The sequence below is a fragment of the Pseudooceanicola marinus genome, assembly GCF_020177265.1.
Taxonomy (GTDB): domain Bacteria; phylum Pseudomonadota; class Alphaproteobacteria; order Rhodobacterales; family Rhodobacteraceae; genus Pseudooceanicola; species Pseudooceanicola marinus_A.
Window position 1 is genome coordinate 1 of the sequence record NZ_JAIVMC010000011.1, and the last position, 55122, is coordinate 55122.

Genomic DNA, 55122 nt, shown 5'->3' on the forward strand with positions numbered 1-55122 from the left:
GAAATACCTCTGAATTTCTCGTCACCACCTCGTCGTCCAGTCCCTCCGAAGCGTCCGCTCCGTCCGTCCCGTCCGCCTCAGTGGCGCCCCGGTGCGCCTCAGCGCCGCCGGTGAAGGGGGTTCTAAGGTTTACCCCCAAAACCCGCAAGCGCTTTTTCCAACAAAAATGAAAATTCTGACAGAAAGAGAGAACAATACACGAAATCAATGACTTGGATAACACCAACTCCCGCGGAACTACACCGAAGGCGGATCGGCGGCCCACGCCGCTCGCGCCTCTGCCCTCCATATCTTGGGGTATCCACAGAGTTATCCTCAAAAGAGCCGAGCCTCACCGCGGAATCGGTGCCGACTCCGCGGGGAATCGGGACGTCTCGGGCGACTCGGCGCGGCTCCGGCGAGTCGGGGGCTGCAAAAGGAGGCCGCAGCCCCCTCTTCTCCCTCCGTACAGATACGTCTCCCTCAGGGATCGGGCTGCCCCGACACGCTCCGCTCCATCAGCCGCTGAAAGAGAGAGGGAGAAAGGCGGTTCACCCACCAGGCCAGGCGCGCCACGCGCCCCACGGGGATCATCGGCCGCCCCCGGGCCAGACCGCGCAGGATCTCCGCTGCGGCGGCCTCGGGCGTCATGTAGTCCATCCCGTCAGCGGCGGAACCGGGCCGAGCGATGCCGGAGGCCTCGCGCTCGGGCCGACCGATGTTGGTGGCGACGAAGGAGGGCGCGGCGATCTGGACCCTGACCCCGTACGCACGCTCCTCCGAGCGCAGCGACTTGAACGCCCCTTCGAGGGCATGTTTCGACGCGGCATAGGCGCAGCGGTTCAGCAGCGGGGTAAACCCGGCCACCGAGGAGATCGCCAGGTGGGTCCCCCCGGTGTCGCGCAAGGCCTGGAGGAAGTGGCCCGCCATGGCCGTGGCGGCGAAGTAGTTCACCTCGAAGACCTTTCGGTGCGTCGCCGCGTCCAGCTCCGCGAAGGGGCCAATCTGCGTGATACCGGCATTGTAGATGACCAGGTCCGCACGCCCGTGATCGGCCAGCACGCGGGCGCAGGTCCGCGACAGCGCCTCCGGCTCCGTCAGATCGCATGTATAGAGAGAGAGGCCGGACGCCGGGACGAGGGCCGACACGTTCCGGTCGATCACCGCCACGCGCCAGCCCCGCGCCAGCAGCGCCGCCGCCAAGGCCCGGCCTAATCCCCCGGCCCCGCCGGAGATGACCGCGACCCGGCCTGCGCCCTCTCTTCTCTCTTCTCTGTCAGGAAAGGTCATCGGGTGCTCCTTCTAAAGGCCCGCCTGGGCGCACCAGAGATCGAAGACCTCCGCGCTGGTCTTTTCCGGCTGATAGCCGAACTGCGATTTCAACGCGTCATTGGCCAGCACCGGCCGATATTGCAGGAAGCGGACCTGTTCCGGCCCGTAGCGGGTCAGCCCAAGGGGTTTCGCCACGGCCAGCGCGGCCTTCAGCGCCCAGGCGGGCAGCACCCGCACCGGCTTGCCCATGCGAGTCGCCAGATCAGCCACCGACAGGGCGCCATCACCGGCCACGTTGTAGATGCCTGCCGGGCCGTCGGTGGCCGCGCGCTCGATGATACGTGCCAGATCGCGGGTCCAGATGAAGACGAAGGGGCTGTCGCAGCCCGCCACCGCCAGCACCCGCGGCTTGCGGAAGAGGGCCGTGATCTGGTTCTCGGTGCCCGCCCCCAGCACCGTGCCCACGCGCAGCACCACCTGCTCCAGCGCGGGTGCGGCGCGGCGCGCCTCGGCCAGCATCTCCTCCACCTGCCGCTTGTGATCGGCATAGGCGAACTCGGCATTGCCGCGCAGCGGATCGCTTTCGCGCAGCGGGACCGGGTTGTCGGGATGATAGCCGTAGGCCGCCCCAGAGGAGGTGACGACCAGCCGCCGCACCCCGTTGGCGATGCAGGCGTCGATCACATGGCGCGTGCCGGTGACGTCGACGCGATAGGCCAGGTCGCGCCCCTGCTCCGGCGCCGGCGTGACGATCGAGGCAAGGTGCACCACTACCTCAGGCTGCACCGCCGTGATGACCCGCATGGGATCGTCCCCCGTGACGTCGAGGGTCTCGAACCGCACCTCGGGCGGAAGATCGGCGGGACGATGCAGATCGCTTGCCACGACCTCCACCTCCCCGCCGTGCTCCGCGAGTGTAAGGGTCAGGGCGCGGCCGATCATGCCAGCCGCCCCGGTGATCAGAATACGGGTCATCGGGCCGCCTCCGTCCGGCGCCAGAGCTGCGACAGGGCGAAGCCCGAAACCGCATGCCAGATGCCCCAGAAAGCGGCGACCACGGCCATGCCACCAAGCCCGTGGAAGAAGCCGAAGATCAGCACCAGGCCCAGGCCGGAATTCTGGATCCCCGTCTCGATTTTCACCGCGCGGGTGTTGAAGGCCGAGAGCCTAGCGGCGCGGGCAGTGCCGAAGCCACCCAGAAGGGCCAGCGCGTTGTGGGCGATGACCAACCCGGCAATGCCTCCGGCGAATTGCAGGAAGTAGCCCCAGTTCGACGCCAGCGCCGCCAGCACGAAGGCCACGAAGATCCCCATCGAGATCCATTGCAGCGGCCCGCGCATCCGCGCCGTGATGTCGGGGCGGCGTGTGTTCAGCGTCACGCCCAGCACCAGCGGCAGCACCAGCATCAGCCCCACGGTGATCGCCACCGACAGAGGGTCGATATGCGTCTCGCGCAGGATCTGCCGCGAGGGTTCGTACAGCGATCCCCAGAAGGCGATGTTCGTGGGCGTCAGCAGGATCGCCCCCACCGTCGCCAGCCCGGTCATCGACACCGACAGCGCCGCATTGCCCCCGGCTCGCTGGGTAAAGAAGTTGGAGATATTGCCCCCCGGGCAGGCCGCCACCAGGATCAGGCCAAGGGCGACCGAGGCCTGCGGCTGCGTCACCCAGACCAGGCCGAAGGTCAGCGCGGGCAGCACGGCAAACTGTGCCAGGAACCCGGCGATCAGGGGTTTCGGCCGCCGCAGCAGCTCCAGGAAGTTGGCGGGCGTCAGGTCGATGGCGACCGAGAACATGACCACGGCAAGGATCGAATTCAGCAACCGCAGCGAGGCGGGGCTGAAGTGCAGCATGACCTCATCCATCACGTTGCCTCCGCGCCCGACAGGCGACGAATCCAGTCGGTCACCGCCTTCCGGTAGGTCGCCTTGTCCACGTAGTAGGCCATCCGCGCCAGTTTCAGGTAGGCCATGCCGCCCGTGGCCCGATCGAACCCGGCCGCCTTCTTCTGGTGCAGCACCTCGGCGGCAGGATTGCCGCTCCGCCGCCCGGCGATGTAGCGCGCCACCATCTCGGCCTGTTCATGGCGACCTTGCCAGCCCAGGCCCGAGGCCTCGACCATGCCCAGCACGAACAGATCGTCACGCGTGGGATGCATGGCATTCAGATAGAGGTGTGGCGCATCCCCCTGCCAGTTCAGCAGTTCTTTCGCGATGAAGGGATAGTGCAGCTTGTAGCCGGTGGCGGCCAGGATCATGTCGTAGTCGGCCCGGGTGCCATCCTTGAAATGCACCGTCTTGCCCGACAGGTGGTCGATGTCCGGCCGGATCGTCAGGTCCCCGTGCCCCGCGTGGAACAGCACCAGCGAGTTCACCACCGGGTGGGATTCGTAAAGCTTGTAGTCGGGCTTGGGGAAACCGTACTTCGCCGGGTCCCCAGTGAACCACTTCAGGATCAGCCCGTCGATCCGTCGCTTCAGCCACATCGGCAGCTTGATCGCGCCGCCCAGTGTATCCGCCGGCCGGCCGAAGACGTATTTCGGAACGAAGTAGTAGCCGCGGCGCATCGACAGGTCACAGCTGACCCCATGGTGGATCGCATCGACCGCGATGTCGCAGCCGGAATTGCCGGCCCCGACCACCAGCACCCGCTTGCCATCGAACTGGCGCGGGTCGCGGTACTGGCTGGCGTGGATCAGCTCTCCCTCGAACTGCCCCCTGAAGCTCGGCATGTTCGGCTCGGACAGGGTGCCATTGGCGATCAGCACCCCGGCAAAAACCGCCTCGTGATCGCCCTCCGCATCAGTCCAGGCCACGCGCCAGCCCGCACCGTCCTCGCCCAGGGGGTCCACCCGCGTCACCTCGGCGCCGAAGGTGTAGTGCCGGCGCAGATCGTAATGATCGGCGAAATCGCGGAAGTAGCGCGCCATCTCGCGGTGCGACGGATACTCGGCCACCTCTTCGCGCATCGGGAAATCGGTGAACTCCGTCATCCGCTTGGACGAGATCAGATGCGCCGTCTCATACATGGTCGATTGTGGCGCCTCGATATCCCACAGCCCGCCCACGTCCGAGTGCAGCTCGAAACCGTGAAAGGCGACGCCCTGCTCGCCCAAAGTCTTGGCGGCTGCCAGGCCCATGGGGCCCGCCCCGATCAGGGCGAATTTCCCTGTCGTGTCCTGCATGGTATTCCTCCCTCGCACCCCTCCCGGTGCCGAGGCTAAAATGAACGTACGTTCAACATAAGGCAAGGAAATTCATGTCGCCGGAAAACACCAATAAGAAACAACGGCAAAGGGCACCCCAGAAGCGTGCCGTGGAAAGCCGGCAAAAGATCCTGGATGCGGCGGAGCGAGTCTTCGCCCAGGGGGGATTCGACGGCGCCAAAGTGCGTGACATCGCCGCCGAAGCCGGCGTGCCCGTGGGGCTGGTGCATCACCATGGCGGCGGCAAGGAGGCGCTGTTCAAGGAGGTGCTCACGCGCCGGGCCGAAATCCTGTCCGCCCAGCGGATCGAGGCGCTGGATGCCGCCCGTGCGGAGGGGCCCTTGACGCTGGACCAGGTGCTGCGCGCCTTCACCACGCCCTACTTCGAACTGGCCTACAACGGCGGCCCGCAATGGCTGGCCTATGCGCGGCTGGTGGCGATCATCTCGGCCGATGAGAAGCTGACCGAAGTCTCCGCCACCCTTTTCGATCCGACGGCAAAAGTCTTCATTCAGGAACTGGAGCACCTCTATCCGAACGCCCCGACAGCCGTCGTGGCGGAGTGTTTCGTCTACATGGTGTCCTGCATGCTGGCCCTTGTCACCGCGCGCTTCCGCATCGCGTCCCTCAGCGGTGGCCGCGAGAGTGGCGAGATGGATGGCCTGCTGACCTTCTGCCGCGCGGGCTTCGAGGCGCGGCTGGCCGAGGCGGGCAAAGCCTGACCCCGACGGACCTCGACGGGGGCCGCTCAGCTGCGGCGGGCACGGGACAGACACCGCACCCAAGGCCCGTCGCCCCGAAGGGCAGCATTTTCTCGATTTCTGGAAAATTGGTCGGAGTGGCGAGATTCGAACTCACGACCCCTGCCTCCCGAAGACAGTGCTCTACCAGGCTGAGCTACACTCCGACCGTGCAGCGCGATCTACAACCAGCGCCCGGGCTTGGCAAGAGAGAATCCGACGCAAATTCAATTGCCCCCGGACCGGACCTGCGCCGCCCGCCGCCAAGGGGCCCGCAGCGGCCCCGGTTCAGGCGTTGCGCCGGGTGCCGGGGCTTCCCGTGACGGTCTTCGCACGGTTGGAAATCATCCGCATCAACGGACCGACGCGCAGCGCCGCCGGCGTGCCAGTGCGGTTGCGCGTGCGCAGCACCGGCTGGATCGAGGCACTGCCCGGCCGGGATTCGCGGAAGACGATGTAAAGACCAGACCCGATGATCAGGACGGACCCCACAGCCGTGTTCATCCCCGGCAGCTCGTTGAACAGCAGCCAGCCATAGAACGTGGCCCAGAGGATCTGGGAATACTGCATCGGCGCGATCAGAGCCGCCTCAGCGTTGTTGTAGGCCGCGATCATGAACAGCATCGCCACCGTCGACAGCGCCGCCACGGCGAAGAACCCGCCCATGTGCGGCAGTGGCACCGCCGCGAAATTGCCCGGCAGGGCCATCAGGATGCCCATCAGGGCGAAATTGGCCACCAGCGGGTAGATCAGCATGACCACGTTGCGCTCCTCGCGGCCGATCTTGCGCACGATGACCGAGGCCAGCGCCCCGCAGGCCGCCCCGCCCATGGCCGCGAAATGGCCCAGCGACAGGTCCGACTTGCCCGGTTGCAGCACAACGGCCACGCCTGCCAGCCCGACCAGCACCGCCAGCCAGCGGCGCAGGCGCACCTTCTCGCCCAGAATCGGAATCGACAGCACGGTAATCAGCAGCGGCGTGGCAAAGAGGATGGCATAGACATCAGCCATCGGCAGCACCGAGAAGGCATAGAACCCACAGCCCGCCGCGACCACCGAGGCCAGGGTGCGCACCAGCATCCACCAGGGGTGCACCGGGCGCAGCGTCCCGGGCCGCGTGTCGCGGATCAGGATGACCGAGGTCAGCGGAAAGCTCATCAGCACGGTGAACCAGACCAGTTGGAACGCGCTGTAGTTGGCGCCCAGGATCTTGATGATCGCGTCGTGCCCCGAATAGATCGCGAAAGCCAGTAGAGCGAAGCCGATGCCGCGTGTGGTGCCGGACATGGGAGTCCCTTCCGAAAAGCCAGACATGAAAAAACCTTCCCGGCGATAATGGCCCGGGAAGGTCTGGTTTCAAGCGCTCGGCGGAAAAAGCCGGGTCGTCAGGGTGTTATTGGCCCGAAGCGCGGAAAAATGGCCCGCCGTGCGGGCCAGTTCCCGGTCCTGTGCCTCAAAGGCTGGCATCGAGGGCAGCCACCACGGCGTCGCCCATCTCGGTGGTCGAGGCGGGCGTGCGGCCTTCCTCGTTCAGCAGGTCGGCGGTGCGCACACCGTCGGCCAGCACCTTTTCCACGGCCGCTTCCAGGCGGTCGGCCTCGGCGCCCATGTCGAAGGAGTAGCGCAGCGCCATGGCAAACGACAGGATGCAGGCACAGGGGTTGGCCTTGCCCTGACCGGCAATGTCGGGGGCAGAGCCGTGCACCGGTTCATAAAGCGCCTTCGGACGGCCGTTGGCCATCGGCTTGCCCAAGCTGGCGGAGGGCAGCATGCCCAGCGAACCGGTCAGCATGGCGGCGGCATCCGACAGCAGGTCGCCGAACAGGTTGTCGGTGACGATCACGTCGAACTGCTTCGGCGCGCGGCACAGCTGCATGGCGCCGGCATCGGCGTACATATGCGACAACTCCACCTCGGGGTATTCCTTGCCCACCTCGGTGACGACTTCACGCCACAGGATGCCCGATTCCATCACGTTGGCCTTTTCCATCGAGCAGAGCTTCTTGCCCCGCTTCATGGCCAGCTCGAAGGCGGAGCGTGCGACGCGGTCGATCTCGCTCTCGGTGTAGCGCTGCGTGTTGATGCCAACGCGTTCGTTGCCTTCCTCGATGATGCCGCGCGGCTCACCGAAGTAGATGCCGGAGGTCAGCTCGCGCACGATCATGATGTCGAGACCCGCCACCACGTCCTTCTTCAGCGAGCTGAAGTCGGCCAGCGCGTCGAAGCACTGCGCCGGGCGCAGGTTCGCATAAAGGTCCATTTCCTTGCGCAGGCGCAGCAGGCCGCGTTCGGGCTTCACCGAGAAGTCCAGCACATCGTATTTCGGGCCGCCCACGGCGCCCAGCAGGACGGCGTCGACCTCCTGCGCCTTGGCCATGGTGTCGTCATGCAGCGGCGTGCCGTGCTTGTCGTAGGCGGAGCCGCCCACCAGGTCCTCGGAAACGTCGAAGGCGATGCCCCGCTTGGCGCCGAACCAGTCGATGATCTTGCGCACTTCGGCCATGACCTCGGGGCCGATCCCGTCGCCGGGCAGGATGAGAAGCGAGGGGTTGCTCATGGGACGTCCTTCCTTAACTCTGCGTCGCCTTCGCGTAGCGGGCGATGCGCGAAAGATCAAGAAACGAAAGACCTCATGCAAGGTAGGATCGTAACCCGACGGCCAGTCTGTCCCAGACAGCAGAGACGCGCGGGGTGGGCCGCAGGCTCTCATGCGCGGCGATCCACAGGGGCAGCACGGGCAGGTCCAGGTCGGGCAGCACCTGTTCGACCTCCGCGTCGCCCCGGATCAGCGGGATCTGCCCGAACCCGATGCCGCAGCCCGCGCGCACCAGTTCCCAGTAGGTGACCTGGTCGTCGCAGCGGGTGGCGAAGCGGGCCCGCTCGGGCGGCAGTCCGAGGCGCGCCATTTCCTTCAGGATCAGATCGGCACGATCGTAGCCCACCAGGGCGTGATGGGCCAGGTCGTCGACCTGCGCAGGCCGTCCCATCCGGTCGAGGTAATCGCGGGCCGCAAAGGCCCCCAGGGTCACGTCGCCCAGGTGGCGCGCGATCAGGTCGGGCTGCACCGGGCGGTACATGCGCAGGGCGATGTCAGCTTCGCGGTACATCAGGCTGTCAGTGTCATCGCTGGCCACCAGCTCTATCTGCAGCTGCGGCAGCTCGGCCCGGATCCGCGCCAGGATCGGCGGCAGCACCCGGGTCGCCACCATGCGGCTGGCCGTCACCCGACAGGTCCCCGCCAGCCGGTCGTCGCGCGCCGCGGCGGTCAGGGCAACCTCTCCCACGGCCTCGGCCATGCGCCGGGCGGGGCCCAGGATCTGCCGCCCCTCCTCCGACAGGATCAGCCCGCGCGGCTGGCGCAGGAACAGGGTCATGCCCAGCCTCCCCTCCAGCGCGCTTACCTTGCGGCCCAGCGTCGGCTGCGACTGCCCCAACCGTCGCGCCGCCGCTGACAACGATCCGGTTTCGGCCACCGCCAGGAAGACCTGCACCGCGGCCCAGTCGAGTGTCTGCAATCGCTCATCCATTCAAGAATGAATAGCCAGCGATTGATTTCGGTCAATTCCCATTCCCCCTGCGCAGGCGCAGGATAGCGTCAGACTCGTCACTCTCCCCTGATGCGAAAGGAGCGTCCCATGCCCGGCAAGGTCCTCATCCTCGGTTCCCACGGCCGTTTCGGCCATCACGCGGCGCAGGCCTTCGGCGCCGCCGGCTGGCAGGTCACGATCTTCGACCGCCACCGCGACGACCTGGCGTCGGCGGTGCAGGGCCAGGACGTGATCGTCATGGCCGCCAATCCGGGCGGGTATCAGCACTGGGCGCGGGAGCTGTTGCCCCTGCATCGCGCGCTGATCGCCGCCGCGCAGGGCAGCGGCGCCACGATCTTGCTGCCCGGCAACGTCTATGTCTTCGGCCCCGAGGCCCCGTTCGGCTGGGATGCGGACACGCCGCACCTGGCGACCAACCCGCTGGGCCGGCTGCGTCAACAGATGGAAGGCGACTATCGCGCCTCCGGCTTGCAGGTGATCGTGCTGCGCTGTGGCGATTTTCTCGACACGCGGCCCTCGGGCAACTGGTTCGACGCCCATATCGCCAAGGGCGCCCACCGGGGGCGTTTCGCCTATCCCGGCCCGCTGGACCGGCCCCACGCCTGGGCCTATCTGCCCGATGCCACCCGGGCCGCCGTGGCCCTGGCCGAACAGCGCACGCAATTGGGGCAGTGGGAAGACGTGCCCTTCCCCGGCTACACGCTGACCGGGACCGAACTGGCCGCTGCGACCGGCAGGGCCATTGGCCGCGACGTACCTGCGGGCCGCATGGCCTGGTGGCCGCTGGCGCCTCTGCGCCCCGTGGTCCCTGCCCTGCGCGGCATCTTCGAGATGCGCTATCTCTGGTCCCTGCCGCACCGGCTGGAGGGCGCGAAGCTGCAGCGCCTGCGGCCGGGCTTCGCCGATACCCCGGTCGAGGAGGCCATCGCGGCGGGGCTGGCCCATCACGGGTGATCGGTGAAGGACAGCGCGATAAACGCTTCGGTAAAGTCTGTGCCCGATGATCCGCGCAGGTTGTCGACGAAGGATCCCGGGGATGAGTTACGACATGCCCGCTCTGCTGGCGCAGATCGGTCTGGACCATGACAGGCGGCGTCTGCTGTCCGAGGTCGGCGCGGTCCTGTTGCCGCATATGGACGCGGCGCTGGCGGGACAGACGGAGCTGATCCGCGCCGAACCGGCGCTGGACGCGATGTTCCGCGACGATACGCACATGCGCCAGGTGATGACCGGCCAGGTCACCCATTGGCAACGCCTGTTCACCGGGCCGCTGGATTCGGATTTCGCCGAACAGGCGATGAAGATCGGCCGCATCCACTTTCACGCCGGCCTGCCGGTCGAATCCTACTTCGCCTCCTACGCCCGTACCCTCAGCGCGATGCAGGGGGTCCTGCTGAGCTCGCTGGCCCGCTTCGGCCGGTTGCGCGTGGCCGAGGCGGTGCAGATGATCGATGCCCTGTCGCGCGCCACGATGCTGGACCAGCTGCTGGCGGTCGAGGGCTACAACACCGCCCAGCGGGAGGATTTCGGCAAACGCCTGGGCGCGCTCAGCGAGAATTTCCAGCGCGCGATCGGGGATGTTTCCTCCGGGGTTCAAAGCTCGGTGACCGAACTGGCGGGCGTGGCCGACGGCATGACCCGCGGCGCCGCCGGCGCCCTGCCGCAGGTCGAGGCGGCGGTGGACGCCGCCGGCAGCACCGCCAGCATGATCCTGTCGGTCTCCGCCGCCGCGGAGGAGCTGTCGGCCTCGATCAAGGAGATCACCAGCCAGGTCACCCACGGCCAGCAGATCTCGGCCGATGCCACCCAGAAGGCGGAGCGGACGGACAGCCTGGTGCGCACCCTGCGCAGCTCCGGCGACGAGATCGGTGGCGTGGTCGAACTGATCTCCGACATCGCCTCGCAGACCAACCTGCTGGCCCTCAACGCCTCGGTGGAGGCCGCGCGGGCCGGCGAGGCGGGCAAGGGATTCGCCGTGGTCGCGGGAGAGGTGAAACACCTGTCGATGCGCATCTCGGAGGCCACGACGGAAATCTCCGCCAAGATCGACCAGATGCAGCAGGACATGGCCGAGGCCGTCGCCGCGATCCAGGACGTCGGCGGCACGATCCACCGCATGGCGGAGATCTCGGCCTCGATTTCCGTCTCGGTGGAACAGCAGAAGATGGCGACCGACGACATCGCCCGCAATGCCGAAGCGACGGCGACCGGGACGGAACAGATGACACGCAACATAGAGACGGTCAGCGGGGTGATGCGCCAGACCAGCGAGGCCACCCGCAGCGTTCAGACCGCCGCCGAGGGCCTGAAAGGCCGCTCGGACGAATTGCGCGGCCAGATCGAGAAGTTCGTCGCCGGAATCAGGGCCGCCTGAGCGAGAAGATCACGAAGGCCGGCACACGGTTCTGGGCACCGGCCCATGTAATAAGCGTAAAGCGCGTCGCGCCTGCCATCCCTCCAGCGTCTCCCGTGCCCACGGAACGGAGCGCCAGGTGTGCCCAGCGTGCGCCGCTCAGGGCAGAGCCACCTCCACCCAGATCAGCCGATGGCGGCTGGCCTCTGCCACCGTCTCCGCCATCGGCGCCTCGGCAATGGGCCAGAAGACCCCTGCATCATGCAGGATCAGATCCACGGAGGGCAGGACATAGTCCACCCGCATGCGCCCCGGCCCCTCGGCGGGCCAGTCGACCGTCGTGTCCCCGCCGGCGGCGTCCGGTGCGTGCCAGCGGGGAGCGGGATCCTGCAGTCGCGGATCCTCCAGCAGCGCCCGGATTGCCTCGCGCCGCCCCTCTCCCCGTTTCGGATCCAGATTGGCCCCGCCGAGGATCACGAATGGCGCAGGCAGCCCCCGGGGCCCGTCGACAGCTTCAGCTTCCACCGCGCCCAGCGGGAGCCCCCGCGGCAGCGCGCCATCCAGCAGGTGCCGCCAGAAGATCACCTCGTCATGGTTGCGCCGGCCGTTGCGATCTTCCGGCCCGTCGAAGACCGGCGTGGTGGCACGGAACAGACCGAGGTGCAGCACGCCCTGCGGGGTCTCCACCGGCAGCACCCAATGCACCATCGACGACAGGCGCTGCACCCCGTGGCCCGGGTCGTCCGCGGCGATCAGACTGCCCGGCAGGTCCTGCCACAGCAGCGCCGAATGATCAGCCCCGACCCCGATGGGCCAGCGCGACAACAAGGCCAAACCGCTTTCGCCGGTGAAGCGGCCATAGCCCTGCGCGTCACGCGCTTCCCCCCGCCGGCCATTGCCGTCCATGTCCCGCCCGGTGGCCAGCCCGGCATTGGGCAACGCGGTGAAGAGATGCGGATAGGGCGCGGGCAATGCGGCGTTCAGTGCCGCCAGCGTCCGCGCTTCGGCATCCGCGTCGATCCCGGCCAGAACGAGAATGTCGGGGGACATGGCGCTGATCACCTTCAACACCGCGACGACCTGCGGATCGGTCGCGCGCGTGACGTCACGCAGCAACAGCCCCGGCCCGTCGCGGGCCAGTTCCGTGTCGAAATAGGCCAGCCGCAACGGCTCCGCGCGCAGCGCAGGCGGCCAGACGAGGCAGGTTAGCAGGAGCAGAAGCGCAGGAGCGCGCCCGGCGAGTTGGCTTAGATCGCCAGGACGCCTTCGGCCTTGGCGGCGGCGTAGGTGCGGCGCCGCTTGGCCTCGATCATCGCCGCGACACGGGCCAGGGCCACGCCGCGCATGATCAGGTTTGCCGGAAGGAAGGCCCATGCCACCATCGTCCAGATCAGGGTCTGCGGCAGCGCCAGCGCGTGCAGATCCACCATCGGCATCAGGAAGCGCACCACCACCGGTGCCAAGAATGGCAGCAGGAACCCTAACACGATGTTAACCACCGAATCCCGCTTCAGCCGGGCCAGGACGTCACCCCCCCCCGTGGGGTCGAACAGCGGCAGGTTGATCCAGACATTGAAGGCGCCGTAGCGGGCGGGCCAGCCATAGACCCGCACCAGGATGCCGAAGGCCACCAACCCGCAGAGCGAGGTCAGATAGGCGATGCCGGCGGCGGCGCGCACGTCTTGGATGAAGACGGAGGAAGCATCCTCCGGCAGCGCCAGAATCACCAGCCGGACCGGCGAATAGGGGAAGTCGACCGCGTTCACCAGAATCTGGCCCACGCGCTGCAACAGATCCGAGATCGGCGAATCCAGCGCCGGGCCGGACTGGTACACCGTCAGCAGCAGGATCATGGCGAAGGCGGTGAAGTAGCGCAGCCTGTTCACCGGCGGGGCGAATCGAAACTCGATGATGGTCGGGAACTGGCTGAAATATTCGATGAAGGTATAGAGGGCGCCAACCATGGCGACCAGCACGACGACCTGGGCCGCGTCGGCGGTGATGTCCGGCAACAGCAGCGAGGGCGTGGCGATTGCCAGCGCAATAAGGATGGCCCGCATCAGGGCGCCGGTGACTCGAACGATCACTGCTCGTCTTCCTTCAAACTGGCCCGGGCGTCTTTTGCGTTTGCCCGTGTTTCCACTTTGATGCCGCTGCATGGCGGACTGCCTCATTCTTGCCACGATTTAGACACCCCTCCGCCCAAAGGCTCAAGAGCTGCTGTCAGGAGACACCGATATTGCGGCGAAATGCGGGCCAAACTGGTGCGATCTTGCATCATTTGCCCCGCAACCCCTGGTTGCAGCCCGCCGATGCGCCTCAATGCGTGTTCAGTGTGCAGCTGCGGGCCGTACCCTGCGTCCCGGGCTCCTATGCCGTCGGCGGCGGGGCTTCAATAGCCGCGATGGCGGGAGATCAGCCCGAAGGCGACAAGGGCCGCCCCTTCGGCCAGCAACTGGATCCCGAGGAGAATCCCCAGGAAAGTGGTCGCCGCGGCGCCCACGTCGAAGAGCACCATCAGGCCGATGGCCAAAGAGGCGACGCCCGACAGCAGCACCAGCGAGAAGAAGGGGGCACCGCGCAGAGACGCAGCCATGGCTAGCCGTACGAATCCCATCAGGAAGAAGATCGCCCCCAGCAGGATCGTCAGCGACAACGTGCCCGCCAACGGATTTGCCAGCAGCCAAACCGCGGCCACGATGGTTAGCAGGGCCACCAGCCCGTTGCGCCGCCGACCCTGGTGCGGACCGGCCTTAAACTCGACCCAGGCTTGGGCGACGCCGGAAATCATGAAGACGATCCCGACCAGGGAGGTGACGGCCAGCGAGGCGGCAAAGGGATTGGCCAGGGCCAGGGCCCCCATCACCAGCAGGGCCACACCGATCAGGACAAAGGCGGTGGAAGGTCTCATGGCGCAGGGTCTCCTGGGCTGCGGGGCACGTTGCCAAATGCGCGTTCGATTTCAGACGCATGCCGGGCCAACCTGCCCCGCTTCGTCGCCATCAACAAGCCCGTTTCCGTCGGGACGCGCGCCATCGCGCAGCGCCGGTGCAGCAGGGCACAGATGCAACCGTCGTGAACGTGGGCGCCGGTCACTGCCAGCGCACGAAAAAGGGGCCCGCAGGCCCCTTCTCTTTACTGCGGTGATCACCCGGATCAGACCCAGGGACGGGCCTGTTCCATCTGGCTTTCAAAGCTGTCGATGGCCGGCGCCTTGGCCAGGGTCAGGCCGATGTCGTCCAGGCCTTCCAGCAGGCAATGCTTGCGGAAGGCGTCGACCTCGAAGGGGAAGACTTCACCATCGGAGGTGGTGACGGTCTGGGCTTCCAGGTCCACTTCCATCCGGGCGTTGGCGCCCTTCTCGGCGTCCTCCATCAGCACGTCCACCACGTCTTGCGGCATGACGATGGGCAACATGCCGTTCTTGAAGCAGTTGTTGAAGAAGATGTCGGCGAAGGAGGTAGAGATCACCACCTTGATGCCGAAATCGGCCAGCGCCCAGGGGGCGTGTTCGCGCGACGAGCCGCAACCGAAGTTGTCGCCCGCGACGATGATCTGGCTTTCGCGGTAGGCGGGCTTGTTCAGCACGAAATCGGGAATCTCGTTGCCCTGATCGTCATAGCGCATCTCGGCGAAGGCATGCACGCCCAGGCCCGAGCGCTTGATCGTCTTCAGGTACTGCTTGGGGATGATCATGTCGGTGTCGATGTTCACCAGCGGCATGGGCGCCGCGATCCCCGAGACTTTCTCGAACTTTTCCATTTGGCTTTCCTTTGGCTGTCCGGTGGCGGAGAGGCTGGCCCTCCGCCCGGGGATCACATCATTTCACGCACGTCGGTCAGGTGGCCGGTCACGGCTGCGGCCGCTGCCATTGCAGGCGACATCAGGTGCGTGCGGCCACCGCGGCCCTGACGGCCTTCGAAGTTGCGGTTCGAGGTCGCCGCGCAGCGGTCACCCGGGGCCAGCTGGTCGGGGTTCATCGCCAGGCACATGGAACAGCCCGCCAGGCGCCATTCGAACCCGGCCTCGGTGAAGATCTCGGCCAGGCCCTCTTCCTCGGCCTGGGCCCGCACCAGTCCGGAGCCGGGCACGATCATGGCGCGGACGCCGTCCTTCACCTTCTTGCCCTTCAGGATCTCGGCCGCGGCGCGCAGATCCTCGATCCGGCCGTTGGTGCAGGACCCGATGAAGACCGTGTTGATCTCGATCTCGGACAGCTTCTGGCCCGGGGTCAGGCCCATGTAGTCAAGCGCCCGCTTGGCCGCGTCGACCTTGCCGCCGGCGAAGCTTTCGGGGGCCGGCACCACGTCGGTGATCGGCAGGACATCCTCGGGCGAGGTGCCCCAGGTGACGACGGGGGCGATGTCCTCGCCGCGGATGGTCACGACCTTGTCCCAATGGGCGTCGTCGTCGGAATAGAGCGTCTTCCACCAGGCCATGGCGGCTTCCCACTGGGCGCCCTTCGGCGCATGGGGGCGGCCCATGACATAGGCGAAGGTGGTCTCGTCCGGCGCGATCAGGCCGGCGCGGGCGCCGCCTTCGATGGCCATGTTGCAGACGGTCATGCGGCCTTCCATCGACAGCGAGCGGATGGCCTCGCCGCAGTACTCGATGACATAGCCGGTGCCGCCGGCGGTGCCGGTTTCGCCGATCACGGCCAGGGTGATGTCCTTGGCGGTAACCCCGGGGTTCAGCTTGCCGGTGATCTCCACCTTCATGTTCTTCGACTTGGACTGGATCAGCGTCTGGGTGGCCAGCACGTGTTCCACTTCCGAGGTGCCGATGCCATGGGCCAGCGCGCCGAAAGCGCCGTGGGTGGCGGTGTGGCTGTCGCCGCAGACCACGGTCATGCCGGGCAGGGTCCAGCCCTGCTCGGGACCGACGATATGCACGATGCCCTGACGCACGTCGGTCACCGGGTAGTAGTTGACGCCAAACTCCTTGGCGTTGGTGTCCAGCGCGGCGACCTGAATGCGGCTTTCCTCCGGCATCTGGTCGGGGTTCTCGCGGCCCGGGGTCGTGGGCACGTTGTGATCGGGCACGGCGATGGTGCGCTCGGGCGAGCGTACGGTGCGGCCGGCCATGCGCAGACCCTCGAAGGCCTGCGGGCTGGTCACCTCGTGCACCAGGTGGCGGTCGATGTAGAGCAGGCTGGTGCCGTCCTCATCCTGCTGGACGACGTGCGCGTCCCAGATCTTGTCATAGAGCGTCTTGGGGGACATGGGTCCTCTCCCTCGGTTTTCGTGGAAATTCGCAAAAGCGGAAAACGCGCGCGGCCCGCCGCCGGTGCCAAATGGCACGCGGCACCGCGCCCGGCCTCATAGGTGGGCCTGGATCGTCAGCGTCGCACCGAAGAACCGCCAGGGCAGGCGGGCACGGTCGTCCATGTCGAAAATCTGCGTCATGACGGCTCAAATACTCTTCGCGCCGCGTTTCATCAAGCCTGCGCTTCGCCCGCGTATCGCCATGGCCATCCGGAACCCTGTCGCCACCCCGCCCGTTGTCCCGTCAAAGGAGGTTCCGATGACCCAGACCATTACCCTGAAGGACAAGCGCCAGCTGACGCCCGATGTCCACGCCTATACCTTCACCCGCCCCGACGGCCTGGAGTTCACCCCCGGCCATGCGACCGAAATGACCCTGAACCGAGAGGGCTGGAAGGAAGAAGGGCGCCCCTTCACCTTCACCTCGCGCCCCGAAGAGGACCATCTGCAGTTCGTCATCAAATCCTACCCCTCCCATGACGGGGTGACGGAACAGCTGCCAGACCTGGCCCCCGGCGAAACCGTGGAAATCGCGGAGCCCTTCGGCGCGCTGGAGGACAAGGCCCCCGAAGCCCCCGCCACCTTCCTCGCCGCCGGCGCCGGCCTGACGCCCTTCCTGGCGATCCTTCGCGAACGCGCGGCGCAGGGCACGCTGCAGGGCTGCCAGCTGATCTTCACCAATGCCACCGAGGCGGACATCATCCTGCGCGGCGAACTGACGGCGATGGAAGGTCTGACCACCCATTTCACCGTCACCGACGGCCCGGCGAAAACGGTGGAGAAGGCCAAGGTCGACCGCGCCTTCCTGGCCGACAAGATCCACGATTACAGCGGCCATTTCTACATCTGCGGCCCGCAGGGATTCGTCGACGACATCCGCGATGCGCTCACCGCCCTCGGGGCGGATGCGGACCGCATCCACACCGAGGAAGGCTGGTGAAACGCACCAGCGGCACCGGGCGGGGTGGCGGATTTGCCGCCCTCCCGCCCATGTCATCCGGATTCATTGAAAACCCGCCCCCGCGCTGTTACCTTTGGGACATGCCCAGCACCGGGGCCGTGGTCGGTGCGCATCCAGGGAGGACGATGTCCTGTCACTTGACGCAACGGCGGATCATTCCGCATCCTCGGGGGCCCAGATGATGGCAGCCCCGCAAGAGCTGAGTGTCCAAGACCAGCTCACCCTCATCCTGAAATCGCTGGAAGACGACAAGGCCGAGGAGATCGTTCAGATCGACCTGGCCGGCAAATCCTCCATCGGGGATTACATGGTCGTCTGCTCCGGGCGCTCGTCCCGCCAGGTCGGCGCGCTGGCCGAAAAGCTGGTTGAACGCCTGAAGGAGGCCACGGGCCGCACCGCCAAGGTCGAAGGCAAGGAAACCGGCGACTGGGTGCTGATCGACACGGGCGACGTAATCGTCCATGTCTTCCGCCCCGAAGTGCGCGAGTTCTACCAGATCGAGAAGATGTGGATGGAGCCGGGCCAGAAGACCCCGCTGTCCTGATCCGGACGGCTGCTGCCTGAGGCCCGATGAAACTGCATCTCTGCGCCATAGGCCGGCTCCGCAAGGGGCCGGAAAAGGCGCTGATCGACGACTACCTCGACCGCGCCGGGAAGACCGGCCGCGCGCTCGGGCTCGGTCCCTGCGCGGTCAGCGAGGCCGAGGCGAAACGCGGCGGCGGCATGGCCGAAGAGGCCGAGCTGCTGTCCCGCATGATCCCCGATGGCGCGAAGCTGGTCTGCCTCGATGAACGCGGCAAGCTGCTGACCTCACCGCAACTGGCCGATCAACTGGGCGCCTGGCGCGACGAGGGGATCCGCGACACGGCCTTCGTCATCGGCGGCGCCGACGGGATCGACCCGGCCCTGCGCGCCCGCGCCGACCTGTCGATCTCCTTCGGCAAGATGGTCTGGCCGCACATGCTGGCGCGCGTCATGCTGTCCGAACAGATCTACCGCGCCACCACCATCCTCGCCGGATCGCCCTACCACCGCGTTTGACGCGCGGCTGCGACGGACACCAATCAGGCCCGGCGCCGAGAGGTCGCGCCTGTTGGCGGACTTTGCAGCCGGGGCGCCCCCTGCCCCCACATCAGGCAGCACCACGGCTGAACCCTGCCCGCCCCGGCAGCAGAGGTTTCCCCCCTGCCGCGAAGGGTCTAGAACGACAGCAGACCCGGGCCACGTTAGGAGAATCCGCATGTCCACCCCCAAACCTGTCGTCCTGTGCATTCTCGATGGCTGGGGCCTGCGCGAGGAAACCGAGGCCAATGCCCCGGCCCTGGCCGACACCCCCACTTTCGACCGGCTGTGGTCCACCTGCCCCCATGCCACGCTGACCACCTTCGGCCCCGACGTGGGTCTGCCCAAGGGCCAGATGGGCAATTCCGAGGTGGGCCACACCAACATCGGCGCCGGGCGCGTCGTCGCCATGGACCTGGGCCAGATCGACCTGGCCATCGAGGACGGCTCCTTCGCCAGGAACGAGGCCCTGCTGGCGATGATCGCGACGCTGAAGGACAGCGGCGGCACGGCCCATGTGATGGGGCTGGTGTCGGACGGCGGCGTGCACGGCTCGCTCACCCATATCCTGGCGGCGGTGAAGATCATCGCGGGCGCCGGCGTGCCCGTGGCCCTGCATGCGGTGACCGACGGCCGTGACGTCGCCCCGCAATCCGCCAAGGGCTACCTGGACACGCTGGAGGCGGGCCTGCCCAAGGGCGCGCGCATCGCCACCGTCTCGGGTCGCTACTACGCCATGGACCGTGACAACCGCTGGGAACGGGTGTCCAAGGCCTATTTCGCCATGATCAAGGGCCAGGGCGAAAAGACCGCCGCCACCGCGCAGGAGGCCGTCGACCAGAGCTATGCCAGCGATGTCATCGACGAGTTCATCCTGCCCACCGTCATCGGCGACTACGTCGGGGTGGCTGACGGTGATGGCTTCTTCTGCATGAATTTCCGCGCCGACCGCGCCCGCGAGATCCTGCGCGCCATCGGGGAACCGGAGTTCGCCGAATTCGACACCGGACCGCGCCCCGCCCTTTCGGCCCTGCTGGGCATGGTGGAATATTCCGACGACCACAACGCCTACATGACCACCTGCTTCCCCAAGCGGGAGATCGTCAACACCCTGGGCGACTGGGTGTCCAAGCACGGCAAGACCCAGTTCCGCCTGGCGGAGACCGAGAAATACCCCCATGTGACCTTCTTCCTCGACGGCGGGGTCGAGAAGATCAAGCCGGGCGAGGATCGGTACATGCCGAAGTCGCCCAAGGTGGCGACCTATGATCTGCAGCCCGAGATGTCCTCGGTCGAGGTCACGGACAAGTTCGTCGAGGCGATCGAGAAAGGCTACGACCTGATCGTGACCAATTTCGCCAACCCCGACATGGTGGGCCACACCGGGTCGATCCCCGCCGCCGTCGCCGCCTGCGAGGCGGTGGACCGTGGCCTGGGCCGCGTGGTCGAGGCGCTGGAGAAGGCGGGCGGTGCGATGATCGTCACCGCCGACCATGGCAACTGCGAAACCATGGTGGACCCGGAAACCGGTGGGCCGCACACGGCCCATACCACCAACCCGGTGCCGGTGATCCTGTTCGGCGGGCCCGAGGGGGCCGCGCTGCGCGAGGGGCGCCTGGCTGACCTGGCGCCGACCCTGCTGGAGTTGATGGGGATGGAGAAACCGGCCGAAATGACCGGCGAGAGCCTCATCAAGTGAGGCCCCCGCGCCGCCTTCCCTGCCGGCTGACCCGCGCGCTGGCCCTGCTGGCGGGGCTGGCGATCCTGGTGCTGGCACTGCTGGGACAGGGGGCCCCGGCTCGCGCGGCGACCGATGCCGCCGCGCTGGCCCGCGCCGCCGCGTCCGAGCTGGAGGCAGCACATGACCGGCTGGACGGGGCGGAACGGGCCTCCGACCGGGTGGCGGCGCTGACCGCCACCATCGCCGCCTATGAAAAGGGCCTCTCGGCCATGCGTGACAGCCTGCGCGCCGCCGCCCTGCGCGAGGCCCGCATCCAGGCCCAGTTCGACGCCCAGCGGGACGAGATCGCGGCGCTTCTGGGGACGCTGCAGACCCTGTCCCGCGAACCCGCCCCGGTGCTGATGCTGCATCCCGACGGGCCGATCGGCACCGCGCGATCCGGCATGCTGATGGCGGAGGCCGCGCCGGCGCTGAACCAGAAGGTCGCAGAGCTGCGCGCCCGGCTGGAAGAGGCCCGCGAGCTGCGCGCGCTGCAGGAGGCCGCCGCCGACCAGTTGCATACCGCGCTTTCAGGCGTGCAGGAGGCACGCACCGCGCTCAGCCAGGCGGTGTCGGATCGCACCGATCTGCCGCGCCGCTTCACCGCCGACCCGATGAAGACGCAGCTGCTGGTGGCCACCGCCGAAACCCTGCGCGCCTTTGCCTCGGGCCTGTCGGAGATCACCGAGGGCGAAGAGGCCCCCGCGGCCCAGGATATCACCGCGCAGAAGGGGCAGATCCCCCTGCCCGTACAGGGCAGCGTGCTGCGCCGCGCGGGCGAGGCCGATGCCGCCGGTGTCACCCGCCCCGGCGTGGTGCTGGCCACCCGTCCCCGCGCCCTGGTCACCGCGCCGGTGCCGGCGACGATCCGCTATCTCGGCCCGCTTCTGGACTACGGAAACGTGATGGTCCTTGAACCTCAATCCGGTTTACTCTTTGTTCTCGCCGGGCTCGATATCGTCTACGGAGAGATCGGGGAGGTGCTGCCCGCGGGGGCACCGCTCGGCCTGATGGGGGGCGAAGACCCCGCGCCCGGCGCAATTCTGGCCCAATCCCGGGACGGCTCTGGAAATGACCGCTCGGAAACGCTTTACATGGAAGTCAGGCTGGGCAACGAGCCCCAGGACCCACTGACCTGGTTCGCAGTCACGAAGGACACGCAATGATGAAGAAATTCGCCATGGCAGCGATCAGCGGGATGACCGTGGCGGTGATCGCCACCACCCAGATCGCCCCGCCGCTGCTGGCCCAGGACGCGAGCCGGGACAGCTCCGTCTACGAACAACTCGACCTCTTCGGCGACGTCTTCGAGCGCATCCGCAACCAGTATGTCGAGGATGTCGATCCCTCCGACCTGGTCGAAGCGGCCATCGACGGCATGCTGACCTCGCTTGATCCGCACAGCAGCTATCACCCGCCCGAACAGGCGGACGACCTGCGCGTGCAGACCCGGGGCGAGTTCGGCGGCCTGGGCATCGAGGTGACCCAGGAAGAGGGCTTCGTGAAGGTCGTCACGCCGATGGACGACACCCCCGCCTATGACGCGGGGATCGAGGCCGGCGATTACATCACCCACGTGGACGGCGAATCCGTTCTCGGGCTGACGCTCGACGACGCGGTGAAGATGATGCGCGGCCCCGTCGGTTCGGAGATCGTCATCACCGTGGTCCGCGAAGGCGAGCCGGAGCCCTTCGACGTGACCATCGTGCGTGACACGATCAAGCTGACCGTGGTTCGTGCCCGCACCGAAAGCGACTCGATCGTGCTGCGGGTCTCGGCTTTCAACCGCCAGACCTACCCGACCATGGTCGAGAAGCTGAACGAGGAGATCGAGGCGGCCGGTGGTCTCGACAACGTCAACGGCATCGTGCTCGACCTGCGCAACAACCCCGGCGGCCTGCTGGATCAGGCAATCCTGCTGTCCGACGCCTTCCTCGACAAGGGCGAGATCGTCTCGACCCGCGGCCGCGAGGCCGGGGACGGCGAGCGGTTCAACGCCGAAGCCGGTGACCTGGTCGACGGTAAGCCGATCGTCGTGCTGGTCAACGGCGGCTCCGCCTCCGCGTCGGAGATTGTCGCGGGCGCCCTGCAGGATCACCGCCGCGCCATCGTCGTGGGCACCAAGTCCTTCGGCAAGGGCTCGGTCCAGACGGTGATGCCGCTGCGTGGCGACGGCTCCATCCGGCTGACGACGGCGCGCTACTACACGCCCTCAGGCCGCTCGATCCAGAACCTCGGGATTTCGCCCGACATCGTGGTGCACCAGCCGCGTGTCGATCCCAATGCCGAGGAAGGCGAGGAAGAGGAACAGGTGGATCGCCCCCGCCGCTCCGAGGCCGATCTGCGCGGGACCCTGGACAACGACTCGCTGAGCGAGGACGAGATCCGCCAGATCGAGGAAGAACGCGCCCTGGCCGAAGAGGCCGCGCAGCTGCGGGACGAGGATTACCAGCTGGCCTATGCCATCGACATCCTGCACGGGCTGGCGGCCCTGGGGCCGCAGTACCGCGCCCCCGCCATGCTGGCCGGAGAGACGGACGCCAGCGAAGGCAACTGAGCCGCGACGCATCGCTGAGACCAGACCCCCGCGCAGGCCCTGCGCGGGGGTTTTTCCTTGCCGTGTCGAACCCGCGACAGCGCCCCTGTCATCCATCCATGCGCAAGACCACCGCGCCACGCTTGTGCCGCCCCTCGACGCGGGCATGGGCGGCGCGCGCCTCGGCCATGGGGAACACCTCCCCGACCAGCGGGTGCAACTGCCCCTCGGCCCAGAGCTTCACCAATGCCTCCAGATCCTCCGCCCGGTCGGCATTGACGTGGATCTTCACCCGCCTGCGCGCCCATGGCCAAAGCGCCGCCGCGATCTCCCGCAGCCCGAAATTCAGCGGCACGAAGACACCGCCGGGACGCAGCAGCGCCCGGGCCTGCCGCACCGACAGCGCCCCGAAGGTGTCGAGCACAACGTCAAAGCTCTGCCCCAGGGCGGCCAGATCGGCGCTGCGATAGTCCAGTGCCGTTTCGGTGCCCAGCTCGCGCAGCAGCGCCAGATTGCCAGCGCTGGCCATGGCCGTCGCCCGCGCACCTAAGGCCGTCGCGATCTGCACCGCCATGGCGCCCACCTCGCCCGATCCGCCGGTGATCAGCACCCGCTGCCCCGGCTTCAGCTGCGCCACGTCACGCAGGAAGACCAGCGCGGCCAGCCCGCCGAAGGGCAGCGCTGCAGCTGCCTCGGCGCTCATGCCTGCGGGGCGGGCCACCACGCAGGCGTCGGGGCCGATCACCAGCTCCTCGGCATGCGCCCCCGCCGGCACGAAGCCCAGCACCTGCTGGCCCGGGCTCCAGGGCGACCCTTCGCCCGCCTCCGTCACCTCTCCGGCAAAGGCGCTGCCCAGCACCGGCTGCCGGGGGCGCCGCCAGCCGAACATCGCCCGCCCGACAAGCGCCAGCACGCCGGGAAAGGCCGCCGCCCGCAACCGCCAGTCGGCCGTCGTCACAGCCGCCGCCTGCACCCGCACCCGCGCGCCTTTCGGCTGTAGCTCGGGCCGCGCCCGCTCGGCCAGGTGCAAAACGTCCGGGCCGCCATACGCTCCGTAGACAATCGCTTTCATCACCACGCTCCATCGCTGTTGCGCAGGATCTAACGCCTCAGCACACTCAACAGAATTGACTGAAAGGGTATATCACCCATAAAAAATTGCATGGATATATCCCAGATCTCCTTCGACTGGAGCCGCGCGCGCGCCTTCCTGGCGACCGCCGAGACCGGCTCCCTGTCCGCCGCCGCGCGGGCCCTTGGGCTGGCCCAGCCGACCTTGGGCCGCCAGGTCGCACAGCTGGAGGAGGATCTGGGCCTGGCCCTCTTCGACCGCACGGGGCGTGCCCTGGTGCTGACGCCCGCAGGCCGCGCCCTTTTGCCCCGCGCCCGCGCCATGGCCGAGGCGGCGCTGGCCTTCTCCCGCGCCGCCGCCGGGCTGTCGGACCAGATCGACGGGCGGGTCGTCCTCACCGCGTCGGAATTCTACGCCGCCTTCCGCCTGCCGCCGGTGATCGCCGCACTGCAGGCCGCGCATCCGGGAATCGAGGTGGAGGTCCGCGCCTCCAACGACGTCTCGGACCTGGCCCGGCGCGAGGCCGACATCGCCCTGCGCAACACCCGCCCCGAGGACCCCAAACTGATCGGCCGCCGCCTGGCCGATGACGAAGGGTATTTCTACGGCAGCGCCAGCTACGTCGCCTCACTGGGGACGGTCACTGGCCCCGCCGACCTCGCCTCGGCACGCTTCCTCGCCTGGGACCAGGGCCCGGCGCTGGCCGACCTGCTGACGGGGATGGCCGTGCCACTCGGCCCGCACAGCTTCCCGGTGACGACGGGCAGCCACCTGGTGCAATGGCAGATGACGCAAGCCGGGCTGGGACTGGCGGCCTTCCCCCGCGCCGAGGGCGACGCGCATCTGACCCGGGTGGCCCACCTGGCCCCGGTGCCCTTCCCGGTCTGGCTGGTGGCGCATCGGGATCTGGCGCATTCGAAACGGCTGCGGCTGGTCTGGGACCTCCTGGCAGCCATGCTGCCTCGGGCGGCGGGCCCCTCCGCGGGACCGTGACAGACGACGCAGACCTCGTTGCCCACGCTGTGCCGGAAAGAGGTGCCGAGGACATCAGCAGCCCGCCCCGCGAAAAAGGAAAAGGCGGATCCGCGGACCCGCCTCATACGATGGCTGGAAATACTCCCGGGGGCGTCGCGGCCCCGCCGCGACCGGGGGCAGCGCCCCCTTGCCCGTCCGGCGCCCTTGCGGCGGCGGGCGGGCAACCCGCCCAGGATCAGAAGAACGCCTGCAGCCCGGTCTGCGCCCGGCCGAGGATCAGCGCATGCACGTCATGCGTCCCCTCGTAGGTGTTCACCGTCTCCAGGTTCTGCGAATGGCGGATCACCTGGTATTCGATCTGGATGCCGTTGCCGCCGTGCATGTCCCGCGCCTGGCGGGCGATATCCAGGGCCTTGCCGCAGTTGTTGCGCTTGATGATCGACACCATCTCCGGCGCGGCCTTGGCGGCGTCGAACAAGCGACCCACCTGCAGCGAAGCCTGAAGGCCCAGCGCGATCTCGGTCTGCATGTCGGCCAGCTTCTTCTGGTAGAGTTGCATGCCGGCCAGCGGCTTGCCGAACTGCTTGCGGTCCAGGCCGTACTGGCGCGAGCGGTGCCAGCAATCCTCGGCCGCGCCCATCACACCCCAGGCGATGCCGTAGCGCGCGCGGTTCAGACAGCCGAAGGGCCCCTTCAGGCCCGACACATGGGGCAGCAGGGCCTCTTCGCCCACTTCCACGTTGTCCATGACGATCTCGCCGGTGATCGAGGCGCGCAGGGACAGCTTGCCGTCGATCTTCGGCGCCGTGAGACCCTTCATGCCCTTTTCCAGGACGAAGCCACGGATCGCGCCATCATGGGCCTCGGACTTCGCCCAGACGACGAAGACATCGGCAATCGGCGCGTTGGAGATCCACATTTTCGAGCCGACGAGGCGATAGCCGCCCTCGGTCTTGATGGCGCGGGTCTTCATGCCGGCGGGGTCCGACCCGGCATCGGGTTCGGTCAGGCCGAAACAGCCGATCCATTCGCCCGAGGCGAGCTTCGGCAGGTATTTCATCCGCTGCTCTTCGCTGCCGTAGGCATAGATCGGGTACATCACCAGCGAGGACTGCACGGACATCATCGAGCGGTAGCCCGAATCGACCCGCTCCACCTCACGCGCGACCAGGCCGTAGCTGACGTAGCCCGCGCCGATGCCGCCGTATTGCTCGGGCACCGTGACGCCCAGGAGGCCCATCTCGCCCATCTCGGCGAAGATCGAGGCGTCGACACCCTCTTCCAGGTACATCTTCTCGACCCGGGGGGCGAGTTTCTCCTGCGCGAAGGCATGGGCGGTGTCGCGGATCATCCGCTCTTCCTCTTCCAGCTGTTCGTTCAGCAGGAAAGGGTCTTCCCAGGAAAAGCTCGACATGTTCGGGCGGTCCTTTTCCTTCAGGACCGGACGGTTGGCGGTGTCCATTCTCTCTCTCCTCGACGGGAATCTGGCTAGGCGTTTGCCCGCAACCTAAGTCATGGACCTTTCCACCGCCAACGCGTAATTCTGGCAAAGCTATGAGTTTCCCGAATAGGCGGCCCGAAAATGCGCAAACCCTACATACCCTCCGTGGGTGAGCTTGAAGCCTTTTGCGCATGCGCCCGGGTGGGCACGACCACCGGGGCGGCGCGGGAACTGGGGCTGACGCAATCCGCCGTGTCGCGTTCCATCGCCGCGCTGGAGGACCGGCTGGGCGTGGCCCTGTTCACCCGGGCCCGGCAACGGCTGGCCCTGTCGGACGCGGGCCGCAGCTTTCGCGGCGAGGCGGAGGCGTTGCTGGCGCGGCTGGATGCGGCGGCTACCTCCGTCATGGCCTTCGGCGGGCAGGAGGCGGTGCTGCGCATCTCGGTCCTGCCCAGCTTCGGGCGGTCCTGGCTGATCCCGAAACTGGCCGATTTCCGCGCCACGATGCCGGGGATGAGCTTCGACGTGGCCGCGCGCCTGGCGCCGGTGAACTTCGACACCGATCCCTTCGACCTGGCGATCCAGCGCAGCGCGCAGCGCGCGGGCGGCGCGCATCACCTGCACCTGCTGGACGAAAGCCTGGTCGCCGTCGCCTCGCCGAAGCTGGCGCGCTCCGGCCCGCTGTCAGACGAGGCGATGCTGGCGCTGCCGCTGTTGCAGCAATCGACGCGCCCCACCCTCTGGCCCGACTGGTTCCGGGCCAGCGGCGTGGACCCCCGCCGTGCCCTGCGCGGGGCGCGGTTCGATCATTTCGACATGGTGGCCGACGCCGCCGCCGCTGGCCTGGGCGTCGGCCTCGTCCCCGAGGTGGTGGCCGAACGCGCCCTGGCCGAGGGGCGTCTGGCCCTGGCCTCTGCACGGCGGCTGGAGACGGGAGAGGCCTATACGCTGATCTACCCCGAACGGTCCGAGGCGCTGCCGGGATTCGCCCGCTTCCGCGACTGGCTGGCCGCCGAACTGGCCGGCATCTGGGCCTGAGAGCCCCCTCCCGGGCGGGGGCCTGCCCCCGCACCCCCGGAGTATTTCCGGCCAACGTATAAGCACAGGACAGGTCAAGCGCGGGCCGACCGGCGACGCCCCGCGCGGGTGCGCTCCGGGCGGTGGACTTCACCCGCCTGCGGCGTAGGATGCGCGCGAAATGCAAGGAGTTGTCCGATGACACCCGAAGAGAAAGCCGCCCTGCCCTATCGCCCCTGCGCCGGTGTCATGCTGGTGAATGAGCTGGGCCTGGTCTTCACCGGCCAGCGCAACGACATGAAAGCGGGCGAGCCGCCGGCCTGGCAGATGCCCCAGGGCGGCATCGACGAGGGCGAAACCCCGGAAGAGGCCGCGCTGCGCGAGCTCTGGGAAGAGACCGGCGTGACGGCGGACAAGGTCACGCTGGAGGCGATGACCGACGACTGGATCCTCTATGACCTGCCCGAGCACCTGCTGGGCAAGATCTGGAAGGGCAAGTACCGCGGGCAAAAGCAGAAATGGGCGCTGATGCGTTTCCATGGCAGTGACGCGGATATCGACATCGCCACCGAGCATCCCGAGTTCACAGAGTGGAAATGGATGGCCCCCGACGAGCTGGTGGAGAACATCGTGCCCTTCAAGCGCAGCGTCTACGAGGCCGTCCTGGCCGCCTTCGGGGACAAGATCTGATGCGCGCGCTTCTCCTCTCCGCCCCGATCCTGGCGCTCGCCAGCCAGGCCAGCGCGCTGTCCTGCCTGCCGCCCGATGCGGTGGCCAGCTACCAGCGCGCCGACCAGGCCGCCGAGACCTATGTAGTCCTGCTGGGGGACTTCAGCTTCGACGCGCCCGAGCTGCCGGAGCGGGACCTGACCAATCCGAATCCCGAGGAACACCGCTTCCCCGCGCAGTTCGAGGGCCAGGCCCTCGGCCCCGAGGGGTTCACCGGCCGCTATGCCCTTGACATGGAGGTCACGCTGACCTGTGCCGGGCCGTGGTGCGCGGGCGTGCCGGCGGGCGGCGCGGGGCTGGCCTTCGTGGAAATGACCGACACGGGTTATGACCTGCGCCTCGGCCCCTGCGGCGGACAGTATTTCGCTGCCCCCGAACCGGCCATCACCGACCGGATCGCGGCCTGCCACGCAGGCGACACGGGTTGCGCGGCGGAGTGATCCGCCGTGCCCGGCCCCGCGGCCTTAGCTCTTGAAATCGAAGAAGTTGGCGCCGGCCTGCGCCAGCAGGGCCTCGGCCATGACGCGGCCCAGTTCGGCCCCGTCTTCCACCGGCGCGCTGCGGTCATCCGACAGCGCCTCCGACCCGTCGGGGCGCAGAATCTCGCCGCGCAGACGCAGGGTGCCGTTCGTCACCTCCGCCAGCCCGGCAATCGGCGTCTCGCAGGAGCCGTCGAGGCGCGCGAGGAAGGCGCGTTCCGCCGCCAGCCGCTCGGCCGTGGCCGCATCATGGATGGGCTCCAGCAGCGCGGCGGTGGCCATGTCGTCGGCGCGGCGCTCGATCCCGATGGCGCCCTGGGCAACCGCCGGCAGCATCTCGTCCGGGTCCAGGGCGGCGCGCGCCAGCTCGGGCCGGCCCAGCCGGTGCAGCCCGGCCATGGCCAGGAACGTCGCTTCGGCCACACCTTCCTCCAGCTTGCGCAGACGGGTCTGCACGTTGCCGCGGAATTCCACCACCTGCAGGTCGGGCCGCCGCACCAGCAGCTGTGCCCGGCGGCGCAGCGAAGAGGTGCCCATGACGGCGCCCTGCGGCACCTCCGCCAGCGAGCCATGGGCCAGCGAGACGAAGCCGTCGCGCACATCCTCGCGCGGCAGGTAGCAATCCAGCACCAGCCCCTCGGGCTGATCCACCGGCATGTCCTTCATCGAATGCACGGCGATGTCGATCTCTCCGGTGGACAGCGCCACCTCGATCTCCTTGGTGAAGAGGCCCTTGCCCCCCACCTCGCGCAGCGCCTTGTCCTGGATCCGGTCGCCTGCGACCGAGATCACCACCACCTCGAAGGCCTCAAGCGGCAGGTCGAAATGGGCCGCGATCCGGTCGCGGGTCTCATGCGCCTGGGCCAGGGCCAGGGGCGAGCCACGGGTGCCGATCTTCAGGGGCTGGGCGGGGGTCGGGCGTGCATCTGTCATGGGCCTTGGTTACGCCCGCGCGCCCGGGCTGGCAAGCGTGGCGAAGGGGCGCGGGCAAGGGCGGCCGACCGACGTGGACAGATCGCCCGGGCGCACCATCTGTCACAGGCGCGAGACACCGGGATCGCTTGACTTTCAGGGGCCGGACCGCGACCAGAGACCCGAAGAACGGAGGGACCCACATGGCCGAAAAGACGATCCTGCGCGCGCTCAAGGGCGAGGTGCTGCCGACGCCGCCGATCTGGATGATGCGCCAGGCAGGGCGTTACCTGCCGGAGTACAAGGCGACCCGTGCCCAGGCCGGGGATTTCCTGTCGTTGTGCTACAATCCGGACCTGGCCGCCGAGGTCACCTTGCAGCCGATCCGCCGCTACGGTTTCGACGCCGCGATCCTCTTTGCCGACATCCTGCTGCTGCCCCAGGCCCTGGGTGCCGACCTGTGGTTCGTCACCGGCGAGGGGCCGCGCCTGTCGACGATCACGCAGCAATCCGAGTTCGATGCGCTGAAGCCTGCGTCGGAGGTGCATGAGACCCTGTCGCCGATCTACGAGACGGTGAAGATCCTGAAGCGCGAGCTGCCCGCCGAGACGACGCTGATCGGCTTCGCCGGCGCGCCCTGGACGGTGGCCACCTACATGATCGCAGGGCGCGGCACCAAGGACCAGGGCCCGGCCCATGCGCTGAAGGCCGAGAACCGCGCGCTGTTCGAGGCGATCCTGGAGCGGCTGACCGAGGGCACGATCGAATACCTGTCGAAACAGATCGAGGCCGGCGCCGAGGTGGTGAAGCTGTTTGACAGCTGGGCCGGATCGCTGAAGGGCGAGGATTTCGACCGCTACGCGCTGGCGCCTGCCAAACGCATCATCGCCGAGCTGAAGGCGCGCCACCCGGGCATCCCCGTCATCGCCTTCCCGCGCGAGGCGGGTGAGAAATACGTGGGCTTTGCCAAGGCCACCGGCGCCGATTGCGTCGCCCTGGACAATTCCGTGGCGCCCGAATGGGCCGCCGCCAACGTCCAGGTGGACGGCTGCGTGCAGGGCAACCTGGCCTCGTCGCACATGGTCACCGGGGGCGAGGCGTTGGTGCGGGAAACCAGGGAAATCGTGCAGGCCTTTTCCAAGGGGCCGCATATCTTCAACCTGGGCCACGGCATCACGCCGGATGCGGATCCCGAGAACGTCCAGCTGATGATCGACACTGTGCGCGGCGGCGCCTGATCTGACGTCGCCGGGTCAGGCCCACATCCTCAGCCCCCGTCCTCAGGCTTCCGCCCGGCGGGGGTCGTGGACCGGCAAAGAGAGGCCCTCCGGCTCCGCCTCGGCGGGGCCGTCGACCTCGTGGATCGGCCCTTCTTCCACCAGCTGCGCTTCCTGCGGGCCGTCGTCCACGGCCCCGCCATCTACCTCTTTCCCGGTCAGGACCGTATCCGCCTCGCCCCGCTGTGGGGCCGGATCCGGCGCCGCGACCTCGGCGGCCAGCGCCCGGTCGATCTGAACGTTCAGCGACGCGCCCAGCAGGACAACGAAGGCCGAGACATAGAGCCAGAACAGCAGGGCGACAGCCGCCCCGAGAGAGCCGTAGACCTCGTTGTAATCGGCGAAGTTGGTGAAGTAGAGCGACAGCGCGTAGGAGGCGGCCAACCACAGCACCACGCTGACGATGGCCCCTGGCGTCGCCCAGGACATGCGTTCGCCCCGGTTGTTGGGGCCATAGCGATAGAGCAGCGACAGCGCGCCCATGACAGCCAGAAGCGCGGCCAGCCAGCGCACGATCTCCACCGCGACGGAGGCCACGGGGCCGAGCGGGAAGATCGTCAGGATCACCGGCAGCACCACGACGGAGCCGAGCGCCACGATCCCCACCCCCAAAAGCGCGACCGTCAGCATCAGCGCGATCAGGTAGTGGCGTAGCGAGCCGCGATTCTCCTGCCCGTGGATGGTGTTCAGCCCCAGGATCATCGCCGCCACGCCCGACCGCGACGACCAGATGGCGAAGGCCAGCGACAGTGCCCCCGCCCAGCCGAGGGTCGAGCCGGAGGAGGCGGAGATCTTGTAGACCTGTGCGGCGACCAGTCGATAGACCTCATCCGGCAAGATGCCGCGCAGCAGTTTCAGCTCTTCCATCACCACGGTGGGGTCGGAAATGATCCCCCACAGGGCGATCAACGCGGCGAGGCCCGGAAACAGCGCCAGCATGGCGTAGAAGGCGACGCCAGCGGCGACCAGGGCCATGTTGATCTCGCCGATCTGCACGACGATGCCCGACAGGACCGCCCACGCGCGTTTCACCTGTTTCATCATCGTCGCTGTCCCTCTGCTGCGCCCGGCTGCCAGACTAGATGGCGCGTCACACCCACTTTGCCAGCGGCGGCAGGGACATCAACACGGCATTGGGGTCGTGGCCGGTCTCCAGGCCGAATTTCGTCCCGCGGTCATAGACCAGGTTGTATTCGGCATAGAGCCCGCGATGGATCAGCTGCGCGTCCTTGTCGGCCGCGTCCCAGGGCTGCGCCCGGCGCTTGTCGGCCAAGGGCAGGAAGGCGGGCAGGAAGGCGCGGCCCACGTCCTGGATAAAGGCGAAATCGGCCTCCCAGTCGCCGCTGTTGTGATCGTCGAGGAAGATGCCGCCGACGCCGCGCGCGCGCTTGCGATGCGGGATGTAGAAATACTCGTCCGCCCAGTCCTTGAAACGCGGATAGAACGCCGGGTCATGCCGCGCGCAATGCTCTTCCTGCACCGCATGGAAATGGGCGGTGTCCTCGGCATATTCGATGCAGGGGTTCAGGTCGGACCCGCCGCCGAACCACCAGCCGTGCGGCGTCCAGAACATGCGGGTGTTCATGTGGACGGCCGGCGCATGGGGGTTCTGCATATGCGCCACCAGGCTGATGCCCGAGGCCCAGAAGCGCGGATCCTCGGCCATGCCGGGCAGACCCTTGCGCGCGGCCATGGCCGTCTGCGCCCGCGCGCCCAGCTCCCCATAGACGGTTGAGATATTGACGCCGACCTTCTCGAAGACCCGGCCGCCGCGCATCACGGACATCAGCCCGCCGCCAGCGTCGCTGCCATCCTCGCTGGTGCGTGTCGTCGGCGTGACATCGAAGCGGCCCGCAGGTTGGTCCGACAGCGGCCCGTCCGTCTGCGCGTCCTCCAGCCCCTCGAATGCCGCGACGATCTGATCCCGCAGCTCGCGGAACCAGGCGCTGGCCCGCGCCTTCTCATCCGTCATCTCCGCCATGTCCCGCTCCTTTCGCCAGATGCCTCCGCCTCCCTACCAGCCCGCGCCGCAGGGCAGAAGAGGGCGCCCACCCCCTGACCCCATACGATGGCTGAAAATACTCCCGCCGGAGGCTCGGGGCTCCGCAGGAGCGCCGAACAGCACCGGCGCAAAAGGAAATGGCCCCTGACGGGGCCATGCCTTCGGCGAGAGTATTTGTGGCTGTCGGATGAAAGGGGCGCGTCGCCCCGGCCCGGATCAGTGCGCGGGGGCGGCGACCGGATCGAGCAGGGTGCGGCCGCCGTCGACCGTGACGATCTGTCCGGTCATGAAGGAGGAGGCGTCACAGGCCAGGTATTGCACCGCCTCGGCCAACTCGCCCGGGGGCGCGATGCGCGACAGCGGCGTGTGGTCCTCGATGTCCTCGCGGAAATCCGAATTGCCGCGCAGGGTTTCCTTCAGCGAGGACGACATGACCGAGCCGAAGGCCAGCGCGTTGACGCGGATCCCGTGCGGCGCCAGGGCCACGGCCAACGAGCGGGTCATCTGGTCCAGCGCGGCCGACGAGACGGAGAAGGCCATCAGGTCCGGGTGGGTCCGGCGCGCGGCGATCGACGACAGGTTCACGATCGCCCCGCCCTTGGGGCCGTCGGGCTTCTCGGATTGCTTGATCATCCGCTTGGCCACCGTCTGCGTCACCCGCAGCGCCGTCAGCAGGTTCTGCTGCAGCATGGTTTCCATCGCGTCGTCATCGGGGTTCAACGGGTCCGACACCAGCACCTGGCGCGAGGCGTTGACCAGGATGTCCACCTGGTCGAAGGCGTCGATGGTGGCCGACAGCAGGTTGGCGATGGTCAGCTTTTCCCGCAGGTCGCCGGCGAAGTAGCGGATATTGCCCTCTTCCACCGCCTCGCCCAACTCGTCCCGCAGGCGATCCTCGTCCATGTCGGCGAACATCACGTTGGCACCCTTGTCGGCAAAGAGCTTGCCGATGGCCAGACCGATGCCATGGGCGGCGCCGGTCACGATGGCGGTCTTGCCCGCAATCGAGAATGTCATCTGGATCTCCCCATTCGTCCCGAGGGGGAGCCTACCTTGCCCCCGCCCCCTTGGCGAGAGGGCCGCTCTGCCATCAGCAGCTTGAAGCTTCGATTGCCGCCGAAGACCTCCACATGGCCGAAAAGATCACCCAGGGTCTTCTCGTAGCCCAGATGCGCATTGGCCACGACGTAAAGACGCCCCTTGGGCGCCAGCATGGCGCCGGCGGCCCGCAGGAAGGTGCGGCCCAGTTCCGGGTCGGCCTTGCGTTCGCGGTGGAAGGGCGGGTTCATCACGACGAAATCCAGCATCCGCCCCGGGCGCCAGGCCGTGGCATCGGCCCAGTGGAAGCCCGCGCGCGGATCGGTCACGTTGCGCCGCGCACAGGCCAGCGCGGCGTGGTCGGCCTCGACCAGATCCAGCGCCTTCACCTTGGGCGAGCCTTCCAGCACCTTGGCCCCCAGGAAGCCCCAGCCGGCGCCCAGGTCGGCGCCATATCCCGACAACTCCGGCAGGGCCTCGGCCAGCAGGGCCGACGCCGGGTCGATCCCGTCGGCGGAGAAGACGCCGGGCGCGGTGTGCCAACCATCGGCGCTCTGTTCTGCGGCGGGGCGCCAGGCCTCCAGATCGGCGGCGCCAATCCAGAACAGCTTCCCATGGGCCTTGGAGATGGGGGCCGAGACCTCGCCCAGCCCACGCAGCGCCTTCAGCATGCTGTCCACGCCCGCGTCCTTCTGCCCGTCGATCAGGACGGGGCCGTCGGTCACGGCGCGCGCCTGCGCCACCAGCGCCCGCGCCTCGGCCTTGGCCCGCGGCAGGCAGACCAAGGCGGCGGCGTAGCGGCCCTCGGGGGCCACCGCAACGGCATAGCCCAGGCGTTCGAAGGCGGTGTAGTCGGGGCGGAAGCCGGTCACGACCTCCACACGATCTTTCGGCAGGGCCGTCAGGTCGGCGCCGGCATGGGGCGCGAACACGGCGATCCGACCCGCCTCCGGCAGGGTCGGGCCGCTCTCCATCGCGAGAGCGAGGCGGGATCCGAGCATGGTCGCTCTATTCCTTTTCCATGGTGCATTGCAGCGGATGCTGGTGCTTGCGGGCGAAATCCATCACCTGCGCCACCTTGGTCTCCGCAATCTCGTGGCTGAAGACGCCGACGACGGCGACGCCCTTCTTGTGCACGGTCAGCATGATCTCGAACGCCTGGGCATGGGTCATGCCGAAGAACCGTTCCAGCACCAGCACGACGAATTCCATCGGGGTGTAATCGTCGTTCAGCAGCAGCACCTTGTAAAGGGGCGGTCGCTTGCTGCGCGGCTTGGTGTCCAGCACGACATTGCCGTCGCCTTCCGGATCATCAGGTCCGGCCATCAGGGTCAGCGGCTGCGCCCAGGCGCCCATCTGCGCCAGCGGCTCGGGCCGCGCGGTCTCGGTCACTTGGGTCATCATCACGTCGGTCGTCATCTCCGCTGGGCCTGTCTCTCCGATCGAACGTCCAAAGCGATGTTCTTCCGGGGTGCCGGCAGCAGTGTTGAGGTTTCGGGATCAGGCTGCTCTATATAACGCCGCAGGCCCGTCAGGGAAGGCCGCAGCCAGGATCACGGAAAAAAAATGGCACGAAAAATCACAACAATCGGTTTCGATGCGGATGACACACTCTGGCACAACGAGCGGTTCTTCCACCTCACCCAACAGCGATTCGCCGAATTGCTGGCCGATCATGCCGATCCCGACCACCTGTCGGAACGCCTTCTGGCGGCCGAGCGGCGCAACATCGGGCACTACGGTTTCGGCATCAAGGGCTTCATGCTGTCGATGATCGAGACCGCGATCGAGATCACCGAGGACCGCGTGCCGGCCCAGGTCATCCGCCAGATCATCGAGGCCGGCCAGGACATGCTGGCCCATCCGATCGAACTGCTGCCCCATGCCCGGGAGGCGGTCGAGGCGCTGGCGGGCAGCCACCGCGTGCTGCTGATCACCAAGGGCGACCTACTGGACCAGGAACGCAAGCTGGCGCAGTCCGGGCTGGGGGATCTCTTCGACGGAGTCGAGATCGTCTCGGACAAGACCCCGCCGGTCTACGCCCGCATCTTCTCCGAACATGGCGACGGGCCGGAGCGCGCGCTGATGGCCGGGAACTCGATGAAATCCGACGTGCTGCCGGCCATCGCCGTCGGCGGCGTCGGGGTGCATGTGCCGCACGGGCTGTCCTGGGCGCTGGAACATGCCGAGGCGCCCGAGGATGAGCCGCGCTTCTTCACCCTGACCGATCTCGGAGCCCTTCCGCCGCTGGTCGATCAGCTCGACTGAGGCCGTGGCGCCCCCTTTGGCCACGTGGGCGCGCGACAGGCCCGCGTTACGTGTCAAGGGCCCGGCCCAGCCCCCTTGCGGATCACGCCCAGCCTCCGATGGCGGCCCGACGATGCCGAAAATGTCAACTTCGGCGCCTAGGCCCCTGAAAAGGAAAAGCAATTGCACATCTGTAACCCCGCAATTGCATCCCCTTGTTTTCATGGGTGACCACAGTCCTAGTAGGTTTATTCACAGCCATCACTACATCTGGAAGATGTACACAGGTGGCGGAAAGTCGCCCCAAAATGGTCGCTTTGTTCCACATGCGCCCTATGGTATCTCTCGCAATAGACGACAGGGGTGCCGCAGGCATTGGCGCCCCGGTCGACAAAGATGGACCGACCGGAAAACCGGCGGCGACGAGGCAGATAGGTGAGTGACGTGGTGGTTCGGCGCAGGCAGCCGGCCCTTGACGGGCTATTCAAGACATTCGTAACGGCATTTCTTGCCCTGGTGCTCGTGGCCTTGTGGTCACCCGGCGCCCAGGCCGCACCCTATGCCGAAATGGTCGTAGACGCCCGCACCGGCGAGGTGCTGCGCTCCCGCAATGCCGACACCCGGCTGCACCCTGCCTCCCTCACCAAGATGATGACGCTCTACATTGCCTTCGAGGCGGTGGAACATGGCGAGATCTCCCTCGACACCCAGGTGCGCGTGTCCCGCAACGCCGCCAACGAGGTCCCCTCGAAGCTGGGTCTGCGTGAAGGTCAGCGGATCAAGCTGCGCTACCTGATCCGCGCGGCGGCGGTGAAATCGGCCAATGATGCGGCCACGGCCATCGGCGAGGCCATCGAGGGCTCCGAAGCGGCCTTTGCCCGCCGGATGAACCGCACTGCCGAGGCGCTCGGGATGACCCGCACCACCTTCAAGAACGCCAATGGCCTGACCTCCTCCGGCCACCTGTCGACCGCCCGCGACATGACCACGCTGGGGCGGCACCTCTATTTCGACTACCCGGAATACTACCACCTGTTCTCGAAACGCACGGCGGATGCGGGCGGCACGACCGTCTACAACACCAACCGCAAGTTCCTGGCCGCCTATCGCGGCGCCGACGGGATCAAGACGGGCTACACCCGCGCCGCCGGGTTCAACCTGGTGGCCTCCGCCGCTCGCGGCAACGAACGCATCATCGCCACGATCTTCGGCGGTCGCTCGACCCCCTGGCGCAATGCGCGCATGGCGGAACTTCTGGACCTTGGCTTTGAACGTGCCCCCTCCTCCGCGCCGACCATCGCGCCGGCGAAACCCGTCTACGGCGCTCATGACGAGCTGCTGATGGCCGGCAAGACAGTGCGCGTGAACGGCGCGCCGCGGGCCTCGCTGCGCCCCCGCGCCCGCCCGATCCCCGACACGCCGGAGGAGGCGCCGGACGAGATGCTGCTGGCCTCGCTGCCCGACGCCGCCACGTTGGACGCCGCCGCCGCCGAGGCCCTGGCCTTTGCCGACACCAGTGCCGGTCAGACCCTGCCGCCGCCCGAGGACCCCGCCCAGGGCGATGCCGCGGTCGAAACCGCCGTCGCCGCCACCCCGGCGATCCTGCCCTCCGGCCCGGTAGAAAACCCGATCCCCCCGATGGCCCGGCCCAGTACCCTGCTGAACCAGTTCAGCCCGGCCCTGCCCGCGCAGACCACGGAGGCCCAGAAGGCCTCGCTGCCCGCAGACGTGGGCGTGGCCGTCACCCCGGTGGTCACCCGCTCCGCCGATGCCGGCCCGGCCAGCTGGGGCGTGAACATCGGCCGCTACACCACCGAGGGCCGCGCGGAACGCATCCTGCTGACCACCGCCCTGGCCGAGGTCGAGACGCTGGAAGGCGCCGACCGTCGCGTGGTGCGCTCGCCCACCGGGTTCGACGCCAACTTCGCCGGCCTGACCCGGGATGCCGCCGACCGCACCTGCCGGCGCCTGAACGCCCGCAACCAGACCTGCTTCATGATCGGCCCGGACACCTGACAGGCGCCCGCGCGGCACGCCGGTCCGCAGGGGTCGCGGCTGCGCAGGGGCCCGGCCCGCTTGCACAGGCCTGACCGGGCCGCAAGAAGCCCCCCGGTCGCCGAAGGGCATTGCGCCCCTCTCTCTCTATTTGTTGGTTAGAAGTATCCCGGGGGAATTGAGCCCCCCCAGGGCTCAAGGGGGCAGAGCCCCTCCCGGTCCTGCCTGCCCCATCCGACGACGGGGCCAAGGCACAGCCGCGCCCCTCAGGGCTTCGGGTGATCGTCCCATTGATCCGACAGGATCCGCTGCGACGCCCCGTCGGGGTCGTCGTATTGATCCGTCTTCACCGTCCAGATGAAGCCGACCAGACCGATCCCGCCGAGAAACAGCGAGATCGGGATCAGCCAGACGAGAATATCCATGTCCTGTCCCCTTTCGGCCCCTCGCGGGTGCCCCTGTCACTGCCTGCCCCGGTCCCCGACCGCGCGCGTCAGCGCAGCCGCAGGGCGTTCAGCGATACCGTGATCGAACTGGCCGACATGGCCAGCGCCGCGATCAGGGGCGAACAGAGCCCCGCAACCGCCAGCGGCACGGCTATCACGTTGTAGAATGTCGCTATGCGGAAGTTCTCACGGATCCGCCGCGTGGCGCGAGAGGCGATGCCGAGGGCCTCTGGAATGGGCGACAGATCGCCTCCCAGCAGGACAATGTCGGAGGCAACCCGCGCAGCGTCCAGCGCCGAAGCGGGCGAGATCGAGACATGCGCCGTGCTCAGCGCCGCCGTATCGTTCAGCCCGTCGCCCACCATCAGCACCCGCGCGCCCTGCGCCTGCAGGTCCACGATGCGGGTGGCCTTGTCGCCCGGCAGGGCCCCCGCGGTCCAGTCCTCGATGCCCAGGCGCGCGGCCAGATCAGCCACCGCGCCCTCGGCATCGCCGGAGATCAGCGCGACCCGTTTGCCCGCCGCCAGAAGGTCGCGCACGGCCGCCTCGGCACCATCCCGCAGGCTGTCGGTGAAGGTGAATTCCACCAGGCCGTCCGGCCCCTCCAGCCAGGTGGCGGTCTCGCCCCCGGCCTCGGCGCCCAGCCAGGCGGCACGGCCCAGGCGGACGCGGCGTCCGTCCAGCAGCCCTTCAGTGCCATAGCCCGGCACCTCGCGCAGCTCCGCGACCGGCGCAGGAGCGATCCCGCGCGCACGCAGGGCAGTGACGAGAGAGCGGCTCAGCGGGTGCGAAGAGCCCTCGGCCAGGGCAAGCGACAGCGACAGGGTGGCGTCGTCAAATGCGTCCAGGTTGGTGGCCTCGGGCGTGCCGGCGGTCAGAGTGCCGGTCTTGTCGAAGACCACCGTATCGACCTCGGCCAGCCGTTCCAGCGCGGTTTCATGTTTCACCAGCATCCCTCGCCGGAACAGACGGCCCGAGGCCGCGGTGGTCACCGCGGGCACGGCCAGACCCAGAGCACAGGGACAGGTGATGATCAGCACGGCGGCGGCGATGTTCAGCGCCACGCGCAGGTCCCCCGACCACAGGAACCAGCCGAGGAAACTGAGCGCCGACAGGATATGCACCCCGGGAGCGTAGAGCTTCGCCGCGCGGTCAGCCAGCGAGGTATAGCGCGATCGCCCGCTTTCGGCGATGGCCACCAGATCCGCCATTCGGGCCAGCGAGGTGTCGCGCCCGATAGCCGTGGCCCGCACGGTCAGCGGGCCGGTCAGGTTCACCTCCCCCGCGCTGACACCCTGGCCCGCCAGGGCGGGCACGGGCAGCGTCTCGCCGGTCAGCAGGGAGCGGTCGAGTTCCGAGGCGCCCTCGACGATCTCGCCGTCCACGGGCATCCGCCCGCCGGGACGCACCTGGATCAGGTCGCCGATGGACAGCTCGGCCACCGGCAGCTGCACCTCTTCGCCATCGCGCAGCACCCAGGCGCGGGGCACTTCCAGCGCCGCCAGCTCCTCCGCCGCCGAGCGCGCCGCGGCGCGGGTGCGGTGATCCAGGTAGCGGCCCGCCAGCAGGAAGAAGGTCAGGGTCAGGGCCGCGTCAAAATAGGCATGTTCCCCCGACAGCGAGGTTTCCCAAAGGGAGGTCGCAAGGGCCAGGAGGATGGCCAGCGAGATCGGCACATCCATGTTCAGATGCCGCGCCTTCAGGGCGCGCCCGGCGCTGATGAAGAAGGGCTGGGCGCAGAAGGCGATGGCCGGCAAAGTGATCGCCGCGCTGATCCAATGGAACAGGTCGCGCGTGGCATCCGCCGCCCCCGACCAGACCGAGACCGACAGCAGCATCACGTTCATCGAGGCGAATCCTGCCACCGCCAGCCGCATCAAGAGCTCGCGCCCCCGCCGGTCGGTGGCGGTGGCCGCAATGGTGCCCGCGTCCAGCTCATGCGCCTCGTACCCCACGCCCTCGACCACCTGCACCAGGTCGGCGGCCTCGACATCGGCGTCGGCCTTCACCTGGGCCCGCTTGAGGGTCAGGTTCACCCGCGCCTCCCGCACGCCGGGCGCGGCGTTCAGCGCCCGTTCCACCGTGTCGATGCAGGCGGCGCAATGGATGCCCGGCAGCGACAGCGCCAGGGTCGCGCCTTCCAGCTCGCGCGCACGGCGGGCCATGTCCTCGGCCGCCGGGGCGGCGGAACAGGCCGGGCAGGCAGAGATGCCGCCCGGTTGTTCCTCGATGTAATGCTGCGCTGCGTCGACCATCTGTGGCCTCGGATCCTCAGTTCACAACCTGCAGCTCTAGCCGTTGCAGGAACTCGGTGCCGTCCTCGGCAATGGCGCTGAACCGCACGATCCAGCGGCCCTCGCCCACGGCCAGAGGCGTCTCGTAGGCGGTGCCGTTGTAGGCGAACTGCGGCACCACGTCGTCGGTGCTGTCGGTGGGCCGGCCGATGGTCGCGGTCATCTCCTTGGCGCGCACCGGGCGGCCGTCGGAATCGGTGATCGCGATGGTCAGCATCTCGCCCACGTCGCGGGCCTCCACCGTCCAGCCCAGGCGTTCCTGGTCCGCGACGCGGCCGTCGAATTCCTGGCTGAAGACATAGGTGTTGTCGACTTCCAACCCCGGGAAAGTACGCACCGCCTTGGTGGCCATGACCACGTTGACCGTGATGATGATGCCGAAGGCCGCCACGAAGATCGCCAGTACGTGCCAGCCCTTCAGGGTGAAACCGGTGGGTTCTGCGGTGTCGCTCATGTCAGTTGGCCCTTCCGTTGAAGACGGTTTCCTCGCTCGACCGTTCCTGGCTGGACGTGTCCTCGACCCAGAGGGTGAACTCGGTCCGGTCCGATGTTGCCGGTGTGGTGCCCGGGGCGGCGGTCACGTAGACCCGCGCCAGGTGGGTGGCGTCCGCGTCGACCGTCACCGTGGCATCCTCGCTGCCTTCCACCTGAACCTCAAGGGCGGGATCGCCCTCGGCCGACAGGCGGAAGACCTGCGCCTCGCCCTGCTTGTTGCGCAGGCGCACGTCGTAGACGTTGCGGATGGTGCCGTCAGACAGGGTGATGAAGGTCGGGTTGCGCACCGGGGCGACGGTCATGTCGATGTCGGGCCGGATGAACAGCGCGACGACCAGGCCCACGCCCACGGCGGCCCAGAGCACGGTGTAGAGGATCGTGCGCGGGCGGAAGATGTGGCGGGTGATCTTGCGGGGTTCCTTGCCGGCGCGTTCGTTCTGTTCGTCCGTCAGCGCCATGTAGTCGATTAGCCCGCGCGGCTTGCCGACCTTGTCCATCATGTCGTCGCAGGCGTCGATGCACAGCGCGCAGGTGATACAGGCCAGCTGCTGCCCGTCGCGGATGTCGATGCCCATGGGGCAGACGTTGACGCAGGCATGGCAGTCGATGCAGTCCCCCAGGGCCTCGGCGCCTTCGGCCTTGCGGTGCTTGCCGCGCGGCTCCCCCCGCCAGTCACGGTAGGCCACAGTGATCGTGTCCTCGTCCATCATGGCGGCCTGGATGCGCGGCCAGGGGCAGGCATAGATACAGATCTGTTCCCGGGCGAAGCCGCCGAAGAGGAAGGTCGTCGCGGTCAGCAGCAGCATCGTGGTATAGGCCACCGGGTGGGCGTTCAGCGTCACCAGGTCACGCAGCAGCGTCGGTGCATCGGCAAAGTAGAAGACCCAGGCGCCCCCCGTCGCCAGGCCGATCAGGAACCAGGCCACCCACTTGGTGATCCGCAGGCGGACCTTCCGGACATCCCATTTCTTCTGCCGATGCAGGCGCAGGCGGGCATTGCGGTCGCCCTCGATCCAGCGCTCCACCAGGATGAAGAGGTCGGTCCAGACGGTCTGCGGACAGGTATAGCCGCACCAAACCCGACCCAGGGCCGAGGTGAACAGGAACAGCCCCAGCCCCGCCATCACCAGCAACCCGGCGATGAAGTAGAACTCATGCGGCCAGATCTCGATCCAGAAGAAGAAGAACCGCCGGTTGGCCAGGTCGATCAGCACCGCCTGGTCGGGCAGGTTCGGGCCCCGGTCCCAACGGATCCAGGGCGTCAGGTAATAGATGCCCAGGGTCACGATCATGATGACCCATTTCAGGTTCCGGAAGCGGCCTTTCACCCGGCGGGGAAAGATCGGTTCCCTGGCAGCATAGAGCTTGGGATCTTCTGTATCGGAAGCAGACACGGGGGCGTTCCTTTGGATGCAATTACAAAGCCTTCTCGCAAACCGATGTTTTCCCAACATTGACCTGCATCAAATGCGACATTTTCACTGTACCTATTGCGCCCCCGGTTGTGATCCCCCCGCTTCGCTCGCCCCGGCCCTGTCGCCCCAGGCCGCCCGGGCCTGCCGCAGCAACCAGCGGCCGAAGTCCCGCGCCTCGGGACGCAGCGTCGGCGCGTGCCAGAGCAGGAAATAGCCCTTTTTCCGTACGTCCTCGAACAGAAGGCGCAGGCGCCCGGCGGCCAGTTCCTCCTCCGCGAAGGCCCGCGCCATGACCCCGACACCGCGCCCCGATCGCAGCGCCTCCAGCATCAGGTTGCCCGGCAGCGACGTTACGCCGCGCCGCGGATCCAGCTTGCTGCCCTGCCATTCAAGGAACTCTCCAGCCTCGTTGGTGCCCAGCTCCTGGAACCAGGGATAGCTGGACAGTTCATCGGGGCTGGGGAAATGGCCTTCGGGAATCAGCCCTGGCGAGGCGAGGACGGCAATCGGGCTTTCCACCAGCAAATGCGCCTCCAGCCCGGGCCAGTGGCCACTGCCATAGCGCAGGGCCAGGTCGGCCCCGCCGGGGCCCAGATCGCGCAGCGCGGGCGTCGGGTCGATCATCAGGGACAGGCCGGGATGGCGGGCCTGGTAGTCGCCCAGGCGCGGCATCAGGAACTGCGCCGCCAGGGTGGGGGTGCAGGTAACCAGGATCGGACGTTCGGCCAGGTCCCCGCGCAGCCGCGTGACCACCTCCTCGATGCCCGCCACGCCCGCGAGCACCGCATCAGCCAGCTGCCGCCCCTCGGCCGTCAGTTCCAGGGCACGGGCGCCACGGCGCACCAGCGGCAGGCCCAGGTGGCTTTCCAGCTGCTTCACCTGCTGACTGATGGCGGCATGGGACACGTTCAGCCGGGCGCCGGCGGCGACGGTTGTGCCCGTCTCCGCCAGGGCGGCCAGAGCGCGCAGCGCCGTCATCGGGGGAAGGCCGGTCCAGTCGATCATGTAAGCCAGACTTACACATGGGAAACATTCCTGAATAGGGGATTCGGGGGTCTGTCCCGTAAAACAAGGTCAGACACCCCAACCGGAGAGAGACCCATGTTCAACATCTACGCACAGAGCCTGCTGACCGCCACCCGCCTGGAGCGCCGCAGCGCGCCGCCCGTGGCCGAAACCCGCCTGCCCCGCCTGCGCGCCCCGCGCGATGCCCGGCGGAACGACTGACACCGCACAGACAGTCCCGAAAGGAGTGATCCCCATGGATCCGATCCTCTACCGCCCCCTCGACGTTCTGGACGAACGCATCCGCCGCGCCGACCGCTACCAGCAGAACCAGCCCCGGCGCCGCATGCCCGACCCTGACGCGCCGCGTTTCTACTGGTGGCCCGCGAAACCGCGTCGCTGTCGCTGAACCGCAACCCATCTCCTGCCCACCCCGCGCGCAGCAATGAAAAAAGCCCGCCCTGCGATCGCAGGGCGGGCTTCCCCGAAGGCCCGGGGCGGGCTAGAAAAATGGCACCGACCGTTCAAGGAAACGCGCGAACAGGACGAAGCGGCCGGTGCCAACCCCACCACGAGAGCGGGGGTCTGGATTGGCGGGGGGGCACCCCCCGCCAAATTCGTTTCAGCGGGCGGGCTTACTCGCCGCCGCCCAGCTGGTGGACATAGGTGGCCACGGCGCGGATCTGCGCTTCGCTCAGGCGTTCACCCCAGTTGGGCATGACACCGAAGCGGGCGTTTTCGACCGTTTCGTGGATCGTCTCGTAGTCCCCACCGTAGAGCCAGATGGCATCGGTCAGGTTGGGCGCACCCTGTTCCCGGTCCCCGGTGCCGTTTTCCATGTGGCAGGAGACGCAGTTGTACTCGAAGACTTCCGCCCCGGCCTCGACCAGGCTGGCGTCCCGCGGTTCGCCCGACAGGGACATGACGTAGTTCACCACCGAGTCGATTTCCTCGTCCGTCAGCAGCTCATCACGACCGAAGGCCGGCATGGCGCTGTAGCGGGCGTCCCAGTCATCCTCATTCCGGATGCCGTGGGTGACGGTGTAGTGGATGTCCTCGATCGAGCCACCCCAGAGCCAGTCATCGTCCAGCAGGTTCGGATAGCCGACCGCACCGGCCGCCCCCGACCCGTGGCACTGCGCGCACCAGGTCTGGAAGACCGAGGCACCGGCAGACACCGCGTACTGGTTCAGCTCCGGATCACCGGCGATCTCGGTCAGCTCGACCGAGGCCAGCTGTTCGTTGATGCCGGCGTTCGCGGCCTCGACCTCGGCGATCCGTTCGGCCACCTGGGCACGGGTCGAGAAGCCCAGCACCCCGGAGGTGGCCTGGTTCACCAGCGGCCAGGCGGGATACATCACCGTGTAGATGACGCCCCAGACGATACAGGCGTAGAAGGTCCACAGCCACCAGCGCGGCAAGGGCGTATTCAGCTCTTCGATGCCATCCCAGGAGTGGCCCGTGGTGCCGTGTTTCTGTTTCAGGTCATCGCTCATCTCACAGGTCCTTTCCTGCGAAGGCCGGCTCGGACGTGTCGGTTTTCACGTCGCGGGCGGGGCGGTCTTCGTTGCGCAGAGGAATGTTCGCCGTATCCTCGTAGGTCTTGCGGGCACCGGGGCGGAACACCCACAGCACGACACCCACGAAGAACAGGAACAGGGCCAGCAGCATCCAGCTATCCGCGAACTGGCGTAGGATCGAATAGATATCCATCGGATCCCCCTCAGCGGCTTTCGTCTGGGTAGAAGGTCGAGAAGTCGACCAGCGTGCCCAGCATTTGCAGGTAGGCGATCAGCGCATCCATTTCGGAGATGCCCGGTTCACCGTCGAAGTTGCGCACGTTTACGCTGTCCTCGCCGTAGCGTTCCAGCAGCCCGTCGTAATCGCTGTCGGGATCCGCCTGGGCCAGAAAGTCGGACTGGGCGTTTTCCAGCTGATCTTCCGTGTAGGGGACACCGACCAGGGCATGCGTGGACATCAGGTCCTGCATGTATTCGCCCTCGATCATGGCATGGGTCAGGAAGCCGTATTTCGGCATCACCGATTCCGGCACCACGGACTGCGGGTTGGTCAGGTGATCGACATGCCACTCGTCCGAGTAGCGACCGCCGACGCGGGCGAGGTCGGGCCCAGTCCGCTTCGAGCCCCACTGGAACGGGTGGTCGTATTTCGACTCCGCTGCCAGCGAGTAGTGGCCATAGCGTTCCACCTCGTCCCGCATCGGCCGGATCATCTGGCTGTGGCAGACATAGCAGCCTTCGCGGATGTAGATGTCCCGGCCGGCCAGTTCCAGCGGCGTGTAGGGGCGCATGCCTTCCACGTCCTCGATGGTGTTTTCGAGGTAGAAGAGCGGTGCGATCTCCACGATGCCACCGATGGTGACCACGGCGAAGGAGCAGGCCAGGAGGAGCGTGGCGTTCTTTTCAAGAAACGCGTGTTTATCAAGGATACCCATCTATCTGCTCCTCATTCCGCCGGCACGAGGCCGTGGACGGTCTTCTCGGCGGGTTGCTTCTTCACGGTGAGCCAGAGGTTGAGGCACATGACGATCGCACCGGCGAGGTACATCACGCCACCCAGGCCACGGACCACGTACATCGGGAACTTGGCAGCCACGGTGTCGGCGAAGGAGTTCACCAGGAAGCCGTTGGCGTCGACTTCGCGCCACATCAGGCCTTCCATAATGCCGGTCACCCACATGGAGGCGGCGTAGAGAACGATGCCGATGGTGGCGAGCCAGAAGTGCCAGGAGACCATGGACAGCGAGTAGACTTCCTTGCGGTTCCACAGCTTGGGCACCAGGTAGTACAGCGCGCCGAAGGTGATCATGCCGTTCCAGCCAAGCGCGCCGGAGTGGACGTGACCGATGGTCCAGTCGGTGTAGTGCGACAGCGAGTTGACCGCACGGATCGACATCATCGGGCCTTCGAAGGTGGACATGCCGTAGAAGCCCACTGCGATCACCATCATCCGGATCACCGGGTCGGTGCGCAGCTTGTCCCAGGCACCCGAGAGCGTCATCAGGCCGTTGATCATGCCGCCCCAGCTGGGCATCCACAGGATGATCGAGAACACCATGCCGAGGGTCGAGGCCCAGTCAGGCAGCGCGGTGTAGTGCAGGTGGTGCGGACCGGCCCAGATGTAGAGGAAGATCAGCGCCCAGAAGTGGATGATCGACAGCTTGTAGGAATAGACCGGCTTCTCGGCGCGCTTGGGGATGAAATAGTACATCATCCCGAGGAAGCCCGCGGTCAGGAAGAAGCCCACGGCGTTGTGGCCGTACCACCACTGCGTCATGGCATCCTGTACGCCGGCCATCACCTGCACCGACTTGCCGCCGAAGATGCTGACCGGGATCACCAGGTTGTTGACCACGTGCAGCATGGCGATGGTCACGATGAACGACAGGTAGAACCAGTTGGCCACGTAGATGTGGGGTTCCTTCCGCTTGATGATCGTGCCGAGGAAGACCGCCAGGTAGGCCACCCAGACGATGGTCAGCCAAAGGTCGACGTACCATTCGGGTTCCGCGTATTCCTTCGACTGGCTGCCGCCGAGGACGTAGCTCAGCGCGGCCATGACGATGAAGAGGTTGTAGCCCCAGAAGACGAACCAGCCCAGGCCACCGCCCCAGAGACGCGCGGCCGAGGTCCGCTGGACCACGTAGAAGGAGGTCGCGATCAGCGCGTTGCCCCCGAAGGCGAAGATCACGGCGCTGGTGTGCAGCGGCCGCAGGCGCCCGAAGTTCAGATAGCCCTGGGCCCAGTCGAAGTTGAGCACGGGAAAGGCCAGCTGGAACGCGATGAACACGCCGGCGAGGAAACCCACGACGCCCCAGAAGGCGGTGGCGATCACCCCGTAGCGGACAACACCGTCCATGTATTCCCCGGACAGGTCCCGCAGGTCGCGGTCCTCATCCGTCTTGCGCAGCGTGTAGATGAACGTCACCGAGGCGGCCAGCATGACCACCAGCATGTTCACCATATACGCCAGGTCGCGCGCATAATTGGCGGCGATCGCGGCGAAAATCGCGACCAGCGCCAGCGCGACTAGCTTGATTGCATTTGTCATAACGCGTCCCTTTGTCAGTCCAACGAGGCGGAATTCTCCCCCCGCTTCTTATCGGAGTTGCGACCTCCGCTTATTGCGTCGGTGCTGAATCACATGCCTTGATCTGTATCAATCGCGAAACCGTGAGGTGTTGACGAAGATCAATGTGAGGTAATTTCCCACATGTTAAACACACCTTATCGACCACATTCTGGTCAAGGTATCTCGTGGTTTGGTAACGATTTTTCACCGAACAACCGCTCAGGAGGCTCCCATGGCCTACAACACGATCTTCACGATCCTGACGCGAAAAGAAGGGCTTCAGGCCCATCTCGATCAGGTTGCCGCCCTCGCCCTGTCACATGACGCTCACCTCGACGTGCTCTGCCTCGGCGTGGATCGCACGCAGATGGGCTATTACTACGCAGGCGCCAACGCGATGGTCCTGCAGGAGGCAATCACCCGCGCCACCGAAGAATCCAATGCGCTCGAAGCCGAAGCGACTGAACTGCTGAAAGGCGCCGGCCTGCGCTACGCCGTGGACACCGACGTGGCCCAGATGGGCGACATTGGCCGCCACGTCGCCTGGCGCGCCCGCTTCTCCGATCTGGTCGTGCTGCCCAAGCCCTATGGCGACGGCAAGGGCGTGGAGGATGAGCCGATCATCGAATCGGTGCTCTTCGAAGGCCGCACCCCGGTCCTGGTCCTGCCCGACGATCCGGCCGAATCGCTGACCTCGAAGAAGCCGCTGATCGCCTGGAACGAAACACCCGAGGCCCTGGCCGCTGTGCGCAAGGCGCTGCCGATGCTGCAGAAGGCCGCGGCGGCGCATGTGGTGGTGATCGACCCGCCGATGCACGGCCCCGACCGCTCCGACCCCGGCGGCATGCTGGCCGCCTGGCTGGCGCGTCACGGGGTGGCGACCGAGATCGACGTGATCTCGAAAACCATGCCGCGCATCTCGGACCTGATCAGCCGCCACGCGACGGACATCGGCGCGGACATGATCGTCATGGGGGCCTATGGCCATTCGCGCTTCCGCGAGGCGATCCTGGGTGGCGCCACCCGGCACATGCTGGAAGGCACCGAACTGCCGATCTTCATGGCGCACTGAGCGCCGGCAGAGGTCAAACGCATCAGGGGCGGATCTTCGGATCCGCCCCTTTTTCATGAGGCTGCCGCCCGGAGCATAGCGGGAGGGGGCTCTGGCCCCCTTGAGCCCTCGCGGGCTCAATGCCCCCCGGGATATTTCCGGCCAACACATGGACAGAGGAGGGGCGCGTCACGGCGACCGCGCGCCCTTTGACCGACTTGGCGGGCCGAGCGCGCTTAAGGCTTGGGCGCGCTGCGCCCCAGTCTTCTCTTTACCGAAAGTATCCCAGCCAGAGGCATCGCCCGACAGGGCGATAAAACGGCGCGGTGCGGCGGATCACCCGCGCGGTGGCCCCGCCTCAGACCAGCAGGCCGCCGTCCGAATCGTCACCCGCCTCTTCCAGCAGGCGCGAGAAATCGGGCACGGTCACGTGGCGCTTGCCCTGCAGCTCGATGATGCCTTCGCGTTTCAGCGCCGAGATCTGGCGGCTGACCGTTTCCAGCGTCAGCCCGAGGTAGTCAGCCATCGCTTCGCGCGTAAGCGGCAGATCGAAGACGATCTTTTCCTGGATCGACAGGGAATTGATCGAGGCATCGCGGCGTCCGATGATGGCCAGCAGAGAGGCGATCTTTTCGCGCGCCGTCTTGCGGCCCAGCACCAGCATCCATTCGCGCGCGGCGTCCAGCTCGTCCAGGGTCATCTGCAGCAGACGCTGCGCGATATGCGGCGTCGTTTCCATCATCTGCTCAAATGGCTTCTTGCGGAAGCAGCACATGACCAGATCGGAGGTCGCCACCACGTCGTAGGCCGCGCCTTCCCGCCCCGGGCGGCCGACGAAATCGCTGGGCAGCAAAAGACCGACCATCTGGGTCCGCCCGTCTTCCATCGTCTGGGTCAGCGTGGCGATGCCCGAGACGACGGAGCCGACGAAATCCATCCGGTCCCCGGACCAGACCACCGTCTGGCCGGCCTCGAAGCTTCTGTAATACTTGATCTCTTCCAGACGCTCCAATTCATCCGTTTCACAACGGGCACAGACGGCGCGGTGGCGGATCGGGCAATCGCCGCAATCGTGGGAGACGAAGGAGAAATCTTCCTGGAGCATGTCAAACCGCAGTCTATGGGAGGGTTGATCTGGGTCAATGCGCCGTTCTGGCGCTCCGGTAAACCCTATTCTCATGGTCACCAAAACGCAACTTGAACGCCTGGGACTGTTTGACGCGAAAGTGCCGCGCTACACCAGCTACCCCACGGCCCCGCATTTCTCCGACGCGATCGGCTCGGGCGAACATGCGTCGTGGATCGAAGCCATCCCGGAAGGGGCCGAGATCTCTCTCTACATCCACGTGCCGTTCTGTCGGCGGCTGTGCTGGTTCTGCGCCTGTCGGACGCAGGGCACGCAAAGCGAGGAACCGGTGCGCGCCTACATGGACACGCTGCTGGCCGAGCTGGACCTGCTGCAGACGCATCTGCCGGCTGGAGTGCGCCTGTCGCGGTTGCACTGGGGCGGCGGCACGCCGACCCTTCTCAGTCCCGGCATGATGGAGACCCTGGCAGGCCGCGTGGCCGAGGTCGTGCCCTTTGCCGAGGGCGCCGAGTTCTCGGTGGAGATCGACCCCAACGAGGTCGACGAGGCGCGCCTTTCGGTGCTGGCCGCCGCGGGCATGAACCGCGCCTCCATCGGGGTGCAGGATTTCGACCCGATGATCCAGGAATGCATCGGGCGCGAGCAGAGCTACGAGGTGACCCGCGACGTGATCGCGGCGATCCGGGCCCATGGCATCGAGAGCCTGAACGCCGACATCCTCTTCGGTCTGCCGCATCAGACCAACGAGAAGATCACCGAAAGCGTGCAGAAGCTGCTGTCGCTGTCGCCCGATCGCGTGGCGCTTTACGGCTATGCCCATGTGCCCTGGATGGCGCGGCGCCAAGGCATGCTGCCTTCCGACGCCCTGCCCACCCCGGCCGAGCGGCTGGAACTCTTCGCCACCGCGCGCAAGCTGTTCCTGTGGGACAATTACGCCGAGATCGGCATCGACCACTTCGCCCTGCCCGACGACGGGCTGGCGAAGGCGCAGAAGGCCGGGACGCTGAAGCGCAACTTCCAGGGTTACACCGATGACCAGGCCGAGGCGCTGATCGGCATGGGGGCCTCCTCGATCTCGCGTTTCCCGCAGGGCTATACCCAGAACGCGCCCGCCACGGGCGTCCATACCAAGGCGATCCGCGAGGGCCGTTTCTCCACCGCCAAGGGCCATGCCTATCGCGGCGAGGACAAGATGCGCGCCCGGATCATCGAGGCGATCATGTGCGACTTCGGCGTCCGCACCGCCGAGATTGTCCGCGACTACGGCATCAGCGCGGCAACCCTGACCGCGATGTTCCGCGAGGTCGCGGCGCAGTTCGACGGACTGTTGCGCGTGACCGAAGACGGGCTGACCATTCCCGCAGATGCGCAGCCGCTGACCCGGCTGGTGGCGCGGGCCTTCGACGACTACGACGGGGCCAAGGCGCGGCATTCCTCGGCCATCTGATCCGGGGAGAGGCGCGAAGAAGGGGCGCGGAGCGGCAGGCTCCGCGCCCCTTTGTCCGTCAGGCGCCTGGCTCGGGAGTTCGCTTCAGCGGTCCATCGCGGCGGCGAACAGCTCCTTGGTGTAGTCCGCCTGGGGCGCGTCGAAGACCTGGGCGGCGGGCCCGGCCTCGACCACGTCGCCGTGGCGCATGACCATCACCCGGTGGGACATGGCGCGGACCACCTTCAGGTCGTGGCTGATGAAGAGATAGGCCAGCCCGTATTTCTCCTGCAACCGACGCAGCAGATCGACGATCTGCACCTGCACCGTCATGTCCAGCGCCGAGGTCGGCTCGTCCAGCACCACCAGCTTGGGCCGCAGGATCATCGCCCGGGCGATGGCGATCCGCTGGCGCTGGCCACCGGAAAATTCATGCGGGTAGCGATCCATGGCCGCCGGATCCAGACCCACCTCGGTCATCACCTCGGCCACCAGTTCGCGCACCGGGCGGTCATCGGCGATCTTGTGCACCGACAGGCCCTCCGCGATGATCTGCTCCGCCGTCATCCGCGGCGACAGCGACCCGAAGGGATCCTGGAAGACGATCTGCATGTCCTTGCGCAGCCGCCGCAGGTCCGCCGTCGACAGGGCATGCACGTCGCGCCCGTCGAAGCGCACCTTGCCCTCGGACCCGATCAGCCGCATCAGCGCCAGGGCCAGCGTGGTCTTGCCTGACCCGCTTTCGCCCACGATGCCCAGGGTTTCGCCGGCATGCAGGGTCAGAGAGGCGTCGTTGACCGCCTTCACATGGCCCACGGTGGTCTTCATCAGCCCCTTCTGGATCGGGAACCAGACGCGCAGATGCTCCGTCTCCAGCACGACGGGCGCATCGCCCGAGGGCTCCTGCGGGGCGCCGGTGGCGGCCGCCGACAGCAGCATCTGCGTATAGGGGTGTTGCGGGGCCGAGAAGATGGCGTCGGTCGGGCCTTCCTCGACGATCTCGCCGTCCTTCATCACGCAGACCCGGTCGGCGATGCGTCGCACGATCCCGAGGTCATGGGTAATGAACAGCAAGCCCATGCCGCTGTCGGCTTTCAGATCCGCCAGCAGGTCGAGGATCTGCGCCTGGATCGTCACGTCCAGCGCGGTGGTCGGTTCATCCGCGATCAGCAGCTCGGGCTTGTTGGCCAGGGCCATGGCGATCATCACGCGCTGACGCTGACCGCCCGACAACTCATGCGGATAGGCCGTCAGCCGGGATTCGGCATCGCGGATCCCCACCTGTTTCAGCAGCGCGATGGAGCGGTCCCGCGTTTCGCTGCCGGTGATCCATTGCGCCAGCCGCGCCTTCAGCACGGCCTTGCCCGCCCAGAGCACCGCCGTCAGGCCAAGCGCCCAGAGGACGGCGCGGAACAGCCGTTCCACCGCCTCGGCCCCGAAGGCGCCGAGGAAGTCCAGCGAAGGTTCCTCGGGCGCCGTGGCCACGAAGGCCCCGTAAAGCGCCAGGAAGCCGAAGAAGACGATCAACCCGATCAGCACCGGCACGGGTTTCAGCCCCATCCAGCCTTCCAGCCAGCGTTTCAGCCAGCCGCGCCCCTTCATGCCCTGGTGCAGGGCCATGCTCTCCGCCAGCTGCTTCTCGATGGTGTGCAGCGGGTTGAGGGAGGTCATCGGCTCCTGGAAGATGAAGGAGATGTCGTTGCCCCGCAGCTTGCGCAGCTTGGCGTTCGGGGCATCCACCATCTCTTCCCCGTCGAAGGTGACGGAGCCGGAGACATGGGCGTTCTCGCCCAGAAGCGAAACGGTCGACAGCGCCGAGACGGATTTGCCGGAACCGGATTCGCCCACCAGGGCCACGGTTTCGCCGCGGTCGACGGCGAAGGAGACCCCCTTCACGGCCTCGACGCTGTGGCCGTCCTGGGTGAAGGCGACGCGCAGATCCCGGACCTTTAGCATGCTCATTTGAAGGTCTTCCTGGGGTCAAAGGCATCCCGCACGCCTTCGAAGATGAAGACGAGCAGCGAGAGCATCACGGCGAAGACGACGAAGGCGGTGAAGCCCAGCCAGGGCGCCTGCAGGTTCTGTTTCGCCTGCAGCGTCAGCTCGCCCAGCGAGGGCGAGGAGCTGGGCAGGCCGAAGCCGAGAAAATCCAGGCTGGCCAGCGTCGAGATCGTGCCGGTGACGATGAAGGGCATCATGGTCAGCGTGGCGACCATGGCATTGGGCAGCATGTGGCGGAACATGATGACGCGGTTCGACACGCCAAGCGCCTTGGCCGCGCGGACATATTCCAGATTGCGGGCGCGCAGGAACTCCGCCCGCACCACGCCCACCAGGGCCATCCAGCCGAACAGGACGGTCAGCAGAACCAGTAGCCAGAAACTTCGGCCCAGGATAGCGAAGAGGATGATGATGATGTAGAGCGAGGGCGTCGACGACCAGATCTCGATCACCCGCTGGAAGATCAGGTCGATCTTGCCACCGAAATAGCCCTGCACGGCGCCGGCGAAGATCCCGATGGCCGAGGCGGAGACGGTGACGATCAGGGTGAAGAGGATCGACAGGCGGAAGCCGTAGATCACCCGCGCCAGCACGTCACGCTTGGTGTCGTCGGTGCCCAGAAGGTTCTGGTCGTTGGGCGGCAGCGGCGCCGCGCCCGGGCGTTCCACGGGGCTGTCGTAGGAATAGGGGATCGGCGGCCAGAGGGTCCAGCCGCGCTGGATCTCCTCGCCCTCGACCACGCCGTCGCGGGCATCCTCCATCACCGCTTCGGGATCGTCGAAACAGATGTCGAGGCCCCCACTCTCGATCAGGCACTGCACCTCAGGGTCACGATAGATCGCCTCGGTGCGGAAATCGCCGCCGAACTCCGTCTCCGGGTAGAACCTGAAGATCGGCATGTAGTAGTCGCCGCGATAGTTCACCAGGATCGGCTTGTCGTTGGCGATGAACTCCGCAAACAGCGAGGCGCCGAAGAGGATCACGAAGAGGATCAGCGACCAGAAGGCCCGGCGATTGCGGCGGAAGGACCGCCAGCGCCGCTTGTTCAGGGGCGACAGGAACCCCTTGGGGGCCTCGGCCACCGGGGCCGGCGCCTCTTGGCCCGGCATGCGTTCTTCGTCCATCAGGCTCATCTCACCCCTCCCGGCTTTCAAAGTCGATGCGGGGGTCGACGAAGACATACATCAGGTCCGACAGGATCCCGACCACCAGCCCGATCAGGCCGAAGATGAACAGCGTGCCGAAGATCACCGGGTAGTCGCGCGCCAGCGCGGCGGTGAAGCCAAGCCGCCCCAGTCCGTCGAGCGAGAACAGCGTCTCGATGATCAGCGAGCCGGCGAAGAAGACGCCGATGAAGACGCTGGGGAAGCCCGCGATGACGATCAGCATCGCGTTGCGGAAGACGTGGCCGTAGAGGACGCGGCGTTCCGTCTGGCCCTTGGCCCGGGCGGTCATCACGTATTGCTTCTTGATCTCGTCCAGGAAGGAGTTCTTGGTCAGCAGCGTCAGCGTGGCAAAGGCCGAGATGGTCGAGGCCAGCACCGGCAGGGTGATGTGCCACAGGTAATCCAGGATCTTTCCGCCGAGACTGAGCTGGTCGAAGTTGTCCGAGGTGAGCCCGCGCAGGGGGAAGATCTGCCAGTAGGATCCGCCGGCGAAGAGCACCATCAGAAGCACCGCGAACAGGAAGCCCGGGATCGCATAGGCCACGATGATGATGCCCGAGGTCACGTTGTCGAAACGCGAACCATCCTTCACCGCCTTGCGGATCCCCAGCGGGATCGAGATGATGTAGGCGATCAGCGTGGACCACAGGCCCAGCGTGATCGACACCGGCAGCTTCTCGATCACCAGGTCGATGACCGAGACGGAGCGGAAGTAGCTTTCGCCGAAGTCCAGCCGGACGTAGTTCCACAGCATCAGCATGAACCGTTCCAGCGGCGGCTTGTCGAAGCCGAACTCCTTTTCCAGGTTCTCGATGAACTC

Annotated in this window: 53 protein-coding genes and 1 tRNA gene (1 of these 54 only partly in view); 20 read left to right on the forward strand and 34 right to left on the reverse strand. The window is 67.2% G+C overall.

The genetic code is table 11. The features are described 5' to 3' along the window. Nucleotides 1–462: 462 nt before the first annotated feature. From LC066_RS18025 to LC066_RS18040, 4 genes are read right to left on the reverse strand one after another with little or no spacing between them, the layout of a single operon-like run. Nucleotides 463–1269 carry an SDR family NAD(P)-dependent oxidoreductase gene (locus LC066_RS18025; protein WP_224901956.1) on the reverse strand — a complete coding sequence of 269 codons (807 nt, stop codon included), beginning with the start codon at nucleotides 1267–1269 and terminating at the stop codon, nucleotides 463–465. Between the two features lie 12 nt (nucleotides 1270–1281). Next, nucleotides 1282–2226 (reverse strand): SDR family oxidoreductase, encoded by a 945-nt coding sequence (locus LC066_RS18030; RefSeq protein WP_224901959.1) that lies wholly within the window; start codon nucleotides 2224–2226, stop codon nucleotides 1282–1284. After that, nucleotides 2223–3116: a bile acid:sodium symporter family protein gene (locus LC066_RS18035; RefSeq protein ID WP_224901962.1), complete on the reverse strand. Its 894-nt coding sequence runs from the start codon at nucleotides 3114–3116 to the stop codon at nucleotides 2223–2225. Before LC066_RS18035 ends, LC066_RS18030 begins: the two co-directional genes overlap by 4 nt. After that, the gene (locus LC066_RS18040; RefSeq protein WP_224901965.1) at nucleotides 3116–4435 is read right to left on the reverse strand and encodes a flavin-containing monooxygenase; all 1320 of its coding nucleotides are present in this window, start codon (nucleotides 4433–4435) and stop codon (nucleotides 3116–3118) included. The genes LC066_RS18035 and LC066_RS18040 overlap by 1 nt, the downstream gene beginning before the upstream one ends. 131 nt (nucleotides 4436–4566) lie before the next feature. Between LC066_RS18040 and LC066_RS18045 the strand changes: the two genes are divergently transcribed. Then, complete coding sequence (locus LC066_RS18045; protein WP_224901981.1) at nucleotides 4567–5178, forward strand: TetR/AcrR family transcriptional regulator; 612 nt, start codon at nucleotides 4567–4569, stop codon at nucleotides 5176–5178. Nucleotides 5179–5286: 108 nt separating this feature from the next. Here the strand turns inward: LC066_RS18045 and LC066_RS18050 are convergent. The 4 genes from LC066_RS18050 to LC066_RS18065 form a co-directional block, all read right to left on the reverse strand. Further along, a tRNA-Pro gene (locus LC066_RS18050) sits at nucleotides 5287–5363 on the reverse strand. 121 nt (nucleotides 5364–5484) lie between these two features. After that, complete coding sequence (locus tag LC066_RS18055; RefSeq protein ID WP_224901984.1) at nucleotides 5485–6483, reverse strand: DMT family transporter; 999 nt, start codon at nucleotides 6481–6483, stop codon at nucleotides 5485–5487. Between the two features lie 166 nt (nucleotides 6484–6649). Beyond that, nucleotides 6650–7753 carry a 3-isopropylmalate dehydrogenase gene (gene leuB / locus LC066_RS18060; protein ID WP_222474897.1) on the reverse strand — a complete coding sequence of 368 codons (1104 nt, stop codon included), beginning with the start codon at nucleotides 7751–7753 and terminating at the stop codon, nucleotides 6650–6652. Between the two features lie 73 nt (nucleotides 7754–7826). After that, nucleotides 7827–8723, reverse strand: coding sequence for a LysR family transcriptional regulator (locus LC066_RS18065; RefSeq protein WP_224901987.1), 897 nt, complete (start codon nucleotides 8721–8723; stop codon nucleotides 7827–7829). 108 nt (nucleotides 8724–8831) lie between these two features. On the opposite strand from LC066_RS18065, the gene LC066_RS18070 reads away from it, so the two are divergent. Continuing rightward, on the forward strand, nucleotides 8832–9698 hold the full coding sequence (locus tag LC066_RS18070) for an epimerase (RefSeq protein ID WP_224901990.1): 867 nt from the start codon (nucleotides 8832–8834) through the stop codon (nucleotides 9696–9698). Nucleotides 9699–9780: 82 nt separating this feature from the next. Continuing rightward, a complete protein-coding gene (locus tag LC066_RS18075) occupies nucleotides 9781–11118 on the forward strand; it encodes a globin-coupled sensor protein (RefSeq protein ID WP_224901993.1) in 1338 nt (445 codons plus the stop codon). 138 nt (nucleotides 11119–11256) lie between these two features. On the opposite strand, the gene LC066_RS18080 is transcribed toward LC066_RS18075, so the two are convergent. The 5 genes from LC066_RS18080 to leuC all read right to left on the reverse strand — a co-directional run bounded on the left by LC066_RS18080 (nucleotide 11257) and on the right by leuC (nucleotide 16319). Continuing rightward, nucleotides 11257–12264, reverse strand: coding sequence for an endonuclease/exonuclease/phosphatase family protein (locus tag LC066_RS18080; RefSeq protein WP_224901997.1), 1008 nt, complete (start codon nucleotides 12262–12264; stop codon nucleotides 11257–11259). Between the two features lie 80 nt (nucleotides 12265–12344). Next, a complete protein-coding gene (locus LC066_RS18085) occupies nucleotides 12345–13184 on the reverse strand; it encodes a hypothetical protein (protein WP_224901999.1) in 840 nt (279 codons plus the stop codon). Nucleotides 13185–13489: 305 nt separating this feature from the next. Continuing rightward, nucleotides 13490–14008 carry an HdeD family acid-resistance protein gene (locus LC066_RS18090; protein ID WP_224902002.1) on the reverse strand — a complete coding sequence of 173 codons (519 nt, stop codon included), beginning with the start codon at nucleotides 14006–14008 and terminating at the stop codon, nucleotides 13490–13492. A 245-nt stretch (nucleotides 14009–14253) separates the two neighbouring features. Beyond that, nucleotides 14254–14859: a 3-isopropylmalate dehydratase small subunit gene (gene leuD, locus LC066_RS18095; RefSeq protein ID WP_222474904.1), complete on the reverse strand. Its 606-nt coding sequence runs from the start codon at nucleotides 14857–14859 to the stop codon at nucleotides 14254–14256. Between the two features lie 53 nt (nucleotides 14860–14912). Beyond that, nucleotides 14913–16319 (reverse strand): 3-isopropylmalate dehydratase large subunit, encoded by a 1407-nt coding sequence (leuC, locus tag LC066_RS18100; RefSeq protein WP_224902004.1) that lies wholly within the window; start codon nucleotides 16317–16319, stop codon nucleotides 14913–14915. Between the two features lie 301 nt (nucleotides 16320–16620). Here leuC and LC066_RS18105 point away from each other — a divergent pair, with 301 nt between their 5' ends. From LC066_RS18105 to LC066_RS18130, 6 genes are all read left to right on the forward strand, one after another. Continuing rightward, nucleotides 16621–17301 (forward strand): FAD-binding oxidoreductase, encoded by a 681-nt coding sequence (locus tag LC066_RS18105; RefSeq protein WP_224902007.1) that lies wholly within the window; start codon nucleotides 16621–16623, stop codon nucleotides 17299–17301. 202 nt (nucleotides 17302–17503) lie between these two features. Then, nucleotides 17504–17866, forward strand: a complete 363-nt coding sequence (gene rsfS / locus LC066_RS18110) for a ribosome silencing factor (RefSeq protein WP_222474907.1) — start codon at nucleotides 17504–17506, stop codon at nucleotides 17864–17866. A gap of 26 nt (nucleotides 17867–17892) precedes the next feature. Next, nucleotides 17893–18363 (forward strand): 23S rRNA (pseudouridine(1915)-N(3))-methyltransferase RlmH, encoded by a 471-nt coding sequence (gene rlmH, locus LC066_RS18115; protein WP_224902010.1) that lies wholly within the window; start codon nucleotides 17893–17895, stop codon nucleotides 18361–18363. Nucleotides 18364–18562: 199 nt separating this feature from the next. Further along, nucleotides 18563–20083, forward strand: a complete 1521-nt coding sequence (gene gpmI, locus LC066_RS18120) for a 2,3-bisphosphoglycerate-independent phosphoglycerate mutase (RefSeq protein WP_224902012.1) — start codon at nucleotides 18563–18565, stop codon at nucleotides 20081–20083. Next, the gene (locus tag LC066_RS18125) at nucleotides 20080–21270 is read left to right on the forward strand and encodes a murein hydrolase activator EnvC family protein (protein WP_224902015.1); all 1191 of its coding nucleotides are present in this window, start codon (nucleotides 20080–20082) and stop codon (nucleotides 21268–21270) included. The genes gpmI and LC066_RS18125 overlap by 4 nt, the downstream gene beginning before the upstream one ends. Further along, complete coding sequence (locus tag LC066_RS18130) at nucleotides 21270–22661, forward strand: S41 family peptidase (RefSeq protein WP_224902232.1); 1392 nt, start codon at nucleotides 21270–21272, stop codon at nucleotides 22659–22661. The genes LC066_RS18125 and LC066_RS18130 overlap by 1 nt, the downstream gene beginning before the upstream one ends. An 88-nt stretch (nucleotides 22662–22749) precedes the next feature. Here the strand turns inward: LC066_RS18130 and LC066_RS18135 are convergent, their stop codons facing one another. After that, nucleotides 22750–23712: an NAD(P)-dependent alcohol dehydrogenase gene (locus tag LC066_RS18135; RefSeq protein ID WP_224902018.1), complete on the reverse strand. Its 963-nt coding sequence runs from the start codon at nucleotides 23710–23712 to the stop codon at nucleotides 22750–22752. Nucleotides 23713–23802: 90 nt separating this feature from the next. Between LC066_RS18135 and LC066_RS18140 the strand changes: the two genes are divergently transcribed. Then, complete coding sequence (locus tag LC066_RS18140; RefSeq protein ID WP_224902021.1) at nucleotides 23803–24705, forward strand: LysR family transcriptional regulator; 903 nt, start codon at nucleotides 23803–23805, stop codon at nucleotides 24703–24705. 217 nt (nucleotides 24706–24922) lie between these two features. Here the strand turns inward: LC066_RS18140 and LC066_RS18145 are convergent, their stop codons facing one another. Next, complete coding sequence (locus tag LC066_RS18145; protein WP_085888587.1) at nucleotides 24923–26149, reverse strand: acyl-CoA dehydrogenase; 1227 nt, start codon at nucleotides 26147–26149, stop codon at nucleotides 24923–24925. 144 nt (nucleotides 26150–26293) lie between these two features. Between LC066_RS18145 and LC066_RS18150 the strand changes: the two genes are divergently transcribed. From LC066_RS18150 to LC066_RS18160, 3 genes are all read left to right on the forward strand, one after another. Beyond that, nucleotides 26294–27166: a LysR family transcriptional regulator gene (locus LC066_RS18150; RefSeq protein WP_224902024.1), complete on the forward strand. Its 873-nt coding sequence runs from the start codon at nucleotides 26294–26296 to the stop codon at nucleotides 27164–27166. Nucleotides 27167–27343: 177 nt separating this feature from the next. Beyond that, nucleotides 27344–27835 carry an RNA pyrophosphohydrolase gene (locus LC066_RS18155; RefSeq protein WP_224902027.1) on the forward strand — a complete coding sequence of 164 codons (492 nt, stop codon included), beginning with the start codon at nucleotides 27344–27346 and terminating at the stop codon, nucleotides 27833–27835. After that, nucleotides 27835–28314 carry a hypothetical protein gene (locus LC066_RS18160; RefSeq protein WP_224902030.1) on the forward strand — a complete coding sequence of 160 codons (480 nt, stop codon included), beginning with the start codon at nucleotides 27835–27837 and terminating at the stop codon, nucleotides 28312–28314. Before LC066_RS18155 ends, LC066_RS18160 begins: the two co-directional genes overlap by 1 nt. A gap of 24 nt (nucleotides 28315–28338) precedes the next feature. Here the strand turns inward: LC066_RS18160 and hemC are convergent, their stop codons facing one another. Beyond that, nucleotides 28339–29286 (reverse strand): hydroxymethylbilane synthase, encoded by a 948-nt coding sequence (gene hemC, locus LC066_RS18165; RefSeq protein WP_224902033.1) that lies wholly within the window; start codon nucleotides 29284–29286, stop codon nucleotides 28339–28341. A gap of 182 nt (nucleotides 29287–29468) precedes the next feature. On the opposite strand from hemC, the gene hemE reads away from it, so the two are divergent. Then, the gene (gene hemE / locus LC066_RS18170) at nucleotides 29469–30503 is read left to right on the forward strand and encodes a uroporphyrinogen decarboxylase (protein WP_224902036.1); all 1035 of its coding nucleotides are present in this window, start codon (nucleotides 29469–29471) and stop codon (nucleotides 30501–30503) included. A 42-nt stretch (nucleotides 30504–30545) separates the two neighbouring features. On the opposite strand, the gene LC066_RS18175 is transcribed toward hemE, so the two are convergent. From LC066_RS18175 to clpS, 5 genes are all read right to left on the reverse strand, one after another. After that, nucleotides 30546–31586 carry a YihY/virulence factor BrkB family protein gene (locus LC066_RS18175; protein ID WP_224902039.1) on the reverse strand — a complete coding sequence of 347 codons (1041 nt, stop codon included), beginning with the start codon at nucleotides 31584–31586 and terminating at the stop codon, nucleotides 30546–30548. Between the two features lie 46 nt (nucleotides 31587–31632). Then, nucleotides 31633–32523, reverse strand: coding sequence for an oxygen-dependent coproporphyrinogen oxidase (gene hemF / locus LC066_RS18180; RefSeq protein WP_224902042.1), 891 nt, complete (start codon nucleotides 32521–32523; stop codon nucleotides 31633–31635). 237 nt (nucleotides 32524–32760) lie between these two features. Then, the gene (locus LC066_RS18185) at nucleotides 32761–33561 is read right to left on the reverse strand and encodes an SDR family NAD(P)-dependent oxidoreductase (protein WP_085888593.1); all 801 of its coding nucleotides are present in this window, start codon (nucleotides 33559–33561) and stop codon (nucleotides 32761–32763) included. Beyond that, nucleotides 33558–34583, reverse strand: coding sequence for a class I SAM-dependent methyltransferase (locus LC066_RS18190; protein ID WP_224902045.1), 1026 nt, complete (start codon nucleotides 34581–34583; stop codon nucleotides 33558–33560). Before LC066_RS18190 ends, LC066_RS18185 begins: the two co-directional genes overlap by 4 nt. A 7-nt stretch (nucleotides 34584–34590) precedes the next feature. Next, complete coding sequence (gene clpS / locus LC066_RS18195; RefSeq protein ID WP_222476187.1) at nucleotides 34591–34908, reverse strand: ATP-dependent Clp protease adapter ClpS; 318 nt, start codon at nucleotides 34906–34908, stop codon at nucleotides 34591–34593. A gap of 240 nt (nucleotides 34909–35148) precedes the next feature. Between clpS and LC066_RS18200 the strand changes: the two genes are divergently transcribed. Continuing rightward, entirely contained in the window at nucleotides 35149–35850 is a 702-nt protein-coding gene (locus tag LC066_RS18200; RefSeq protein ID WP_222474922.1) for an HAD family hydrolase, read from the forward strand. A gap of 546 nt (nucleotides 35851–36396) precedes the next feature. Continuing rightward, nucleotides 36397–37845, forward strand: coding sequence for a D-alanyl-D-alanine carboxypeptidase family protein (locus LC066_RS18205; RefSeq protein ID WP_222474923.1), 1449 nt, complete (start codon nucleotides 36397–36399; stop codon nucleotides 37843–37845). A 245-nt stretch (nucleotides 37846–38090) separates the two neighbouring features. Here the strand turns inward: LC066_RS18205 and ccoS are convergent, their stop codons facing one another. The 5 genes from ccoS to LC066_RS18230 form a co-directional block, all read right to left on the reverse strand. Beyond that, nucleotides 38091–38249: a cbb3-type cytochrome oxidase assembly protein CcoS gene (gene ccoS / locus LC066_RS18210; protein ID WP_222474924.1), complete on the reverse strand. Its 159-nt coding sequence runs from the start codon at nucleotides 38247–38249 to the stop codon at nucleotides 38091–38093. A gap of 68 nt (nucleotides 38250–38317) precedes the next feature. Next, nucleotides 38318–40525 carry a heavy metal translocating P-type ATPase gene (locus LC066_RS18215; protein ID WP_412103257.1) on the reverse strand — a complete coding sequence of 736 codons (2208 nt, stop codon included), beginning with the start codon at nucleotides 40523–40525 and terminating at the stop codon, nucleotides 38318–38320. Between the two features lie 16 nt (nucleotides 40526–40541). After that, nucleotides 40542–41018 (reverse strand): FixH family protein, encoded by a 477-nt coding sequence (locus LC066_RS18220; protein WP_224902048.1) that lies wholly within the window; start codon nucleotides 41016–41018, stop codon nucleotides 40542–40544. A gap of 1 nt (nucleotide 41019) precedes the next feature. Beyond that, nucleotides 41020–42453, reverse strand: a complete 1434-nt coding sequence (ccoG, locus tag LC066_RS18225) for a cytochrome c oxidase accessory protein CcoG (RefSeq protein ID WP_224902051.1) — start codon at nucleotides 42451–42453, stop codon at nucleotides 41020–41022. A gap of 93 nt (nucleotides 42454–42546) precedes the next feature. Beyond that, nucleotides 42547–43479 (reverse strand): LysR family transcriptional regulator, encoded by a 933-nt coding sequence (locus LC066_RS18230; RefSeq protein WP_224902053.1) that lies wholly within the window; start codon nucleotides 43477–43479, stop codon nucleotides 42547–42549. A gap of 96 nt (nucleotides 43480–43575) precedes the next feature. Between LC066_RS18230 and LC066_RS21485 the strand changes: the two genes are divergently transcribed. Then, nucleotides 43576–43701 carry a hypothetical protein gene (locus LC066_RS21485; protein WP_263625175.1) on the forward strand — a complete coding sequence of 42 codons (126 nt, stop codon included), beginning with the start codon at nucleotides 43576–43578 and terminating at the stop codon, nucleotides 43699–43701. A gap of 34 nt (nucleotides 43702–43735) precedes the next feature. Continuing rightward, a complete protein-coding gene (locus tag LC066_RS18235) occupies nucleotides 43736–43888 on the forward strand; it encodes a hypothetical protein (RefSeq protein WP_224902056.1) in 153 nt (50 codons plus the stop codon). Nucleotides 43889–44114: 226 nt separating this feature from the next. Here LC066_RS18235 and ccoP read toward each other — a convergent pair whose 3' ends face one another. The 4 genes from ccoP to ccoN are packed head-to-tail and all read right to left on the reverse strand — an operon-like array spanning nucleotide 44115 to nucleotide 47550. Then, nucleotides 44115–44975 carry a cytochrome-c oxidase, cbb3-type subunit III gene (ccoP, locus tag LC066_RS18240; RefSeq protein WP_224902059.1) on the reverse strand — a complete coding sequence of 287 codons (861 nt, stop codon included), beginning with the start codon at nucleotides 44973–44975 and terminating at the stop codon, nucleotides 44115–44117. A gap of 1 nt (nucleotide 44976) precedes the next feature. Further along, nucleotides 44977–45192, reverse strand: coding sequence for a cbb3-type cytochrome c oxidase subunit 3 (locus LC066_RS18245; RefSeq protein ID WP_224902062.1), 216 nt, complete (start codon nucleotides 45190–45192; stop codon nucleotides 44977–44979). 10 nt (nucleotides 45193–45202) lie between these two features. Further along, nucleotides 45203–45934 carry a cytochrome-c oxidase, cbb3-type subunit II gene (ccoO, locus tag LC066_RS18250; RefSeq protein WP_222474931.1) on the reverse strand — a complete coding sequence of 244 codons (732 nt, stop codon included), beginning with the start codon at nucleotides 45932–45934 and terminating at the stop codon, nucleotides 45203–45205. Nucleotides 45935–45945: 11 nt separating this feature from the next. After that, complete coding sequence (ccoN, locus tag LC066_RS18255) at nucleotides 45946–47550, reverse strand: cytochrome-c oxidase, cbb3-type subunit I (protein WP_224902065.1); 1605 nt, start codon at nucleotides 47548–47550, stop codon at nucleotides 45946–45948. Nucleotides 47551–47803: 253 nt separating this feature from the next. On the opposite strand from ccoN, the gene LC066_RS18260 reads away from it, so the two are divergent. After that, on the forward strand, nucleotides 47804–48643 hold the full coding sequence (locus LC066_RS18260; RefSeq protein WP_222474932.1) for a universal stress protein: 840 nt from the start codon (nucleotides 47804–47806) through the stop codon (nucleotides 48641–48643). 337 nt (nucleotides 48644–48980) lie between these two features. Here LC066_RS18260 and fnrL read toward each other — a convergent pair whose 3' ends face one another. Further along, the gene (gene fnrL / locus LC066_RS18265) at nucleotides 48981–49727 is read right to left on the reverse strand and encodes a transcriptional regulator FnrL (RefSeq protein WP_222474933.1); all 747 of its coding nucleotides are present in this window, start codon (nucleotides 49725–49727) and stop codon (nucleotides 48981–48983) included. Nucleotides 49728–49800: 73 nt separating this feature from the next. On the opposite strand from fnrL, the gene hemN reads away from it, so the two are divergent. Next, entirely contained in the window at nucleotides 49801–51156 is a 1356-nt protein-coding gene (hemN, locus tag LC066_RS18270; RefSeq protein ID WP_224902068.1) for an oxygen-independent coproporphyrinogen III oxidase, read from the forward strand. Nucleotides 51157–51240: 84 nt separating this feature from the next. Here hemN and LC066_RS18275 read toward each other — a convergent pair whose 3' ends face one another. The 3 genes in view from LC066_RS18275 to LC066_RS18285 are tightly spaced (at most 25 nt apart) and all read right to left on the reverse strand, a layout consistent with a single transcriptional unit that may run on beyond the window. Then, a complete protein-coding gene (locus tag LC066_RS18275) occupies nucleotides 51241–53097 on the reverse strand; it encodes an ABC transporter ATP-binding protein (protein ID WP_224902070.1) in 1857 nt (618 codons plus the stop codon). Beyond that, nucleotides 53094–54245 carry an ABC transporter permease gene (locus tag LC066_RS18280; protein ID WP_224902238.1) on the reverse strand — a complete coding sequence of 384 codons (1152 nt, stop codon included), beginning with the start codon at nucleotides 54243–54245 and terminating at the stop codon, nucleotides 53094–53096. The genes LC066_RS18275 and LC066_RS18280 overlap by 4 nt, the downstream gene beginning before the upstream one ends. 25 nt (nucleotides 54246–54270) lie before the next feature. Next, a protein-coding gene (locus LC066_RS18285; RefSeq protein ID WP_222474935.1) for a microcin C ABC transporter permease YejB crosses the window boundary here: on the reverse strand, nucleotides 54271–55122 show its 3' portion. The gene runs 237 nt beyond the window's last position; only the last 852 of its 1089 coding nucleotides appear in the window; its start codon lies off the right edge, out of view; its stop codon occupies nucleotides 54271–54273.

What these genes read in the sequence shown, in the direction of transcription:
- LC066_RS18105 (WP_224902007.1), top strand. Translation starts at nt 16,621, where the DNA reads ATGACCCAGACCATTACCCTGAAGGACAAGCGCCAGCTGACGCCCGAT.
- clpS (WP_222476187.1), bottom strand. Translation starts at nt 34,908, where the DNA reads ATGGCCGGACCTGATGATCCGGAAGGCGACGGCAATGTCGTGCTGGAC.
- hemC (WP_224902033.1), bottom strand. Translation starts at nt 29,286, where the DNA reads ATGACAGATGCACGCCCGACCCCCGCCCAGCCCCTGAAGATCGGCACC.
- hemN (WP_224902068.1), top strand. Translation starts at nt 49,801, where the DNA reads ATGGTCACCAAAACGCAACTTGAACGCCTGGGACTGTTTGACGCGAAA.
- LC066_RS18025 (WP_224901956.1), bottom strand. Translation starts at nt 1,269, where the DNA reads ATGACCTTTCCTGACAGAGAAGAGAGAAGAGAGGGCGCAGGCCGGGTC.
- ccoP (WP_224902059.1), bottom strand. Translation starts at nt 44,975, where the DNA reads ATGAGCGATGACCTGAAACAGAAACACGGCACCACGGGCCACTCCTGG.
- ccoO (WP_222474931.1), bottom strand. Translation starts at nt 45,934, where the DNA reads ATGGGTATCCTTGATAAACACGCGTTTCTTGAAAAGAACGCCACGCTC.
- LC066_RS18155 (WP_224902027.1), top strand. Translation starts at nt 27,344, where the DNA reads ATGACACCCGAAGAGAAAGCCGCCCTGCCCTATCGCCCCTGCGCCGGT.
- LC066_RS18030 (WP_224901959.1), bottom strand. Translation starts at nt 2,226, where the DNA reads ATGACCCGTATTCTGATCACCGGGGCGGCTGGCATGATCGGCCGCGCC.
- LC066_RS18215 (WP_412103257.1), bottom strand. Translation starts at nt 40,525, where the DNA reads ATGGTCGACGCAGCGCAGCATTACATCGAGGAACAACCGGGCGGCATC.
- LC066_RS18185 (WP_085888593.1), bottom strand. Translation starts at nt 33,561, where the DNA reads ATGACATTCTCGATTGCGGGCAAGACCGCCATCGTGACCGGCGCCGCC.
- hemE (WP_224902036.1), top strand. Translation starts at nt 29,469, where the DNA reads ATGGCCGAAAAGACGATCCTGCGCGCGCTCAAGGGCGAGGTGCTGCCG.
- LC066_RS18075 (WP_224901993.1), top strand. Translation starts at nt 9,781, where the DNA reads ATGAGTTACGACATGCCCGCTCTGCTGGCGCAGATCGGTCTGGACCAT.
- LC066_RS18135 (WP_224902018.1), bottom strand. Translation starts at nt 23,712, where the DNA reads ATGAAAGCGATTGTCTACGGAGCGTATGGCGGCCCGGACGTTTTGCAC.
- LC066_RS18035 (WP_224901962.1), bottom strand. Translation starts at nt 3,116, where the DNA reads ATGGATGAGGTCATGCTGCACTTCAGCCCCGCCTCGCTGCGGTTGCTG.
- LC066_RS18070 (WP_224901990.1), top strand. Translation starts at nt 8,832, where the DNA reads ATGCCCGGCAAGGTCCTCATCCTCGGTTCCCACGGCCGTTTCGGCCAT.
- ccoS (WP_222474924.1), bottom strand. Translation starts at nt 38,249, where the DNA reads ATGGATATTCTCGTCTGGCTGATCCCGATCTCGCTGTTTCTCGGCGGG.
- LC066_RS18190 (WP_224902045.1), bottom strand. Translation starts at nt 34,583, where the DNA reads ATGCTCGGATCCCGCCTCGCTCTCGCGATGGAGAGCGGCCCGACCCTG.
- leuD (WP_222474904.1), bottom strand. Translation starts at nt 14,859, where the DNA reads ATGGAAAAGTTCGAGAAAGTCTCGGGGATCGCGGCGCCCATGCCGCTG.
- LC066_RS18090 (WP_224902002.1), bottom strand. Translation starts at nt 14,008, where the DNA reads ATGAGACCTTCCACCGCCTTTGTCCTGATCGGTGTGGCCCTGCTGGTG.
- LC066_RS18220 (WP_224902048.1), bottom strand. Translation starts at nt 41,018, where the DNA reads ATGAGCGACACCGCAGAACCCACCGGTTTCACCCTGAAGGGCTGGCAC.
- LC066_RS18065 (WP_224901987.1), bottom strand. Translation starts at nt 8,723, where the DNA reads ATGGATGAGCGATTGCAGACACTCGACTGGGCCGCGGTGCAGGTCTTC.
- leuB (WP_222474897.1), bottom strand. Translation starts at nt 7,753, where the DNA reads ATGAGCAACCCCTCGCTTCTCATCCTGCCCGGCGACGGGATCGGCCCC.
- LC066_RS18040 (WP_224901965.1), bottom strand. Translation starts at nt 4,435, where the DNA reads ATGCAGGACACGACAGGGAAATTCGCCCTGATCGGGGCGGGCCCCATG.
- LC066_RS18245 (WP_224902062.1), bottom strand. Translation starts at nt 45,192, where the DNA reads ATGGATATCTATTCGATCCTACGCCAGTTCGCGGATAGCTGGATGCTG.
- LC066_RS18130 (WP_224902232.1), top strand. Translation starts at nt 21,270, where the DNA reads ATGAAGAAATTCGCCATGGCAGCGATCAGCGGGATGACCGTGGCGGTG.
- fnrL (WP_222474933.1), bottom strand. Translation starts at nt 49,727, where the DNA reads ATGCTCCAGGAAGATTTCTCCTTCGTCTCCCACGATTGCGGCGATTGC.
- LC066_RS18140 (WP_224902021.1), top strand. Translation starts at nt 23,803, where the DNA reads ATGGATATATCCCAGATCTCCTTCGACTGGAGCCGCGCGCGCGCCTTC.
- LC066_RS18055 (WP_224901984.1), bottom strand. Translation starts at nt 6,483, where the DNA reads ATGTCCGGCACCACACGCGGCATCGGCTTCGCTCTACTGGCTTTCGCG.
- LC066_RS18275 (WP_224902070.1), bottom strand. Translation starts at nt 53,097, where the DNA reads ATGAGCATGCTAAAGGTCCGGGATCTGCGCGTCGCCTTCACCCAGGAC.
- LC066_RS18175 (WP_224902039.1), bottom strand. Translation starts at nt 31,586, where the DNA reads ATGATGAAACAGGTGAAACGCGCGTGGGCGGTCCTGTCGGGCATCGTC.
- leuC (WP_224902004.1), bottom strand. Translation starts at nt 16,319, where the DNA reads ATGTCCCCCAAGACGCTCTATGACAAGATCTGGGACGCGCACGTCGTC.
- ccoN (WP_224902065.1), bottom strand. Translation starts at nt 47,550, where the DNA reads ATGACAAATGCAATCAAGCTAGTCGCGCTGGCGCTGGTCGCGATTTTC.
- LC066_RS18235 (WP_224902056.1), top strand. Translation starts at nt 43,736, where the DNA reads ATGGATCCGATCCTCTACCGCCCCCTCGACGTTCTGGACGAACGCATC.
- LC066_RS18260 (WP_222474932.1), top strand. Translation starts at nt 47,804, where the DNA reads ATGGCCTACAACACGATCTTCACGATCCTGACGCGAAAAGAAGGGCTT.
- hemF (WP_224902042.1), bottom strand. Translation starts at nt 32,523, where the DNA reads ATGGCGGAGATGACGGATGAGAAGGCGCGGGCCAGCGCCTGGTTCCGC.
- LC066_RS18145 (WP_085888587.1), bottom strand. Translation starts at nt 26,149, where the DNA reads ATGGACACCGCCAACCGTCCGGTCCTGAAGGAAAAGGACCGCCCGAAC.
- rsfS (WP_222474907.1), top strand. Translation starts at nt 17,504, where the DNA reads ATGGCAGCCCCGCAAGAGCTGAGTGTCCAAGACCAGCTCACCCTCATC.
- LC066_RS18205 (WP_222474923.1), top strand. Translation starts at nt 36,397, where the DNA reads ATGGTCGTAGACGCCCGCACCGGCGAGGTGCTGCGCTCCCGCAATGCC.
- gpmI (WP_224902012.1), top strand. Translation starts at nt 18,563, where the DNA reads ATGTCCACCCCCAAACCTGTCGTCCTGTGCATTCTCGATGGCTGGGGC.
- LC066_RS18280 (WP_224902238.1), bottom strand. Translation starts at nt 54,245, where the DNA reads ATGCCGGGCCAAGAGGCGCCGGCCCCGGTGGCCGAGGCCCCCAAGGGG.
- LC066_RS18200 (WP_222474922.1), top strand. Translation starts at nt 35,149, where the DNA reads ATGGCACGAAAAATCACAACAATCGGTTTCGATGCGGATGACACACTC.
- LC066_RS18230 (WP_224902053.1), bottom strand. Translation starts at nt 43,479, where the DNA reads ATGATCGACTGGACCGGCCTTCCCCCGATGACGGCGCTGCGCGCTCTG.
- rlmH (WP_224902010.1), top strand. Translation starts at nt 17,893, where the DNA reads ATGAAACTGCATCTCTGCGCCATAGGCCGGCTCCGCAAGGGGCCGGAA.
- LC066_RS21485 (WP_263625175.1), top strand. Translation starts at nt 43,576, where the DNA reads ATGTTCAACATCTACGCACAGAGCCTGCTGACCGCCACCCGCCTGGAG.
- LC066_RS18160 (WP_224902030.1), top strand. Translation starts at nt 27,835, where the DNA reads ATGCGCGCGCTTCTCCTCTCCGCCCCGATCCTGGCGCTCGCCAGCCAG.